Annotated in this window: 47 protein-coding genes and 1 riboswitch; of the genes, 26 read left to right on the top strand and 21 right to left on the bottom strand. The window is 74.7% G+C overall.

The window, feature by feature from the left end:
* Nucleotides 1-100 precede the first annotated feature (100 nt).
* From ACGF07_RS29550 to ACGF07_RS29565, 4 genes are all read left to right on the top strand, one after another.
* Entirely contained in the window at nt 101-1,036 is a 936-nt protein-coding gene (locus ACGF07_RS29550; protein ID WP_392903628.1) for an alkaline phosphatase family protein, read from the top strand.
* A gap of 5 nt (nt 1,037-1,041) precedes the next feature.
* The gene (locus ACGF07_RS29555; RefSeq protein WP_392903631.1) at nt 1,042-2,361 is read left to right on the top strand and encodes an MFS transporter; all 1,320 of its coding nucleotides are present in this window, start codon (nt 1,042-1,044) and stop codon (nt 2,359-2,361) included.
* Between the two features lie 2 nt (nt 2,362-2,363).
* On the top strand, nt 2,364-3,389 hold the full coding sequence (locus ACGF07_RS29560; RefSeq protein WP_350737750.1) for a TolB-like translocation protein: 1,026 nt from the start codon (nt 2,364-2,366) through the stop codon (nt 3,387-3,389).
* Between the two features lie 119 nt (nt 3,390-3,508).
* Nucleotides 3,509-4,426, top strand: coding sequence for a hypothetical protein (locus ACGF07_RS29565; protein WP_392903634.1), 918 nt, complete (start codon nt 3,509-3,511; stop codon nt 4,424-4,426).
* Here the strand turns inward: ACGF07_RS29565 and ACGF07_RS29570 are convergent.
* A complete protein-coding gene (locus ACGF07_RS29570; protein WP_392903636.1) occupies nt 4,405-5,499 on the bottom strand; it encodes an EamA family transporter in 1,095 nt (364 codons plus the stop codon). The genes ACGF07_RS29565 and ACGF07_RS29570 overlap by 22 nt on opposite strands.
* Before the next feature lie 131 nt (nt 5,500-5,630).
* Here ACGF07_RS29570 and ACGF07_RS29575 point away from each other — a divergent pair, with 131 nt between their 5' ends.
* Both ACGF07_RS29575 and ACGF07_RS29580 read left to right on the top strand, forming a co-directional pair.
* Entirely contained in the window at nt 5,631-6,146 is a 516-nt protein-coding gene (locus ACGF07_RS29575; RefSeq protein ID WP_350737635.1) for a MarR family transcriptional regulator, read from the top strand.
* Nucleotides 6,147-6,212: 66 nt separating this feature from the next.
* Nucleotides 6,213-6,665 (top strand): hypothetical protein, encoded by a 453-nt coding sequence (locus tag ACGF07_RS29580; protein WP_392903639.1) that lies wholly within the window; start codon nt 6,213-6,215, stop codon nt 6,663-6,665.
* Nucleotides 6,666-6,672: 7 nt separating this feature from the next.
* On the opposite strand, the gene ACGF07_RS29585 is transcribed toward ACGF07_RS29580, so the two are convergent.
* Together ACGF07_RS29585 and ACGF07_RS29590 are read right to left on the bottom strand one after the other, a co-directional pair.
* On the bottom strand, nt 6,673-7,329 hold the full coding sequence (locus tag ACGF07_RS29585) for a class I SAM-dependent methyltransferase (RefSeq protein ID WP_392903642.1): 657 nt from the start codon (nt 7,327-7,329) through the stop codon (nt 6,673-6,675).
* A gap of 113 nt (nt 7,330-7,442) precedes the next feature.
* Nucleotides 7,443-8,618 carry an FAD-dependent monooxygenase gene (locus ACGF07_RS29590; RefSeq protein ID WP_392903644.1) on the bottom strand — a complete coding sequence of 392 codons (1,176 nt, stop codon included), beginning with the start codon at nt 8,616-8,618 and terminating at the stop codon, nt 7,443-7,445.
* Nucleotides 8,619-8,760: 142 nt separating this feature from the next.
* On the opposite strand from ACGF07_RS29590, the gene ACGF07_RS29595 reads away from it, so the two are divergent.
* Nucleotides 8,761-9,366, top strand: coding sequence for a TetR/AcrR family transcriptional regulator (locus tag ACGF07_RS29595; protein ID WP_392903646.1), 606 nt, complete (start codon nt 8,761-8,763; stop codon nt 9,364-9,366).
* 86 nt (nt 9,367-9,452) lie between these two features.
* On the opposite strand, the gene ACGF07_RS29600 is transcribed toward ACGF07_RS29595, so the two are convergent.
* The 7 genes from ACGF07_RS29600 to ACGF07_RS29630 all read right to left on the bottom strand — a co-directional run bounded on the left by ACGF07_RS29600 (nt 9,453) and on the right by ACGF07_RS29630 (nt 17,295).
* Nucleotides 9,453-9,929, bottom strand: coding sequence for an OsmC family protein (locus ACGF07_RS29600; RefSeq protein WP_392903649.1), 477 nt, complete (start codon nt 9,927-9,929; stop codon nt 9,453-9,455).
* A 71-nt stretch (nt 9,930-10,000) separates the two neighbouring features.
* On the bottom strand, nt 10,001-10,543 hold the full coding sequence (cpt, locus tag ACGF07_RS29605; protein WP_392903652.1) for a chloramphenicol phosphotransferase CPT: 543 nt from the start codon (nt 10,541-10,543) through the stop codon (nt 10,001-10,003).
* A 40-nt stretch (nt 10,544-10,583) separates the two neighbouring features.
* Entirely contained in the window at nt 10,584-12,053 is a 1,470-nt protein-coding gene (locus ACGF07_RS29610) for a cobyrinate a,c-diamide synthase (RefSeq protein ID WP_392903655.1), read from the bottom strand.
* Between the two features lie 4 nt (nt 12,054-12,057).
* Nucleotides 12,058-12,663, bottom strand: a complete 606-nt coding sequence (cobO, locus tag ACGF07_RS29615; RefSeq protein ID WP_350737660.1) for a cob(I)yrinic acid a,c-diamide adenosyltransferase — start codon at nt 12,661-12,663, stop codon at nt 12,058-12,060.
* Nucleotides 12,664-12,668: 5 nt separating this feature from the next.
* Complete coding sequence (locus tag ACGF07_RS29620; protein WP_392903658.1) at nt 12,669-14,801, bottom strand: putative cobaltochelatase; 2,133 nt, start codon at nt 14,799-14,801, stop codon at nt 12,669-12,671.
* Nucleotides 14,798-16,336: a cobyric acid synthase gene (locus ACGF07_RS29625; RefSeq protein WP_392903660.1), complete on the bottom strand. Its 1,539-nt coding sequence runs from the start codon at nt 16,334-16,336 to the stop codon at nt 14,798-14,800. The genes ACGF07_RS29620 and ACGF07_RS29625 overlap by 4 nt, the downstream gene beginning before the upstream one ends.
* On the bottom strand, nt 16,333-17,295 hold the full coding sequence (locus ACGF07_RS29630) for a cobalamin biosynthesis protein (RefSeq protein ID WP_392903662.1): 963 nt from the start codon (nt 17,293-17,295) through the stop codon (nt 16,333-16,335). The genes ACGF07_RS29625 and ACGF07_RS29630 overlap by 4 nt, the downstream gene beginning before the upstream one ends.
* Before the next feature lie 98 nt (nt 17,296-17,393).
* Nucleotides 17,394-17,525, bottom strand: a riboswitch (cobalamin riboswitch).
* A gap of 240 nt (nt 17,526-17,765) precedes the next feature.
* On the opposite strand from ACGF07_RS29630, the gene ACGF07_RS29635 reads away from it, so the two are divergent.
* From ACGF07_RS29635 to ACGF07_RS29645, 3 genes are all read left to right on the top strand, one after another.
* The gene (locus ACGF07_RS29635; RefSeq protein ID WP_392903665.1) at nt 17,766-18,458 is read left to right on the top strand and encodes a transcriptional regulator; all 693 of its coding nucleotides are present in this window, start codon (nt 17,766-17,768) and stop codon (nt 18,456-18,458) included.
* A 121-nt stretch (nt 18,459-18,579) separates the two neighbouring features.
* Nucleotides 18,580-19,713 (top strand): alpha/beta hydrolase family protein, encoded by a 1,134-nt coding sequence (locus tag ACGF07_RS29640; protein WP_392903667.1) that lies wholly within the window; start codon nt 18,580-18,582, stop codon nt 19,711-19,713.
* Between the two features lie 591 nt (nt 19,714-20,304).
* Nucleotides 20,305-21,630, top strand: coding sequence for a hypothetical protein (locus ACGF07_RS29645; RefSeq protein ID WP_350737677.1), 1,326 nt, complete (start codon nt 20,305-20,307; stop codon nt 21,628-21,630).
* A gap of 162 nt (nt 21,631-21,792) precedes the next feature.
* On the opposite strand, the gene ACGF07_RS29650 is transcribed toward ACGF07_RS29645, so the two are convergent.
* From ACGF07_RS29650 to ACGF07_RS29690, 9 genes are all read right to left on the bottom strand, one after another.
* Nucleotides 21,793-22,671, bottom strand: coding sequence for a CDP-alcohol phosphatidyltransferase family protein (locus tag ACGF07_RS29650; protein ID WP_392903669.1), 879 nt, complete (start codon nt 22,669-22,671; stop codon nt 21,793-21,795).
* Nucleotides 22,658-23,350, bottom strand: a complete 693-nt coding sequence (locus ACGF07_RS29655) for a phosphatidylserine decarboxylase (protein ID WP_350737680.1) — start codon at nt 23,348-23,350, stop codon at nt 22,658-22,660. The genes ACGF07_RS29650 and ACGF07_RS29655 overlap by 14 nt, the downstream gene beginning before the upstream one ends.
* A gap of 492 nt (nt 23,351-23,842) precedes the next feature.
* Nucleotides 23,843-25,045, bottom strand: a complete 1,203-nt coding sequence (locus tag ACGF07_RS29660) for an acyl-CoA dehydrogenase family protein (protein ID WP_392903671.1) — start codon at nt 25,043-25,045, stop codon at nt 23,843-23,845.
* A gap of 173 nt (nt 25,046-25,218) precedes the next feature.
* Nucleotides 25,219-25,722, bottom strand: a complete 504-nt coding sequence (locus ACGF07_RS29665) for a MaoC family dehydratase (RefSeq protein WP_350737686.1) — start codon at nt 25,720-25,722, stop codon at nt 25,219-25,221.
* A gap of 11 nt (nt 25,723-25,733) precedes the next feature.
* Entirely contained in the window at nt 25,734-26,696 is a 963-nt protein-coding gene (locus ACGF07_RS29670) for a CoA ester lyase (protein ID WP_350737689.1), read from the bottom strand.
* 43 nt (nt 26,697-26,739) lie between these two features.
* Nucleotides 26,740-28,770, bottom strand: a complete 2,031-nt coding sequence (locus ACGF07_RS29675) for a protein meaA (protein WP_350737692.1) — start codon at nt 28,768-28,770, stop codon at nt 26,740-26,742.
* Nucleotides 28,771-28,780: 10 nt separating this feature from the next.
* Entirely contained in the window at nt 28,781-30,151 is a 1,371-nt protein-coding gene (gene ccrA, locus ACGF07_RS29680) for a crotonyl-CoA carboxylase/reductase (RefSeq protein ID WP_392903674.1), read from the bottom strand.
* A gap of 378 nt (nt 30,152-30,529) precedes the next feature.
* Nucleotides 30,530-31,465 carry a TetR family transcriptional regulator gene (locus ACGF07_RS29685; RefSeq protein ID WP_392903677.1) on the bottom strand — a complete coding sequence of 312 codons (936 nt, stop codon included), beginning with the start codon at nt 31,463-31,465 and terminating at the stop codon, nt 30,530-30,532.
* A 194-nt stretch (nt 31,466-31,659) separates the two neighbouring features.
* Complete coding sequence (locus ACGF07_RS29690; protein WP_392903679.1) at nt 31,660-33,435, bottom strand: 3-hydroxyacyl-CoA dehydrogenase family protein; 1,776 nt, start codon at nt 33,433-33,435, stop codon at nt 31,660-31,662.
* 825 nt (nt 33,436-34,260) lie between these two features.
* Here ACGF07_RS29690 and ACGF07_RS29695 point away from each other — a divergent pair.
* The 3 genes from ACGF07_RS29695 (at nt 34,261) to ACGF07_RS29705 (ending at nt 38,558) form a co-directional block, all read left to right on the top strand.
* Nucleotides 34,261-35,712 (top strand): glutamine synthetase, encoded by a 1,452-nt coding sequence (locus tag ACGF07_RS29695; RefSeq protein WP_392903681.1) that lies wholly within the window; start codon nt 34,261-34,263, stop codon nt 35,710-35,712.
* Between the two features lie 3 nt (nt 35,713-35,715).
* Nucleotides 35,716-36,834, top strand: coding sequence for an amidohydrolase family protein (locus ACGF07_RS29700; protein WP_392903683.1), 1,119 nt, complete (start codon nt 35,716-35,718; stop codon nt 36,832-36,834).
* Nucleotides 36,835-37,073: 239 nt separating this feature from the next.
* The gene (locus ACGF07_RS29705; RefSeq protein ID WP_350737707.1) at nt 37,074-38,558 is read left to right on the top strand and encodes a S8 family serine peptidase; all 1,485 of its coding nucleotides are present in this window, start codon (nt 37,074-37,076) and stop codon (nt 38,556-38,558) included.
* Between the two features lie 178 nt (nt 38,559-38,736).
* On the opposite strand, the gene ACGF07_RS29710 is transcribed toward ACGF07_RS29705, so the two are convergent.
* Nucleotides 38,737-39,630 (bottom strand): HipA family kinase, encoded by an 894-nt coding sequence (locus ACGF07_RS29710; RefSeq protein ID WP_350737710.1) that lies wholly within the window; start codon nt 39,628-39,630, stop codon nt 38,737-38,739.
* A 103-nt stretch (nt 39,631-39,733) separates the two neighbouring features.
* On the opposite strand from ACGF07_RS29710, the gene ACGF07_RS29715 reads away from it, so the two are divergent.
* From ACGF07_RS29715 to ACGF07_RS29755, 9 genes are all read left to right on the top strand, one after another.
* A complete protein-coding gene (locus tag ACGF07_RS29715) occupies nt 39,734-40,174 on the top strand; it encodes an SRPBCC family protein (protein ID WP_392903686.1) in 441 nt (146 codons plus the stop codon).
* Nucleotides 40,175-40,389: 215 nt separating this feature from the next.
* Nucleotides 40,390-41,544 carry a glycosyltransferase gene (locus ACGF07_RS29720; protein WP_350737716.1) on the top strand — a complete coding sequence of 385 codons (1,155 nt, stop codon included), beginning with the start codon at nt 40,390-40,392 and terminating at the stop codon, nt 41,542-41,544.
* A gap of 394 nt (nt 41,545-41,938) precedes the next feature.
* Nucleotides 41,939-43,462 (top strand): sugar transferase, encoded by a 1,524-nt coding sequence (locus ACGF07_RS29725; RefSeq protein ID WP_392903688.1) that lies wholly within the window; start codon nt 41,939-41,941, stop codon nt 43,460-43,462.
* A gap of 6 nt (nt 43,463-43,468) precedes the next feature.
* Nucleotides 43,469-44,863: an O-antigen ligase family protein gene (locus ACGF07_RS29730; RefSeq protein WP_392903691.1), complete on the top strand. Its 1,395-nt coding sequence runs from the start codon at nt 43,469-43,471 to the stop codon at nt 44,861-44,863.
* On the top strand, nt 44,860-46,641 hold the full coding sequence (locus tag ACGF07_RS29735) for a lipid II flippase MurJ (protein WP_392903693.1): 1,782 nt from the start codon (nt 44,860-44,862) through the stop codon (nt 46,639-46,641). The genes ACGF07_RS29730 and ACGF07_RS29735 overlap by 4 nt, the downstream gene beginning before the upstream one ends.
* Nucleotides 46,631-47,482: a polysaccharide deacetylase family protein gene (locus tag ACGF07_RS29740; protein ID WP_350737728.1), complete on the top strand. Its 852-nt coding sequence runs from the start codon at nt 46,631-46,633 to the stop codon at nt 47,480-47,482. The genes ACGF07_RS29735 and ACGF07_RS29740 overlap by 11 nt, the downstream gene beginning before the upstream one ends.
* The gene (locus tag ACGF07_RS29745; protein ID WP_392903695.1) at nt 47,479-48,594 is read left to right on the top strand and encodes a glycosyltransferase; all 1,116 of its coding nucleotides are present in this window, start codon (nt 47,479-47,481) and stop codon (nt 48,592-48,594) included. The genes ACGF07_RS29740 and ACGF07_RS29745 overlap by 4 nt, the downstream gene beginning before the upstream one ends.
* 46 nt (nt 48,595-48,640) lie before the next feature.
* Entirely contained in the window at nt 48,641-49,630 is a 990-nt protein-coding gene (locus ACGF07_RS29750) for a Wzz/FepE/Etk N-terminal domain-containing protein (RefSeq protein ID WP_392903697.1), read from the top strand.
* Entirely contained in the window at nt 49,627-50,787 is a 1,161-nt protein-coding gene (locus ACGF07_RS29755; RefSeq protein WP_392903700.1) for a GNAT family N-acetyltransferase, read from the top strand. The genes ACGF07_RS29750 and ACGF07_RS29755 overlap by 4 nt, the downstream gene beginning before the upstream one ends.
* 39 nt (nt 50,788-50,826) lie before the next feature.
* On the opposite strand, the gene ACGF07_RS29760 is transcribed toward ACGF07_RS29755, so the two are convergent.
* Nucleotides 50,827-52,005: a glycoside hydrolase family 26 protein gene (locus tag ACGF07_RS29760; RefSeq protein ID WP_392903702.1), complete on the bottom strand. Its 1,179-nt coding sequence runs from the start codon at nt 52,003-52,005 to the stop codon at nt 50,827-50,829.
* Nucleotides 52,006-52,430: 425 nt separating this feature from the next.
* On the opposite strand from ACGF07_RS29760, the gene ACGF07_RS29765 reads away from it, so the two are divergent.
* The 4 genes from ACGF07_RS29765 to ACGF07_RS29780 all read left to right on the top strand — a co-directional run bounded on the left by ACGF07_RS29765 (nt 52,431) and on the right by ACGF07_RS29780 (nt 56,824).
* Entirely contained in the window at nt 52,431-53,420 is a 990-nt protein-coding gene (locus ACGF07_RS29765; RefSeq protein ID WP_392903705.1) for a hypothetical protein, read from the top strand.
* Nucleotides 53,421-53,623: 203 nt separating this feature from the next.
* Entirely contained in the window at nt 53,624-55,222 is a 1,599-nt protein-coding gene (abc-f, locus tag ACGF07_RS29770) for a ribosomal protection-like ABC-F family protein (RefSeq protein WP_350737745.1), read from the top strand.
* A 328-nt stretch (nt 55,223-55,550) separates the two neighbouring features.
* Nucleotides 55,551-55,784 carry a helix-turn-helix domain-containing protein gene (locus ACGF07_RS29775; protein WP_030059940.1) on the top strand — a complete coding sequence of 78 codons (234 nt, stop codon included), beginning with the start codon at nt 55,551-55,553 and terminating at the stop codon, nt 55,782-55,784.
* A gap of 233 nt (nt 55,785-56,017) precedes the next feature.
* Nucleotides 56,018-56,824 carry an enoyl-CoA hydratase/isomerase family protein gene (locus ACGF07_RS29780; protein ID WP_392903709.1) on the top strand — a complete coding sequence of 269 codons (807 nt, stop codon included), beginning with the start codon at nt 56,018-56,020 and terminating at the stop codon, nt 56,822-56,824.
* Nucleotides 56,825-56,966: the final 142 nt, after the last annotated feature.

Below are 56,966 nucleotides of genomic sequence, written 5' to 3' on the forward strand. Positions count from 1 at the left end.
CCGGAGAGCCGGACGGCCACTCCGGAGGAGCCACTGAAGGCAAGACCCCATTAGCCACATCCGGCCCTCCCGGGCCACCCAACACCTTATGGAGGACCCCATGGTCTTCGCACGACCGCGCACCCCCGGCACCCCCGCCGACGGGCCGCGTCCCGGCCGTCGCCGCAAGCTGCGCCCGCTCACCGCCCTCGCCGGCGGCCTCGGCCTGGTCGCCGGTTCGCTCGGCCTGTGGGCCGCCGGCGGCAGCGCCGCCGCCGACACCGCCGCCGGCCTGCCCTCGCCCGACCACATCGTCGTGGTGATGCTGGAGAACCACGCGTACTCGCAGGTGATCGGCAGCTCGTCCGCGCCGTACACCAACGGCACCCTGGTGGCCGGCGGCGCGAAACTGACCCAGTCCTACGCCCTCACCCACCCCAGCCAGCCGAACTACTACATGCTGTTCTCGGGTAGCTCGCAGGGCGTCGTCGACGACAGCTGCGTGGACGTCGGCGCGCTCCAGCAGCCCAACCTGGCCTCCGAACTGCTCGACGCCGGCCAGACCTGGGCCAGCTACAACGAGGGCCTGCCCGCCCCCGGCGCCACCGACTGCCGCGTCGACAACTACGCGCAGAAGCACAACCCGTGGTTCGGCTTCGGCAACGTGCCCACCGAGACCGCGTACGGCATGGACGCGTTCCCGACCGACTTCAGCACGCTGCCCAAGGTCTCCTTCGTCGTCCCGGACCTGTGCGACGACATGCACGACTGCTCGGTGGGCACCGGCGACTCCTGGCTGCGGAACAACCTCGACGCGTACGCCCAGTGGGCGAGGAACAACAACAGCCTGTTGGTGGTGACCTTCGACGAGGACAACAAGCTGTCCGGCAACCGCATCCCGACCGTGGTCTACGGCGCCCACGTCGCCCCGGGCAGCTCCACCGCCACCCGCTACAACCACTACGACGTGCTGCACACCCTGGAGGACCTGGCCGGGGTCAACGCCCACGCCGGCAAGTCCGCCGGCGCCGCCGACATCACCGGCATCTGGAACTGACGCCCGTGTACGTCGCGGACTCCCGCAGCTCCAAGGCCCCCGTCGCGCCGGCCGCCGACCGGGCGCGGCGGGGCGGGGCCGTGCGCGCGGTGCCGGGGACGGTCCTCGTCCTCGGCACCGTCAGCATGGTCACCGACGTCTCCTCCGAGATGGTCAACGCCGTCCTGCCGCTCTACCTGCTCACCGGCCTCGGCCTGTCCCCGCTCGGCTTCGGGCTGCTCGACGGCATCCAGAACGGCTTCAGCGCCCTGGTCCGGCTGGCCGGCGGCCACCTCGCCGACCGCCGCGGCCGCGACGGTGCCGCCCGCCACAAGGCCGTGGCGGCCGTCGGCTACGGCCTGTCCGCGCTGTGCCGGCCGCTGCTGCTGTTCGTCCACACCGTGCCGCTGATCGGCGCCGTCATCGCCGTCGACCGCACCGGCAAGGGCCTGCGCACCGCGCCCCGGGACGCGATGATCTCGCTCGCCACCGAACCCGCCCACCGCGGCCGGGCGTTCGGCGTGCACCGGGCGATGGACACGGCCGGGGCCCTGCTCGGCCCGCTCACCGCCTTCCTGGTGCTGCGCCTGGCCGGCGGCCCGCTGCTCGCCGACGGCGGCGAACGGCACGGCTACGACGCCGTGTTCACGGTCAGCTCCTGCGTCGCCGCGCTGGGCGTCCTGATCCTGCTGCTGTTCGTGCCCGGCCGGCAGCCGGGTGACGAGCCGTCGGCGCCGGCGCCCTCGCTCCGCGACAGCCTCACCCTGCTGCGCCTGCCGGGTCTGCGCCGGCTCACCCTGTGCGCCGTGCTGCTCGGGCTCACCACCGTCAGCGACTCCTTCCTCTACCTGCTGGTCCAACGCCGGCTCGGCCTGTCCGTCAGCCTGTTCCCGCTGCTGCCGCTCGGCACCGCCGCCGCCTTCCTGCTGCTGGCCGTACCGTTCGGCTCGCTCGCCGACCGGATCGGCCGCCGGCGGCTCTTCCTGCTCGGGCACGGCGTCCTGCTGCTCGGGTACGGGCTGCTGCTGTCACCGCTGCGTGGGCTGCCCGCGGTGATCTGCGTCCTGCTGCTGCACGGCGCCTTCTACGCCGCCACCGACGGGGTGCTCGCCGCCGCCGCGGCCGACGCGGTGCCCGCCGAGCAGCGCGGCGCCGGGCTGGCCCTGGTCGGCACCGGGCAGGCGCTCGCCCGGTTCGCCTGCTCGCTGCTGTTCGGCGCGCTGTGGAGCGCGGTGGGCGGCGTGAGCGCGCTGGCCTGGTCCGCCGGGGCGCTGGCGCTGTGCGCGGGCGGCGCCGCGGTGGTGCTGCACCGATCGGAGACCGTCACCGTCGAGGAGGGGCCGTGAACCTGAGGAACCGCACCAGGGTGATCGTGCTGCTGGTCGCCGTGCTGGTGCTCGGCGCGGTCGGCACCGGAGCCGTCCTCTACGCGGCCGACCGCACCGCCGAGCGCGACCGCGCCCAGGCCGGCGGGCCGACCGTCAGCCCGGGCCCGGTCTCCCTGGAAAGCCCGGGCGGCGGACGGCGGTTGCTGTTCCGCAACATGGCCTGGGGCCCGCACCGGGACGAGATCACCGCCGTCCCGGCCGACCGGCCCGACGGACCGCGCACCGCCTCGGGCGTCCAGTGCCTGCGCTTCCACGCCGCCGCCGGCACCGGCATCTGCCTGCAGGCCCAGCACGGGGCGCTGGAGGACACCTACCGGGCCGTCGTCCTCGACGACCACCTGCACGAGCGGCGCTCCTTCCCCGCCGCCGGCATCCCCACCCGCGCCAGGGTCTCCCCGTCCGGGCACCTCGTCGCCTGGACGGTCTTCGTCAGCGGCGACTCCTACGCGGGCACCGACTTCTCCACCCGCTCCTCGATCGTGGACGTGCGGGACTGGAACCTGCGGGAGAACCTGGAGGACTTCACCGTCGTCAAGGACGGCCACCCGTACCAGGCCCACGACGTCAACGTGTGGGGCGTCACCTTCGCCGACGACAACACCTTCTACGCCACCCTGGCCAGCGCCGGGCAGACCCACCTCGTCCGCGGCGACCTCGCCGCCCGCACCCTCACCACCCTGCACGACAACGTCGAGTGCCCCTCGCTCTCCCCCGACGGCACCCGCATCGCCTACAAGAAGCGCGTCCCCGGCCTGCCCGCCGACGCGCCGTGGCGGCTGTACGTCCTCGACCTGGCCACGATGACCGAGACCGCCACCGCCGAGCAGCGCGACATCGACGACCAGGCGCTCTGGTCCGACGACCGCACCCTGCTCTACGCCCTGCCCGGGGACTACGGGGCCGACCTGTGGACCGTCCCGGCGGACGGTTCCGGCACCGCACGGCAGGTCACCGAGGCCGCGGTCGCCCCCGCCTACCTGGGCTGAGGAACTCTGGGCTACGGTGCCACGTCGAGCGGAACGCGACGTCCCGACCGAACGTCCCCGGGCCCGCCCGGGGCGCGTGCCGGCCGGGCGTCCTGAACGAGACGGGGGACCAAGACACCGTGGACGGCATCCCACCCGAGCGGACGGTGACCGACTCCTGGCCCGCCCTGCACGGCCGCCCGGTCCTGCGGCGCACCGTCGCCGTCGGACTGGTCCTCGGCGTGTCCGTCGCCGCCGCCCTGGTGGTGCGCGGCGTCAACGCCCTGACGGAGGGCCAGGGCGGCCGGGAGACCGACCGGGACCGCGCCGAGCGCCTGGCCGGCCTCCACGCCTCCCAGCACCCCGGCGCGGGGCGGTACTACATCCCGGTCAGCACGGTCTACACCCGGACGCCGAGCGGCGCTCCGGTCGCCTACCTGCACTACCGGCTCGGCGGCGGCAAGGACCCGGGGGTGGGCGAGTTCCTGCAGACGTACGACCTCCCGGCGCCCGGGCCGACCGCCCCGCTGCCGCCGGACCTGGTGGCGGCGCTGGGCGGGGACGAGCCGGCGGAGGCGCCGGAGCTGCCGGAGGTCCCCACGGCGCCCGCCCCCGGCGTGCCGTCGGCCGGGGCGTCCTCGCCCGGGACCGGCCCGGAGCCGGCGCCGGCCCCGGCCCCGGTCGCCGCCGCGGCTGCCGACCCCGGTGCCGATGCCGCTGCCGGTGCCGCCCCCGGTTCGGAGGGCGGCTCCGCAGCCGGCTCCGAGGCGGGTGCCGACCCCGATCCGGACTCCGACGGGGACGCCGGTTCCGCAGCGGCCTCCGCCGGAACGGCGGCCGGGGCCGGGGCGGGCGATCCCACCCCGGCCCCGACCCCGGCTCCGACCACCCCGAGCCGGACCCCGGACCCGACGCCGGCCTGGACGGCCACCCCGACCCCCGGCTGGAGCCCGTCCGCCGTCGCCGTGCACCCTCCCGGCGCCCGCCGGATCTACGTCGTCGCCGTCCCCGGCGGCCTGCCCGGCGCGGCCGACATCTACGTCCGCGCCACCGGCTGAGCGGCGAGCGGGGCCTCGGCCGCGCGGGCGGGCGCGGGCTGCGGCACGGCCCCCAGGTCCGTCGAGGCAGCGACCGCCCGGTCCGGCGAGGCGGCGACCGCCCGGTCCGTCGACGCCGCGACCACCCGGTCCGTCGAGGCAGCGACCGCCCGGTCCGTCGAGGCCGCGACCGCCCGGTCGGCCGCCCGGTCGGCTTCTGCCACCGGCGCTGCGGCCGGGCGGCTCGGCGCCTGGCCGACCAGCAGCGCGCCGAGCGCCAGCAGCAGGCCGAGCCACTGCCAGCCCGTCAGGGTCTGGCCGAGGACCACCAGGCCGCCGACCGTCGCCACCACCGGGTTGATCAGGCCGAGGAAGGACGCCGGTCCGGCCCCCAGGCGCTCGATCCCGCGGAACCACAGCACGTACCCGAGGGCGGTGCCGAACAGCCCGAGGTACGCGAAGCCCGCCAGGTTGGTGCCGCTCAGGGCGGGCGGCGCGCCCTCGACCAGCGCCGCGAGCGGGACCAGGAGGACCGAACCGGCGAGCAGCTGCCAGGCGGTGAGGTCGAGCAGCGTCGCCCCCTCGGGGCGCCCCCACCGGCGGATCAGCACGGTGCCCGTGGCCATCAGCGCGATCCCGGCGACCATCGCCGCGATCCCCACGCCGTCCAGCCGCGCCCCGCTCCTCAGCACCAGCAGCGCCACCCCGCCGACCCCGACCAGCCCGGCGAGCAGCGACCGCCGTCCGGGCCGGACGCCGAGCACCCCGATCGAGAGCCCGGCGACGAGCAGCGGCTGGATCGCCCCCAGGGTGGCCGCGACGCCGCCGGGCAGGCGGTAGGCGCCGACGAACATCAGCGGGAAGAACAGCCCGATGTTGAGCGTCCCGAGCACCGCTGCGCGGCCCCACCAGCGGCCCCCGGGCAGTCTGCGGCCGATCAGCAGCAGTAACAGCCCGGCCGGCAGCGCGCGCAGCGCGGCGAGCAGCAGCGGACGGCCTTCGGGCAGCAGCTGGGTGGTGACCAGGTAGGTGGTGCCCCAGGCGGCCGGGGCGAGGGCGGCGGTGGCGGCGATCGCTGCGCGCTTCCGGTCCATGATTGTTCCCCTCAACGTTGAGTATCTGAACGTTGAGATATTTCTACGCCCCGGGATCGATGAACGTCAAGTATGTGAATGTTAAGATATCTGCGACCGTCGGAACCGAGGGACGAGAGAGGGCGACGGGCATGCCCCAACGCGACACCATGGACGACATCGCCGAACAGTGGGCCAGGAACCGCCCCGACCTCCCCCGCGAGGCCCTGGCCCTGATCGGCCGGCTGCGCCGGCTCAACGTCCGGATCGACAGCGCGCTGCGCGAGTACTTCGCCACGTGCGGCCTCGACTCCTCCGAGTTCGACGTCCTGGCGACCCTGCGCCGCTCCGGCGAACCGTACGAACTCAACGCCCGCGCCCTGCTCAAGTCCGCCCTGGTGACCTCCGGAGCCATCACCAACCGCGTCGACAAGCTGTGCGCGAAGGGCCTGGTCGAACGCCACCCCTGCCCGACCGACCGCCGCGCCGTCCTGGTCCGCCTCACCCCCGCGGGCAAGGACCTCATCGACGCCGCCATGCCCGGCCACATCCGCAACGAGGAGCGCCTCCTCGCCGCCCTCGACCCCGACGAGCGCGCCCACCTCGACGCCCTGCTGCGCAAACTCCTCGTCGCCCACGGCGACACCGATCGGCTCCTCGACGACTGACGCCCTCGTGTCCCCCGCCTCCCGGCCGCGTTGACCCTTCGGCAGTCCACACACCGGAGGAGACCGATGAGCCGCAGGACACCCAGGCAGATCGCCGTCGACGACCAGTTGCGCGCGGCCGGCGCCGAGGGGGCCCGGTGGCTCGCCGCCGCCGGCTGGGGGCCGCCGGTGACCGTCCCGCTGGAACGGGCGGCCGCGTGGCAGCAGGAGGCCCGGGCCAGGATGCTCGCGGCGCAGGAGGACGAGTCCTGCACCTGGTGCGAACACCTCCTCCACGGCGGGCCGCAGCCCGTGCTCGTCCACGCCGAGCACCCCGCCCACCTGCTCTGCCGTGCCTGCTCCGTCGCCGCCCGCCCCCACCGCCGCTGCCTGGACTGCGGGAGGCCCGCCGCCTCCACGTCCCGGCTGGACGGCCGCGAGGACGTCTGCATGGGCGCGGTGGCGATCTACAGCCGGCTCCGCTGCGCGGCCTGCTTCCGGGGCGACCCGCTCGGCGGGACGTTCCGGGGCGGCGCGTGACGCACCGTCACACCCGGGCGATCAGGGCGTAGCGCTCGTCGTCCACCGGCCCGCCCCACAGATCGGCGTCCCCGCTGAGCGGCTCCACCCGCAGCTCGGCCGCCAACGGGCGCACCGCCGCCGAGAGCCGCTCCGCCCCGACGCCCCCGTCCCAGGGCAGGGGCCCCGCCCCCGCGACGTACGGCGTCACGGCCTGCCCGGCCTCGCGCCAGCGCCCCTCGACCAGCACCAGCCGCCCGCCGGGGCGCAGCAGCTCCACCCAGGCGCGGAGCGCCCGCCGCGGCTCGGGGAGCGTCCAGATCAGATGGCGGCAGAGCAGCGCGTCGAAACCGGCCGCCCGCAGCGGAGGCGCCCCGGCGTCGCCCACCAGGAACCGCGCCGCCACCCCGGCGGCCGCCGCCTTCTCCCGGGCCCGCGCCACCATCCGCGGCGACAGGTCCACCCCCGTCACCCGGTGCCCCTCCGCCGCGGCCAGCACCGCCAGCGACCCGGTGCCGCAGCCCACGTCCAGCACGTCCCCCGGTGCCGACGGCAGCCACCCCCGCAGCCGCCGTGCCCACGCCTCCCGCGTCACCCCCTCGCGCAGTCCGTGGTCCGGCTCGTCGTCGAAGGCCGACGCGGCCGCGTCCCAGTACGCGGCGATGGCCCGGCTGGAGTCACCCATGCCGCGCATCGTGCCACCCGGCACCGACATCGGGCGGTACTCCGGGTTCCGGAGGCGACTCGGGCCGGGCGCCTCGGGTGCCACACCGGTGCCCGGGCCGGCCGCGGCCGCGCTCAGGCCCTCGTGCGGAGCGCCGGCGGGCGCCAGTCGAAGGTGGCGTTGGTACGGCTGAGCACCGTGCGGGTGGGGAGCAGGCCGACGAGGGCGAGGGCGGTGTCGCGCAGGAGGGCGGCGGCCGGGCTGCGGACGGCGACGAGGGCGCCGACGCGGCGGGAGGCGGCGACGACGGCCGTGGTCCGGGGGAGGCGGGCGGCGCTGTAGGCGGGGAGGGGCGAGGCGAGGTCGGCGGCGGGGGTGAGGAGGGAGGCGAGGACGACGGCGTCCTCGATGGCCTGGCAGGCGCCCTGGCCCTGGAAGGGGCACATCGCGTGGGCGGCGTCGCCGAGGAGGGCGACCCGGCCGTGGTGGTAGGCGGGGAGCGGATCGGCGAGGTCCCAGACGTCGTTGCGCAGGACCCGGTCGGGTTCGGCGCGGGCGAGCAGCTGGGGCAGCGGTGCGCACCAGCCGCCGAACAGCCGCTGGAGTTCGGCGTGTTCGTCGGCCGCGTGGGTGCCGGCCGGGGCGAGGGCGGCGAAGTAGAGGTAGATCCGGCCGTCGGCGAGGGGCACGATGCCGGCCTGCCGGCCGCGGCCCCAGATCTCGCCGGCGGCGGCCGGCGGGCCGTCCGGGGAGACGATGGTGCGCCAGGTGGTGAAGCCGCTGTAGCGCGGACCGGGGTGGTGGGGGAAGAGCAGGCGGCGCGAGGCGGAGCGGATGCCGTCGGCGGCGACGACCAGTGCGGCGGACTGCTCGCCGTCGGCGGTCCGGACGACGGCGGGTTCCTCGGCGCCGCCGGGGCTGACCAGGGTGGCGGGGGAGTCGGTGCGGACGGTGCCCTCCGGTAGGGCGTCGACCAGGGCGGCTGTCACGTCGGCGCGGGCGACGGCGGCGATCGGGTCGCCGAAGTGGGCCTCGAAGGCGTCGGTGCTGGTGCGGGCGAGCCAGCGGCCGGCGGGGTTGCGCACCCCGACGGCCGGGTGCGGGGCGGCGAGCGCGCGCAGGCGGTTGCCGACGTCGAGCAGGTCGAGGGCGCGCAGGGCGTTGGGGGCGAGGGCGAGGCCGGCGCCGACGGGCTCCAGGGAGCGGGCGCGTTCGTGGACGGTGACGGGGATGCCCTGGCGGTGGAGTGCGAGGGCGGCGGTGAGGCCGCCGATGCCGCCGCCGATGACGATCGCTCGCTGCAGGTCCATGGGGGGCTCCTCTGCTCGCACTACAGCTGTAGTATCCGTTGGGCGAAACGGTACTACATGTGTAGTGTCCGGTAAACTATGGCTGTAGTCGGAGGGGGAGCGAGAGTTGGGGGAGTCCGTCCGGAAAGGCCATGATCAGCCCATGACGCCCCCGCGCCCGACCCTGATCGCCGACGCCGCCATCGACCTGATCGCCGACCGCGGCCTGCGCGGGCTCACCCACCGCGCCGTGGACGAGGAGTCCGGTCTGCCCGCCGGCTCGACCTCCAACCTCGCCCGGACCAGGGCCGCCCTGCTGGAACTCGTGCTCAAGCGGATCCTCGAACGGGAGACCGCCGACCAGCCGGCCTACACCGAGGGAGTGCGCCTCCCGCCTGGTGCCCCGGCGCGCGAACTGCTGGTCGAGATCGGCGCCGACGGGCTGTACCAGGCGCTCACCACCGGCCGCCGGCTCACCCTGGCCCGGCTGGAACTCGCCCTGGAGGCCACCCGCAGGCCCGAGCTGCGCGCCGTGTACGACCGCTTGGGCGCGAACTTCACCGACCTCGCCGCCGTCCTGCTCGCCCACGCCGGCTCCACCGACCCGACGGCCGACGCCCGCCGGCTGATCCGCTGGTGCGACGGCCTCCTGTTCAACTCGACGGCCGGCAGCGGGCACTGGTACGTGCCGAGCCCCGAGGAACTGCGCGACGAGGTGGCCGCCTACGTCGCCGCGCTGCTGGCCCGCGGAGCGGGGCCGGGCCGGTAGCGGCCCCGGCCCCGGCGCTCTCGCAGCGCTCTCGCAGCGCCCTCGCTGCGCCCTCCCAGCGCTCTCGCGGCGCCCTTGGCCGGGTCCTACTCCCGGCCCGCGACCGTCACCACGGGCTCGTGCCGCACCGGGAAGTCGACCGAGGCCGCGATGAAGCAGCCCCGCTGCGCCTCCGCGTGCAGGGCGAGCGCCATCTCCGTCATGCCCTCCTCGGCGACCTCGATCCGCGGGTGCAGCACCACCGAGGTGAAGTGCCCGCGCCCTGCCGCGACGGCCATCGTGCCCACCGGCCGGTCGACGTACGAGGTCACCACGACCCCGTTCACCGCGCACTGGTAGAGGTACGACATCAGGTGGCACTGGGAGAGCGCGGCGAGCAGCAACTGCTCCGGGTTCCAGCGGCCCGGATCGCCGCGGAAGGCGGGGTCGGCCGAGCCGAGGATGACCGGAAGCCCCTCGACGGACACCTCGTGGTCACGGGAGTAGGAGCGGGGGTCGCTGGTGCCGGTGCCCCGGTTGCCGGTCCAGCTGATCTCGGCGGTGTACGTGAACTGCCTGGCCATTGCGGGTGCCTCCGGGCGGAGCGGACTGCGGTCGCGGCCAGTCAACCGCAGCGGCCGCCCCTCCGCGAGCGTCAGCGCGGGCCCGCCACCCGCGCGAGCACCAGTCGGGCGCACGCGTCGGGCGAGGCCTGCGAGGTGTCCAGGACCAGGTCGTAGGCGACATCCCGGTGCACCGACTCGGCCTGCGCGGCGGCCATCCCGGCGACCCGGTCGCCGCGCCCGGCCTCCCGGGCCGCGGCCACCGCCGGATCGCAGCGCACCCCGACCCAGAGCACGTCCAGGCCCTCCAGGGCGGCCCGCCAGCGCTGCTGCGAGGCGGGGCCGCCGAGGAACACCTCGTCCACCACGATCCGCGCACCGGCCCGGGCCATCGCGGCGACCCCGGCCGTCCAGGCGGCGTCCAGGGCGGCGAAGACCGGCCCGACCTCGACCGTGCCGTCGCCGTCCTGGAGCCCGCCGATGCCCCCGCCGCCGTCCAGCAGCCGCGGCGGCAGCGCGGCCACCATGGTGTCGGCGCCCAGGTGCAGCCACGGCTCCGGCAGCAGCTCCTGCAGGCGGCGGGCGATGCTCGACTTGCCGGAGCTGGAGCCGCCGTTGAGGACGATGACGTTCATGCGCGCGATCCTAGGAGCGAGCCGGCCGACGTGCGCGGGGTTATCGGCCCGCTTCCGGGCCCGCCGCCCGGCCCGCTTCCGGGCCCGCCGCCCGGCCCGCTTCCGGGCCCGCCGCCCGGCCCGCTTCCGGGCCCGCCCCCGGGCCCGCCGCCCGGTACGCCGCGGCCGCGGCCGCGAAGGAGGAGGCCAGCGCGGGCGCTCCGGCCCAGTGCAGGTGCAGGTAAGAGGCGTGGACGTGCCCGCCCGCGAAGCCCTCGGTGCGGGGCCCGGTCGGCAGGTGCCAGCCCCAGGCGGGGTGTTCGCCCGCGCCGGGCTCGCAGACCGTCCGGTGGAACTCGTGTCCGCGCAGCCGGGTGCCGGCCGGGGCGAGCGGGGAGTCGTGCAGGGCGACGGCCTCGCGGTAGCCGAGCGTGAGCCGCTCGGTCATCCGGGACGCGGCGCCCAGCACCCCGCACATCGGCAGGCCGTCCAACTCCCGCCCCAGGTAGAGCAGTCCGGCGCACTCGGCGGCGATCGGCCCGCCCGAGGCGGCGAACCGCGCGATGGCCCCGCGCAGTTCGGAGTTCCGGCTCAACTCCCGCACGTACAGCTCGGGGAAGCCGCCGCCGATGACCAGCCCGGCGGTGTCCTCGGGCAGCGCGGAGGCGTGCAGCGGGTCGAACGGGACGACCTCGGCGCCCGCCGCGCCGAGCAGTTCGGCGTTCTCGGCGTACGAGAAGGAGAACGCGGCGCCGCCCGCCACCGCGATCCGCGGCCGCCCGGCCACCGGTGCGACCTCGGTCGACGGGTCCCACGGCTCGGCGTCCAGGTCCGGTGCCGTCCGGGCGAGCGCCAGCAGGGCGTCCAGGTCGACCGAGGAGGCGACCAGCTCGCCCATGTCCGCGACGGCCTTCAGCGCCTCCGCCGAGCGCTCCACCGCCGGGATCAGCCCGAGGTGCCGGGAGGGCGTGGCGACCGCCGCCGAGCGGCGCAGCGCGCCCAGCACCGGGACGCCTGACCCCTCCTCCAGGGCCTCCCGCAGCAGCTGCTCGTGCCGGTCGGAGGCGACCCGGTTGAGGATCACCCCGGCCAGCCGCACCTGCGGGTCCCAGGAGGCGAAGCCGTGCACCAGCGCGGCCACCGACCGGGACTGCGAGGAGCCGTCGACGACCAGCACCACCGGCGCCCGCAGCAGCTTGGCGACGTGCGCCGTGGACGCCAGCTCGCCGCGCCCGGAGGCCCCGTCGAACAGGCCCATGACCCCCTCGACCACCGCGACGTCCGCCCCCGCCGCGCCGTGCAGGAACAGCGGGGCGATCCGCTCCGGCCCGCACAGGAAGGCGTCCAGGTTGCGGCCCGGGCGGCCGGCGGCGAGTGCGTGGTAGCCCGGGTCGATGTAGTCCGGGCCGACCTTGTGCGGGGACACCGCCAGCCCGCGCGCGGCGAGCGCGGCGATCAGGCCGGTGGCGACGGTGGTCTTGCCGGCGCCGGAGGAGGGCGCGGCGACGACGAGGCGGGGGACGGTGCTCAACGGCCTACCACTCGATACCGCGCTGGCCCTTGCGGCCGGCGTCCATGGGGTGCTTGACCTTGGTCATCTCGGTGACCAGGTCGGCGAATCCGGTGAGCGGCTCGGGCGCGTACCGGCCGGTGATGACGACGTGCTGGCTGCCGGGGCGGTCGGCGAGCACGGAGACCACCTCCTCGGGGTCGATCCACCCCCAGTGCATCGGGTAGGTGAACTCGTCCAGCACGTAGAAGCGGTAGGTCTCGGCCGCGAGGTCGCGCTTGACCTGCTCCCAGCCCTCCTTGGCGGCCTCCTCGCTGGACATCTCCTGTTCGGCGGTGCGCTGGATCCACGACCAGCCGGAGCCCATCTTGTGCCAGTCGACGGTGCCGCCCTCGCCGGAGGCGCCGAGCACACGCAGCGCGTTCTCCTCGCCGACCTTCCACTTGGCGGACTTCACGAACTGGAACACCCCGATCGACCAGCCCTGGTTCCAGGCCCGCAGCGCCATGCCGAACGCAGCCGTGGACTTGCCCTTGCCGGGGCCGGTGTGCACCGCGGTGATCGGCTGGGTACGGCGCTGGCGGGTCGTCAGGCCGTCGTCGGGAACGCTCTCGGGGACACCCTTGGGCATGGGGCTCAGGCCGCCTTTCGCATCGAAGTGGTCGAACGGTTCGCGGCGCGGTTGTCGCGGACGAGCGAGGCCACGCCCTCGGCGCGCAGCTCGTCCAGGCTGACGGCGCTGCCGCCGAGCCGTCCGGCCAGGGTGCGGGCCAGGCCCAGCCGGACCGGTCCGGACTCGCAGTCCAGCACCACGCTCGCGGTGCCCTGCGCGGCGAACAGCGCGGCCGCGCGGTGCGAGCGGGCGAGCGCGTCCCGCCCGCCGCCGGTGGCCCGGCCGTCGGTCACCACGACCAGCAGCGGGCGCCGGTCCGGGTCGCGCAGCCGCTCGACCCGCAGCACCTCGTGCGCCCGCAGCAGCCCCTCGGCCAGCGGCGTCCGGCCGCCGGTGGGCAGCGACTCCAGCCGGGCCGCGCCGACCTCGACGGAGGAGGTGGGCGGCAGCGCCAGCTCGGCGCCGGCGCCGCGGAAGGTGATCATGCCGATCTTGTCGCGGCGCTGGTAGGCGTCCATCAGCAGCGACAGCACCGCGCCCTTGACGGCCGTCATCCGCTGCCGGGCGGCCATCGAGCCGGAGGCGTCCACGACGAACAGCACCAGGTTGGACTCCCGCCCCTTGCGCACCTGTTCGCGGAAGTCGTCCCTGTGCAGCACCAGTGCCCGGCCGTCCCGCCCGCGCGCCACCTGGTGCGGCGCGGCGGCCTGGAGGGTCGCGGTCAGGTGCAGCCGGCTCAGCGGGCCGCGCGGCCGGCGGGCGCGGACGGTGTGCCCGCCGGTGGTCTCGGCGGGGGAGCGGCGGCCCTGGGCGCCGTGGCCGGTGCCCCGCACGGTGAACAGCCGGGTCCGGTACGGGTCGCCGGCCGCGACCGGCGCGGACTCCCGGGCGGGCGCGGGGTGTTGGGCCGGGACGGGCTGCTGCGGCGGGACGTCCCCGTCCGCGGTGGAGCGCTCCGGGGCCGGGACGCCGCCGTCGGACGGCTCGGGCGCGCCCCCGCCGTCCGGGCCCCCGCCGTCCGGTCCGCCGTCGGGGCCATCGCCGTCCGGTCCGCCGTCCGGCCCGTCCCCGTCCGGCCCGTCCCCGCCCGGCCCGTCCCCGTCCGGCGTCGGGCCGTCGCCCTCGGGCTCCGGCTCGTCCGGCTGGGCGTGCTCCTCCAGCGTCCGGTCCAACTGCTCCTCGTCCAGCCCCGGAGCGTCGAAGGGGTTGCGGCGTCGCCGGTGCGGCAGGGCCAGCTGGGCGGCCTTGCGGACGTCCTCCTCCAGCACCTGCGTCCGGCCCGCCCAGGCGGCCAGCGCGACCGCCGTGCGGGCCATCACGATGTCCGCGCGCAGCCCGTCCACCTCGAACGCCGCGCACACCGCCGTAATCTGACGTAGCGCCACATCCGTCAGCTCGACCTCGGGCAGCAACTCCCGCGCGGCGGTGATGCGTTCGGCGAGCTCGCGTTCCTGGTCGGCGAACCGGGCCGCGAAGCCGGCCGGGTCCGCGTCGTAGGCGAGCCGGCGCCGGACGACCTCGGCGCGCTCGGCCGGGTCCCGGGTGGCGGCGATCTCGACGGTGAGGCCGAAGCGGTCGAGCAGCTGCGGCCGCAGCTCGCCCTCCTCCGGGTTCATCGTGCCGACCAGCAGGAAGCGTGCCGCGTGCCGCACCGACACGCCCTCGCGCTCGACGTACGAGCGGCCCATCGCGGCGGCGTCCAGCAGCAGGTCCACCACGTGGTCCTGGAGCAGGTTCACCTCGTCGATGTAGAGCACGCCGCGGTGCGCCTTGGCGAGCAGACCGGGCTCGTACGCCTTGACGCCCTCGGCGAGCGCGCGCTCCAGGTCGAGCGAGCCGACGATCCGGTCCTCGGCCACGCCGACCGGCAACTCGACCAGCTGGGCGGGCCGTTCACCGCTCGTGGCGGCGGAGTGCGGGCCGTCCGGGCACTGCGGGTCCGGCGCGGCCGGGTCGCAGGCGAAGCGGCAGCCGTCCACGGTGGCGATGGAGGGCAGCAGCCCGGCCAGCGCGCGCACCATGGTGGACTTCGCGGTGCCCTTCTCGCCGCGCACCAGCACCCCGCCCACGGCCGGGGAGACCGCGTTCAGCAGCAGCCCGAGCCGCAGGTCGGCCATGCCGACGATCGCGGTGAACGGATAGCGGACGTCGGTCATGCGTCACTCCCAGGTGCCCCGGGCGACAGGAACGGCAGCGATCCGGCCGCCGGCATCCCGCCCTCGATCAGCTTCCACAGCGCGTCGGTGTCCGCGTGCTCCTCGATCAGGTCGCCCAGCCGGTCCAGCCGGGCCTCGCGCGCCTCGGCGAAGCAGGTGTCCGGCGCCGGGACGAACGCCCGGCCCGCCAGGGCGGCCGTCTCGCGCAGGAGTTCGCGGCGGAAGCCGTCGTTCTCCAGCACGCCGTGCCAGGTGGTGCCCCAGACCGGCCCGACCCGGCAGCCGTCCAGGCCCTGCCCCCGGCCGTCGGAGACGAACGCCTCGCCACCCTCGACGGCGACGACCCCGTGGTGGATCTCGTAGCCCTCGACGCGCTGTCCGAACGCCTCGCCGGCCGGCCGGGCGAGCACCTTCTCGGCGCCGAACCGCACGCGGGTCGGCAGCAGGCCGAGCCCGTCGACCAGCCCCGCCCGGGACTCCACCTCGTCGTCGATCGAGTGCGCCAGCATCTGGTAGCCGCCGCAGACCCCGAGGATCGGCAGTCCGGCCGCCGCCCGCGCCTTCAGGGCGGGCTCCAGGCCGCGGTCGCGCAGCCAGGCGAGGTCGGCCACGGTGGCCCGGGTCCCGGGCAGCACCACCAGGTCGGCGTCGGCCAGCTCCTCCGGTCTGGTCGCCCAGCGCACCAGCACGCCCGGCTCCTGCGCCAGCGCGTCCACGTCGGTGAAGTTCGACAGCCGGGGGAAGCGCACCACGGCGACCCGCAGCACGTCCGCCCCGAGCGGGCCGCGGCCGTCCACCCGGTCGACCACCGTCGACAGGTCGAGCGAGTCCTCGGCGTCCAGCCACAGCCCCGGCAGCATCGGCAGCGTGCCCAGCACCGGACGGCCGGTCAGCCCGTGCAGCATCTCCAGGCCGGGCGCGAGCAGCCGGGCGTCGCCGCGGAACTTGTTGACGAACCAGCCGGCGACGTGCCGCTGGTCCTCGGCCGACAGCAGTGCCAGCGTCCCGTACATCGCCGCGAACACCCCGCCGCGGTCGATGTCGCCGACCACCACCACGGGCAGTCCGGCGGCGGTCGCCAGGCCCATGTTGGCGATGTCCCGGTCGCGCAGGTTGATCTCGGCGGGCGAGCCGGCGCCCTCGCACACCACCACGTCGTGGCGGCGGCGCAGGTCCGCCAGGCACTCCAGGGCGCGTTCCAGCAGGACGGGCTTGCGCTCCCGGTAGTCCAGCGCGCCGACCTCGGCGACCGGCCTGCCGAGCAGCACCACCTGGCTGCGGCCGTCCGCTCCGGGCTTGAGCAGCACCGGGTTCATCGCCGCCTCCGGCTCCACCCGGGCGGCCTGCGCCTGCATCGCCTGGGCGCGGCCGATCTCGGCGCCGTCGGCGGTGACGAAGGAGTTCAGCGACATGTTCTGCGCCTTGAACGGCGCGACCCGCACGCCCTGGCGGGCCAGCCAGCGGCAGATGCCGGCCGTCACCACGCTCTTGCCCGCGTCCGAGGTCGTCCCGGCGACCAGCAGCGCGTTCGTCATGTCCCACTCCTCTTCCCCAGGAGCCGCAGCAGGACGTGCCCCGCGACCGTCGTACCCAGCGCCAGTGCGCCCACCCGCCGCGACAGCGTGCAGGCCCGCTCGATGTCGTCCACCGTCACCGGCCGCAACTCCGCGCCCAGCACCGGGCGGTGCTCCAACCGCTCGCCGTACCGCAGCGTCCCGCCCAGCCGTACGCCGACCGCTCCGGCGAAGGCCGACTCGGCCTGCCCCGCGTTCGGGCTCGGGTGCGCCGAACCGTCGCGCCGCCAGATCCGCCAGGCCGTGGCGGGCTCCGGGGCGGCGGCCACCGTCAGCAGGGCCGTCAGCCGGGCGCCCGGCCAGCCCGCGACGTCGTCCAGCCGGGCCGAGGCCCAGCCGAAGCGGGCGTGGCGGGGCGAGCGGTGGCCCACCATCGCGTCCAGGGTGTTCACCGCGCGGAAGGCCAGCAGGCCCGGCGTGCCCGCGAGGGCGCCCCAGGTCAGCGCGTTCACCACGGCGTCGGCGGTGTTCTCGGCCACCGACTCGACCACCGCCCGGGCGATCTGCTGCCCGTCCAGCGCGCTCGGGTCCCGCCCGCACAGGTGCGGCAGCCGCTCCCGGGCGGCCGCCAGGTCGCCCGCGGCGAGCGAACGGCCGACGGTCCGCGCCTCCCGGGTCAGCGAGGTGCCGCCGAGCACCGTCCAGGTGGCCGCCGCGGCCAGCGCCGCCCGGCCCAGCGGTCGGCGCCCGACCGTGCGGTCCAGGGCGAGCGCGCCGGCCGCGACCGCGCCCACGCACAGTGCCGTGTACGCCGTTCCGGCCGCGCGGTCGTCGCGCCACAGGCGCCGTTCCAGGCGGGTCGCGGCGCTGCCGAAGAGGGCGACCGGGTGGCCGCGGCGCGGGTCGGCGAAGCGCGCGTCGGCGGCGTAGCCCGCGACGGCGCCCAGCGCGAAGGCGGCGGCGCGGGTCAGCGGGCGCACGGCGGCGGGCAGCTCGGGGGCCGGCGGGGCGGGGCAGCCTGCATCGCGTGGGTGTCCTCACTCAGGGTCCGCGCCCTGGATCGACGTACCGGGGGCGAGAGTCTCCTGGCTTCCGGGTCGGACGCACTCCCGGGCCTTCCAGCGGCTCCTGACGGCCCGCCGTGGCACTTTCCGAGCGTGCTCCCCGGTGACAGTGGCGGGACCGCGCCGGACTCGCACCGGCTTCCTCTCCATGCCTCCGTTTGGCCCCAGGATCCCATCACGCGGCCGTTCCACGCGTCAACCGAGGTCACGGAGGGGTTGGTCACACGGAGGCGGGGCGGTCGGCCACACGGAGGCGGGGTGGTCGGCCACACGGAGGCGGGGCGCCGTCCTGTGCGATCGACCAGCGCGGCCGAGGGCTCGTCAGTCCCGGTTCGTGCGTTCGGGGGCTGGGGGCGCGCCGAGGGGCGCCCCTACGGTTCGGTGCCATGCGCCGCAGAAAGCCCCACGCCGCCGCCCCCCTTCCGGTGCCCTTCTCCCCCGAGGCCGCCCGCATCCACCGCGTCGGCCTCGGCCTGACCCCCGAACAGGTCGCCGAGGGCATGGCCGCCCACGGCGTACGGCTCCTGGCCGGTCACGTCCTCGCCTGGGAGCGCGGGGAGCTGCGCCCGGGCGAGGCCGAGTTCATCGCCCTCGCCCGGGCCCTGTGGTGTTCCGCGGCCGATCTGATGGACGGCCGCCCGACCCGGCTGCGGGACCATCGCATCGCCCGGGAGCTCCCCCCGGAGACGGTCGCCGAGCGCGTCGGCATGCTGCTGCCCACCTACCAGCAGGCCGAGCTGACCGGCCGGTGGGAGGGGGACGCGGAGCAGACCTACGCCCTCGCCGTGGTGCTGGGCCTGCGACTGACCGAGCTGGTCGAGGCCACCGGCCGCGCCGAGGCGCTCGACCGCCTGCTGCGCCAGTGCGTCGCCGGCCGCTGGCAGCCGCACCTGCGCGCGCTCACCCGGCTCGTCCCCGTCGCCGAGCAGGAGCTCGCCGCCGTCCTGCTCGTGCTGGCCCAGGAGCACCACGTCCCCGCCCACTGGGGCATGCCCAGCGGGCCCCGCACCCCGGCGGTGCCCCTCACCCCCCGCTTCTGGGAACTCCTCGCGGCCCAGCCGACGGCCGTTCCGGTCTGATCGGACGTTGTTTTTCGGCCTTTCGTAGCCCGGACGGCCCAGTCCGGTGGCCGCGGGGTGCCGGGCCCCGGTGAACTGGTGCACGAACACCGACCGGTCCGCGAACAGAGCGGGGAACGATATGCGCTGGGGAACCGCAGCCGTGGTGGCGGCCGCCGCCGTGGGAGCCGGGGCCGCCGCCGTCCTGGTGATCGGCCGCCGGGCCTCCGAGCGGATGGTCAGTCCCGGGTCCGGGCCGGGCGCGGGGACGGCCCTGCAGGAGAGCGGCCCGATCCTGGTGCAGAGCGTCGCCGCCGGGCGGGTCACCTTCACCCGCCGCCCGGAGAGCCTGCGGCGCGGGCGCTGGGCGGTCGAGTGGGCGGACGGCGGGCACGCGGTGGTGGAGGAGATCCTCCACAGCGACCAGCGGGGCGTCACCCGGCGGCTGGTCCGGGCGGACCGGGGCACCCTGACGCCCGGCACCGAGGTCCGGTTCACCCCCCGGGTGCTGCTCGGCGACCCGGCCGAGGCGCTCGGCCTCCCGTTCACCGAGATCGGCGCCCGCGGCGAGCTGGGCACCTTCCCGGCCTGGCACCTCGAGGGCAAGCGCGGCACCTGGGTGATCCTCGTCCACGGCACGGAGGCCGACCGCCAGCAGACCCTGCCCGTGCTGCCGCTGCTCGAGCGCCTCGGCCTGCCCGTGCTGGCCGTCACCTACCGCGGGGACGCGGGCGCCCCCGCCTCCCCGGACGGCCTCAGCCACTTCGGCGCGACGGAGTGGCGCGACGTCGAGTCGGCGGTACGGCTGGCGCTCGACCGCGGGGCCGGCCGGGTGATCCTCTACGGCTGGTCGCTGGGCGCGACCATGGCGCTGCACACGGCGGCCCGTTCGGCCTGGGCCCACACGATCAGCGGGCTGATCCTGGACTCGCCCGTCCTGGACCTGCCCGCCTCGGCCCGCCGGGAGGCCGCCAGGGCCGGTTTCAGGGGCGCCGCGGCCGAACTCGGCGCGCTCGCGGCCGAGGGCCGCACCGGCGTCGACCTCGCCGACTTCTCCCGCCTCGTCGAGGGCGCGGACCTGCACGTGCCGACCCTGGTGCTGCACAGTCCGAGTGACCGGACCGCCCCCTTCGGCGCCGCCCAGCGCCTCGCCGCGGCCCGTCCGCAGCTGGTCAACCTCCAGACCTTCCCGGGCGGGGAGCACGCGGCGCTGTGGAACTCGGCCCCCGACCACTACACCGAACTGCTCCGGCGCTGGCTCACCCCGCTGCTCTGAGGCAGCCCGGGGGTCGGGGCCGGGATTCACCCAGCACCCGAGAGGCGAGCCCGCCTGGCCGGAAGCCCGTTCGATTCGGTCGGGTGCGCGGCGCCCGCTCTGCACGCCCCTTGTGCGCGCACCAGAAGTCGGCCCGGCCGACTTCCCGTGCCGGGCACCCGCCCGCCGGCACATGCCGTCTGGCCGGATTCCCGTCCCTCGCGCCGCTCCGCACCCGGCCCGTCCGACACGGACCGTGATCGGCCGGACGAGTACCGCGACGCCCCGCGCGACCCTGGCATGACCCCGCCACACGTTTCCGGCCAGGCGGTTTGCCTCTGTTGCCCGGTCTTGCGGAGGTGCCGCCACCGGTCTCCCGGTCGTACGGACAACCGGATGTGACAGAAGGCCGGTGCAAGGGGAAGACTGCTCGACGTGACGTCTCGGAACCCGCGCGACCGTGATGCCCCGCTCCCGCCGACGATCGGTACCGGTGCGACGGTGACCCGTCTCCCCGGTACGGCCCACCGGCCCTCCGGTGGCAGGCCGGGCGGGGCCGGTGTACCCCGGCGACGAGGGCCCGCCCCGGCACCCGGCCGCGGCCGGGTACCCGTGCCGGACGGCTTCCCCGCGCCGGCCGAGCTCGCGCCGCTGGCCCGTCGGATGCTGGTCGACGCCGTCCGGATCGCCCGCTGGGCCGGGGAGCTGGACGAGGTCGACAAGCGCGGCGAACTCCTCCCGGAGGACGCCCGTGCGGCCGGCCGCGCGCTGGCCATGACGGTCGGTGCCGCCGCCAAGGCCTGGGGCCAGGCGCTGCTGGTCGGCCTGGTGGAGGCCCGCGACGGCGGAGCCGGCCCCGGCTGGCGCCTGCACGCCTGGGAGCACGACGACGAGGCCGTGGTGCGCGGCTGGTCCGGGCTGTTCGACGCCTGGACGCTGCTCGCCCCGGTGCCGCCCGCCGCCCTGCGCGGGGTGTTCGCCGTCCTGGCCGGGCAGGCCGTGGACCAGGCCCCCCAACTGCTCTCCTTCCTCCACCTGGTGGACGGCCCGGTGGCCGAGAGCGAACTGCTGGAGTTGCTGCGCCGAGGCCTGGACGAGCGCCGGGTGGGCGCCGCCCTCGGCGGGCCCGGCCTGTCGCCCGTGCCGCACGCCGCCTCGGCCGTCTCCGCCGTCCGCGGCACCTGCCGCGAGCCGCAGATCGACACCCCGCCCGCGCCCTCCGACGTGGCCGCCGTCCTGGACTGGATGCTGGACGGCCTGGCGGCGGTCGGCGCCGTGCTGCGCAAGGACGACGCCGCCGAACTGTCCCCGCTGGGCCACTGGGCGGTTCGGGCGAAGCTGGAGGAGATCTGCACGGTCGCCCAGACCGCGGCCGGTCACATCGAGCAGAGCGCCTTCGAGCTGCTGAACGCCTGCGCGGACTACTCGCCGGGCCCGGCCAGGGCCGAGTTCCGCGCCTGGGTGGCGGCCCGTCCGGCGGACCGCGCGGTGGCCGAGCTGCTGGAGGCCGCCCAGGGCGACGACGCGCTGGTGCGCGGGCTCGCCTTCGAGGCGCTGCGGGTGGCCGGCGGGCCGGCCGAGCAGGCGGTCCGGGCCGCGGTGGACGAGCCGGTGCTGCGCCCGTACGCGCTGCTGTGGCTGGCGGAGCGCTCGGACGAGGGCGTCTCCCCGGCGGACGTGCTGGGCGCCGAGGACGCCGCCTGGCTGTGGGTGGACACCGCGGCCGCGGTGCTGGACCACGGCGAGACGGAGCTGCTGGTCGGCCACGTGGAGGGGGCCTCGGCCGGTGACCCGGTGCGGCTGTTCGCCCGGGCCAGGCAGTCCGGCCACCCCCGGGCGGCCTCGGTGCTGACGGCGGTCTCGAGCGTGCACCCCGACCCGGGCGTGGCCCGGGCGGCCCGCCGCTCGGCCTTCAGCGTCCACACCGGCGGGGCGTGAGCAAGCGGTACCGCCCGTACCGGCGGGGCGTGAGCCCCCGGGCCCACCCGGCCGCGCACCCGCCGGGGCGGAGCCGGGAAACGCAAAGCGGAGCCGGACAACGCAAAGGGGAAGGGCCCGGAACCTGGTGGTTCCGGGCCCTTCCCGTCGAGGCGGTGCGGCTCAGCCGAGGCGCGACTCCGCCCGCCGGGCGCGGACGTCGCCGACCTTCTGGCCGACCTTCCGTCGGATGACCAGCAGCGGCGCCATCGCCGCGAGCGTGATCTGGGCGAAGGCACCCACGTGCATCAGGGTGTCACCGCCCGGCAGGCCGGTGGCCCAGGCCGCCAGGCAGCCGATCGAGACGACGATCCAGCAGAGCGTGGCGGTGGCCAGCAGCCCCTGCGGCTTCGGGTACTCGATCCGGCTGACCATGAGGTACGCGGCGCCGAAGATGGCGAGCAGACCGGGCAGGAACGGCGGGTCGAGCAGCACGATGGCGATGACCGTCATCGCGCCCATCGGGCACGGCATGCCCTGGAACACCCCGGGCCGCATCTTGACGGCGGAGAAGCGGGCCAGCCGCAGGACCACCGCGAGCAGCACGGTCAGCGCGATCAGCGCCGAGAGCTTGGTGTTGGAGCCCTGGGAGACCATGCCCCAGACCGCGACGAAGTAGGCCGGCGCGATGCCGAAGCTGATCAGGTCGGCCAGGTTGTCCAGTTCCGCTCCGAGGGCGGAGGAGCGGAGCTTGCGCGCCACCAGCCCGTCGAAGAGGTCGCACATCGAGCCGATCAGCAGCAGCGTCACCGCGGTGGCGGCGCTGTGCCGGTCCGGAGCGGCGTCCGGGTTGGTGATGTGCGGGACGAGCACCCCGGTGGTGATCGAGTAGATCGCCAGGAAGCCGCAGACGGCGTTGCCCAGGGTGAGGAAGTCGGCGGTGGACAGGTGCTGCGGGGAGCGCGGGGCGCGCAGCTCGCGGTCGCGCGCCCACCGGCGGCGGCGCAGGGCCGTCTCCTCGTCGTCCAGGCCGACGATTGTCTCAGGATCAGTCACGGTCAAGGCGCGTCACCCCGGCTGTGGTCTTCTGGCCGACCTCGACGCCGACCTCGACGCCGGCCGGCAGGTAGGTGTCGACCCGGGACCCGAACCGGATCAGGCCGATCCGGTCGCCCTGCTCGACCTTGGTTCCGGCGGCCAGGTACGGCACGATGCGGCGGGCCACGGCCCCCGCGATCTGCACCATCTCGATGTCGCCGAGCTCGGTGTCGAAGTGCCAGACGACCCGCTCGTTCTGGTCGCTGTCCTTGTTGAACGCCGGCACGAAGCCGCCCGCGACGTGCTCCACCGAGGTCACCGTGCCCGGCAGGGGCGCGCGGTTGACGTGGACGTTGAGGGGGCTCATGAAGATCGCGACCCGGGTGCGGCCGTCCGGCCAGGCGTCGATGCTCTGCACCACGCCGTCGGCGGGCGAGATCACTCTGCCCGTGCCGATCTCACGCTCGGGGTCGCGGAAGAACCACAGCATGCCCGCGCTGAGCGCACAGGCCGGAACCGCCGCCAGGGCCCACGTGCCGCTGCGCCGGGTGAGGGCGGTGGTGACGGCTGCCGTGGCGAGGGTGGGGACGAACCAGGGGGTGGCTCCGCGCGCGATGGTCACGCGGGGTCGCCGACCGGCCGTCGGGGCGGCGAGGGCATCGCGGTCCGTGACGGAGGTGTGAGGGGACGGGCTGATGGGCATCGAAGACCTTTGTCGCGGGGGATCATGGCCGCTGGACGGGGGCCACCGCGGGATCGGCAATAGAGGGACGGCTTGCTGTCCCGGTGGATGCTATCGGGAGCACACGGTGGGTGGGCAACCCGCCTGCTCGTTCATGTGTCCGGTGGAAGCGCGTGTGCGCATCCCGTTCCTACGACCGTAGCTCGCCCCGGTCCGGTTCCCAAGGGACCGGACACGGCTGGTGACTCTTGTCTCAGCGGAGGAGCGGTCGGAACCCGGCGGGGACACGGGCCGTGGCGGCCGTCGACGGGTGCACGGAAGCGGCCGCAGGGCGCGTCGCTGCAGCTGTACGCCCTGCGGCCACTGTCCGGAGGGCCGTGCCGGACCAGGCGGACCAGGCCGGGTCCGTGACGGGGCACGGCGCTCAGCCGGGACGGGCCCGCACGCCCGTCGACCGGCGGTTCGAGAGGGGACCGTCCGTACGTGACGTCGTCAACCCGGACGGCCCCGCGATCACTCGGCGATCCGGTACTCCTCCAGCAGCCGGCGCCCGACGATCATCTTCTGGATCTCCGCAGTACCTTCACCGATCAGCAGCATCGGGGCCTCGCGGTAGAGGCGCTCGATCTCGTACTCCTTCGAGAAGCCGTAGCCGCCGTGGATCCGGAAGGCGTCCTCGACGACCTCCTTGCAGTACTCGGAGGCCAGGTACTTGGCCATGCCGGCCTCGAGGTCGTTGCGCTCGCCGCCGTCCTTCTTGCGGGCGGCCATCACCATCATCTGGTGGGCCGCCTCGACCTTGGTGGCCATCTCGGCGAGCTTGAACTGGATCGCCTGGTGTTCGGCGATCTTCTTGCCGAAGGTGGAACGCTGCTGGGCGTAGGAGATGCCCAGCTCGAAGGCGCGGCGGGCGACGCCGCAGCCGCGGGCGGCGACGTTGACCCGGCCGACCTCGACGCCGTCCATCATCTGGTAGAAGCCGCGGCCCGGGACGCCGCCGAGGATCCGGTCGGCGGGGATCCGGACGTCCTGGAGGACCAGCTCGGTGGTGTCGACGCCCTTGTAGCCCATCTTCTCGATCTTGCCGGGCACGGTCAGGCCGGGAACCCTGGGGTTCGGGCCGAAACCCGCCTCCTTCTCGATCAGGAAGGTGGCCATGTTCTTGTACGGGGTGTCGCCGCCCTCGTCGGTCTTGCACAGCACCGCGACGAGGGTGGAGGTGCCCCCGTTGGTGAGCCACATCTTCTGGCCGTTGAGGACGTAGAACTCCCCGTCCTTGACGCCCTTGGTGGAGATGGCGGAGACGTCGGAGCCGAGGCCCGGCTCGGACATCGAGAAGGCGCCGCGGATCTCGCCGGCGGCCATCCGCGGCAGGAAGTGGTCCTTCTGCTCCTGGGTGCCGTGGGCGTTGATCATGTGCGCCACGATGAAGTGGGTGTTGACGATGCCGGAGACCGACATCCAGCCGCGGGCGATCTCCTCGACCACCAGGGCGTAGGTGAGCAGCGACTCGCCGAGGCCGCCGTACTCCTCGGGGATGGTGAGGCCGAACAGCCCGAGCTGCTTCATGCCCTCGACGATGGCGGTCGGGTACTCGTCCTTGTGCTCCAGCTCGGTCGCGACCGGAATGATCTCCTTGTCGACGAAATCCCGCACGGTGGCGAGGATGTCCCGCTGGATCTCGGTGAGGCCGTCGGTCTGTGCGAGGCGTCCCATCGTGCGGCTCCGAAAGGTGTGAGGGGTGGGAAAGTCCGTGGGTCCCCGGAATGGCGGGGGGGGGGGATTATCGGGGGCCCTGCCGGCGTGGCTGCGGCAGCAGGGCCCCCTTCCGGGTGGGGGTCGGCCGATGACGGCGGCCTCCCCGTCCGGGGTCCATCACATGGAGGGGATCAGGCGAGGGGCTCGGGACGGCCGGGCTGCTCGCCGCCGCGCTCCTTGGTGTAGGTCGCGGTCGGCACCATCACCTTGCGGCGGAAGACGCAGACGACCGTGCCGTCCTGCTTGTAGCCCTTGGTCTCGACGTGGACGATGCCCCGGTCGTCCTTGGACTTGGAGGGCCACTTGTCGAGCACGGTGGTCTCGCCGTAGATGGTGTCGCCGTGGAAGGTCGGCGCGATGTGGCGCAGCGACTCGATCTCCAGGTTGGCGATCGCCTTGCCGGAGACGTCCGGGACGGACATGCCGAGCAGCAGCGAGTAGACGTAGTTGCCCACCACGACGTTCCGGCCGAAGTCCGTCGTCTTCTCGGCGTAGTTGGTGTCCATGTGGAGCGGGTGGTGGTTCATGGTGAGCAGACAGAACAGGTGGTCGTCGTACTCGGTGACGGTCTTCCCGGGCCAGTGCTTGTAGACCGCGCCGACCTCGAACTCCTCGTAGGTGCGTCCGAACTGCATGGCTCAGGCCCTCAGCTTTCCGGGATCTCGAACTTGGTGGTGCGCTCCATGCCGGCGGCCCGGCCCTTGCCGGCGATGACCAGCGCCATCTTGCGGCTGGCCTCGTCGATCATCTCGTCGCCGAGCATCGCGGAGCCCTTGGCGCCGCCGGCCTCCGAGGTGCAGTAGTCGTAGGCGTCGAGGATCAGCTCGGCGTGGTCGTAGTCCTCCTGCGAGGGCGAGAAGATCTCGTTCGCGGCGGCGACCTGGTCCGGGTGCAGCACCCACTTGCCGTCGAAGCCGAGGGCGGCGGAGCGGCCGGCCACCTCGCGGTAGCCCTCCTGGTTGCGGATCTGCAGGTAGGGGCCGTCGATCGCCTGGAGGTCGTTGGCGCGGGCGGCCATCAGGATGCGCATCAGGATGTAGTGGTAGGCGTCGGCCGGGTAGCCGGGGGGCTGCTCGCCGACCACCAGGGACTTCATGTTGATCGAGGCCATGAAGTCGGCGGGGCCGAAGATGATGGTCTCCAGCCGGGGCGAGGCCTCGGCGATGGCGTCGACGTTGATCAGGCCCCTGGCGTTCTCGATCTGCGCCTCGATGCCGATCCGGCCGACCTCGAAGCCCATGGTCTTCTCGATCTGGGTGAGCAGCAGGTCGAGCGCCTTGACCTGCTCGGCGTCCTGGACCTTGGGCAGCATGATGCAGTCCAGGTTCGGGCCGGCGCCCTCGACGACGGTGATCACGTCGCGGTAGGTCCAGTGGGTGGTCCAGTCGTTGACCCGGACCACGCGGGTCTTGCCGCCCCAGTCGCCGTTGTTCAACGCGTCGACGATGGTGTGGCGGGCGCTCTCTTTGACCAGCGGGGCGCAGGCGTCCTCCAGGTCGAGGAAGACCTGGTCGGCCGGCAGGCCCTGGGCCTTCTCGAGGAAGCGCGGGTTGCTGCCCGGCACGGCGAGGCAGGAGCGGCGCGGGCGCAGGCGGTTGACGGTAGTCATGGGGGTGGTTCGGTTCCTTCCCAGTGGTCAGCTGGTCAGCTGGTCAGTTCGTGGCCGGGGACGGTGCGGGCGTCCACGGCTGGAGCTTGTTGGCGAGCCGGATCTCGTCCACGATCCGGCCGATGATGGTCGTGATGCCGAAGTCCTTCGGGGTGAACACGGCGGCGACGCCGGCGGCCTTGAGGGCCTCGCCGTCCGCTGCCGGGATGATGCCACCCACGATCACCGGGACATCCTCCACCCCGGCACGGCGCAGCCGCTTCAGGACGTCGGGCACCAGCTCGGTGTGCGCACCGGAGAGGATCGACAGGCCCACGCAGTGCACGTCCTCCGCGACGGCGGCGGACACGATCTGCTCCGGGGTCAGCCGGATGCCCTGGTAGACCACCTCGAAGCCGGCGTCGCGGGCCCGTACGGCGATCTGCTCGGCGCCGTTGGAGTGCCCGTCCAGGCCGGGCTTGCCGACCAGCAGCCGCAGCTTGCCGGTGCCGAGCTCCTCGGCGGTGGCGGCGACCGCGGCGCGGACCTGCTCCAGTTCCCCGCCGGGCTCGGCGGCCACCGCGACGGGCGCGCCGCCGACCCCGGTGGGGGCGCGGTACTCGCCGAACACCTCGCGCAGGGCGAAGGACCACTCGCCGGTGGTGACACCGGCCCGGGCGCAGGCCAGCGTGGCCGGCATCAGGTTGGCGTCGGTGGCGGCGACGGCCTTGAGCTCGGCCAGCGCCCGCTGGACGGCGGCCTCGTCGCGCCGGCCCCGCCAGTCCTCCAGCGCGGCCAGCACGGACTGCTCGGAGGCCGGGTCGACGACCATGATCGCGGTGTCGAGGTCGGCGGTGAGCGGGCTGGGCTCGGTGGTGTCGAAGCAGTTGACGCCGACGATCTTGTCCTCGCCGGACTCGATCCGGGCCCGGCGGGCGGCGTGCGAGGCGACCAGGTTGGACTTGAGGTAGCCGGACTCGACGGCCGGGATCACCCCGCCCATCTCCAGCACCTTGGCGATCTCCGCCTCGGCACCGGCCAGCAGCTCCGCCGTCTTGGCCTCGATCACCTCGGAGCCGTTGAAGATGTCGCCGTACTCCAGCAGGTCGGACTCGTAGGCCAGCACCTGCTGGATCCGCAGCGACCACTGCTGGTCCCACGGGCGGGGCAGGCCGAGCGCCTCGTTCCAGGCGGGCAGCTGGACGGCCCGGGCGCGGGCGTCCTTGGAGAGGGTGACGGCCAGCATCTCCAGGACGATCCGCTGGACGTTGTTCTCCGGCTGGGCCTCGGTCAGGCCGAGCGAGTTGACCTGGACGCCGTAGCGGAACCGGCGCTGCTTCGGGTCGGCGACGCCGTAGCGCTCCAGCGTGACCTTCTCCCAGAGCCGGGCGAAGGCGCGCATCTTGCACATCTCCTCGACGAAGCGCACGCCGGCGTTCACGAAGAAGGAGATCCGGGCGACCACGTCGCCCATCCGCTCGGCCGGCACCTGGCCGGAGTCGCGGACGGCGTCGAGCACCGAGATGGCGGTGCACATCGCGTACGCGATCTCCTGGACGGGCGTGGCGCCGGCCTCCTGGAGGTGGTAGCTGCAGATGTTGATCGGGTTCCACTTGGGGATGTTGCCGACCGTGTAGGCGATCATGTCGGTGATCAGCCGCACCGACGGGCCCGGCGGGAAGACGTGCGTCCCGCGCGACAGGTACTCCTTGACGATGTCGTTCTGGGTGGTGCCGGTGAGCTTGGCGATGTCGGCGCCCTGCTCCTCGGCGACCACCTGGTAGAGCGCCAGCAGCCACATCGCGGTGGCGTTGATCGTCATGGAGGTGTTGGTCTGCTCGAGCGGGATGCCGTCGAACAGCGTGCGCATGTCGCCGACGTGGCCCACCGGCACGCCCACCCGGCCCACCTCGCCGCGGGCGAGGATGTGGTCGGAGTCGTAGCCGGTCTGGGTCGGCAGGTCGAAGGCGACGGACAGGCCGGTCTGGCCCTTCGCCAGGTTCCGCCGGTAGAGCGCGTTGGAGTCGCTCGCGGTGGAGTGGCCGGCGTAGGTGCGCATCAGCCAGGGCCGGTCGCGCTTCTGGGGGTCGGTCATCGGGGGTCCCTCAGACGTTCCGGCTGTGCTTGACGTCCCGCTCGTCAAGCTCGCGGAAGAGGTTGATCGCGGGCAGGTGCTTCTCGCGCAGCTCCTGGTCGCGCACGCCCAGGCCCTCCTCGGGGGCCAGGCAGAGCACGCCGACCTTGCCCTGGTGCTTGTTGTGGTGCACGTCCAGGGCGGCCTGGCCGGTCTCCTCCAGGGAGTAGACCTTGGACAGGGTCGGGTGGATCTTGCCCTTGGCGACCAGGCGGTTGGCCTCGAAGGCCTCGCGGTAGTTGGCGAAGTGCGAGCCGACGATGCGCTTGAGCGACATCCACAGGTAGCGGTTGTCGTACTGGTGCATGTAGCCGGAGGTGGAGGCGCAGGTGACGATGGTGCCGCCCTTGCGGGTGACGTACACCGAGGCGCCGAAGGTCTCCCGGCCCGGGTGCTCGAAGACGATGTCGACGTCCTCGCCGCCGGTGAACTCGCGGATCTTGGCGCCCAGGCGCTTCCACTCGCGCGGGTCCTGGTTGTGCTCGTCCTTCCAGAACCGGTAGCCCTCGGCGGAGCGGTCGATGATCGCCTCGGCGCCCATGGACCGGCAGATGTCCGCCTTGGCCTCGCTGGAGACCACGCAGATCGGGGTGGCGCCGCCGGCCAGCGCGTACTGGGTGGCGTACGAGCCGAGGCCGCCGCTGGCGCCCCAGATCAGCACGTTGTCGCCCTGCTTCATCCCGGCGCCGTTCTGCGACACCAGCTGGCGGTAGGCGGTGGAGTTGACCAGGCCGGGGGAGGCGGCCTCCTCCCAGGTGAGGTGCTTGGGCTTGGGCAGCAGCTGGTTGGTCTTCACCAGGGCGATCTGGGCCAGGCCGCCGAAGTTGGTCTCGAAGCCCCAGATGCGCTGCTCCGGGTCCATCATCGTGTCGTTGTGGCCGTCCGGGGACTCCAGTTCGACGGACAGGCAGTGGGCGACGACCTCGTCGCCGGGCTTCCAGGCGTTGACCCCGGCACCGGTGCGCAGCACCACGCCGGCGAGGTCGGAACCGAGGACGTGGTAGGGCAGGTCGTGGCGCTTGGTGAGCGGCGACAGCCGGCCGTAGCGCTCCAGGAACCCGAAGGTGGAGACCGGCTCGAAGATCGAGCTCCACACGGTGTTGTAGTTCACCGAGCTGGCCATGACGGCGACCAGGGCCTCGCCGGGGCCCAGCTCGGGCAGGGCCACCTCGTCGAGGTGGAGGGACTTCCGGGGGTCCTTGTCGCGGCTGTCGAGACCCGCGAACATCTGCTCCTCGTCCTTGTGGAGCGTCACGGCCCGGTAGGACTCGGGGAGCTTGACGGCGGCGAAGTCCTCCGACGTGGCGTCGTTGCTGAGGATCGCGTCGAGGATTTCCTGCATGGCTGCCTCCGAAGGCGTACCTGTGTGAGGGTCACAGGGCGTCTGGGGGAGCCGGGAGCGGACACCGGCTTCGCTGAGGTGGGTGGTTGGCGGTCAGGCTGCCGCCCGGTGGTGGTCCGGGCGGGACTGGCACTGCTCCCGGGGTGTGGGAACGCCTGCCGACGGCGCGCCGAGGTGGGGAGCCGCGGCGCCGCGACTGGTGGGTAACAAGGTAGTGGCACCCTGTGCCACTCGTAAAGACACCGGGTGTCATGAATTCCGGCGCTCGGAGGAGGGGTGGAACGCGCGTAGCGGCGCGGGGCGGCGGCATGCGAAGGGCCCGCGCCGATCCCTCGGCGCGGGCCCTCGAAATATCTCTGACCTGCTAAAACTCCGACCTCAGTGGTCCTGGGCGGCACTCAGGGCGGCGCGGATGCTGTCCACCACCACCTCCAGCGGAGCGTCCGTCCGGGCGACTGTGATGAGTACCTCACCTCCGGGGCTGGCACTCAGTGCGCTCTCCGCCCCCAGGTCACCGGGGGCACCACTGGCACCGGGTGCCACCAGTGACCCGCGACGTCTGGCCCCCGGCGCGCTGGCGGCCCAGAAGGTCCGCCGGATCACCTCGAAGGAGTGGTCCAGCTGCGCCTCGACGTCACCCCGGCCGCCGGCCCGCAGCCAGCGCCGCAGCACGTGGTTGTGCGCCGCGACGACGGCCGCCGCCGACACCTCGGCCAGCATCGAGTCGTCCTCGCCGCCGCGCTGCCAGCCCGACGGGATCGGCTCGCCGGTGTCGAAGCGGCCCAGCAGGTAGCGCGTGAACAGCCGCTCGTACCTGGCCACCACGGCGATCTCCCGCTCGCGCAGCGCCGGGACCTGACGGATCAGCTGGTACCGCGCGACGGACACCCCCGGGGTGGAGGCGTACATCCGCAGCACCTCCTTGATGCCCCGGCAGACCACGTCCAGCGGGTGCTCCTCGGGCTCGGCACTGGCCAGCAGGTCGGCCACCCGGACGAGGGTGTCGTCGTGGTCCGGGAAGATCGCCTCCTCCTTGGACCGGAAGTACCGGAAGAAGGTGCGCCGGGCCACCCCGGCGGCCGCCGCGATCTGGTCGACCGTGGTCTCCTCGTAGCCCTGCGAGGCGAACAGCTCCATCGCGGCCGCGGCCAGGTCCTGGCGCATCTGCTGGCGCTGCGCCGCCGCCCGGCGGCTACCCGGCCCGCCGTCCCCGGCCGAGGGGGCCGTCCGGTCGCCGCCGCGCGGCGCGGCGGCCTGCGGGGCGGACCGCGGCGCGGCGGACTGCTGCGGGGTGGCTGACTGAACCCGATCCATGTCCGGAACGCTACACGGCCCCGGCGGCGGCGCCGCGGCCCTTCCCCGGCGCACCGGCGCCACCGGGCCGGTCACGGCCGGCCTCGGCCAGCGCGCCGACACCGCCCCCGGGCCCCAGCCCGGACGCGCGGCCGGGGCGGACCCGTACGGCGCGGACCCGTACGGCGCGGGGTCGCCCCCGGCCTGTGCGGTGGTCACCGGCGGGCGTGGTCGCGGAAGCCGCGGCCGGTCTTGCGGCCCAGGCAGCCGGCCGCGACCAGGTGCTCCAGCAGCGGTGCCGCGGCCAGGCCCGGCTCGCGGAACTCCTGGTGCAGCACCTGCTCGATGGCCAGCGACACGTCCAGGCCGACCACGTCCAGCAGCTCGAACGGGCCCATCGGGTAGCCGCAGCCCAGCTTCATCGCGGTGTCGATGTCGTCCACCGTCGCGTAGTGCTCCTGGAGCATCCGCACCGCGTCGTTCAGGTAGGGGAACAGCAGCGCGTTGACGATGAACCCGGCCCGGTCGCCGCACTCCACCGGGTGCTTGCGGACCTTCGCGGTCAGCTCCAGCACGGTCGCGGTGACGTCCGGGGCGGTCAGCACGGTGGAGACCACCTCGACCAGCTTCATCGCCGGCGCCGGGTTGAAGAAGTGCATGCCGATCACGTCCTGCGGCCGCGAGGTGGCGGTCGCGCAGCTGATCACCGGCAGCGAGGAGGTCGTGGTGGCGAGCACCGCGCCCGGGCGGACGATCTTGTCCAGGGTGGCGAACAGCTCCCGCTTGACTCCCAGGTCCTCCGCGACCGCCTCGACCACCAGGTCCACGTCCGCCAGCTCGGTGTACTGGCCGACCGGGGTGACCAGCTCCAGCGCGGCGTCCCGCTGCTCGGCGGAGAGCCGGCCCTTGGCCACCGACCGCTCCAGCGACCGGGCCAGCTGGGCCTTCGCCCGGTCCGCCTTCTCCTGGCTGCGGGCGGCCAGCAGCACCGGGTGCCCGGCCTTGGCGAAGACCTCGACGATGCCGGTGGCCATCGTCCCCGAGCCGCAGACGCCGACGGTGCGGACGGCGCGGCCGGGCACCTTGGGCAGCGCCGGCCCGGTCGCCGCGTCCACCGGCCGGGACGAGCCCGGCGCCTCGTAGGTGTAGAACCCGCGCCCGGACTTGCGGCCCAGCAGCCCGGCCGAGACCAGCTGGCCGAGGATCGGAGCGGGGGCGTGCAGCCGGTCGCGGGACTGCTCGTACATCGCCTCCAGCACGGTGCGCGCGGTGTCGATGCCGATCAGGTCCAGCAGCGCCAGCGGGCCCATCGGCAGGCCGCAGCCGAGCCGCATCGCGGCGTCGATGTCCTCGCGGGACGCGTACTTGGACTCGTACATCGCCGCGGCCTGGTTCAGGTAGGCGAACAGCAGGCCGTTCACCACGAACCCGGCCCGGTCGCCGGCCGCCACCGGCTCCTTGCCCAGGTCGCGCGCGAACGCGGCGGCGTCCTCGGCGGTCTGCGGGGAGGTCAGCACGGTGCGCACCACCTCGACCAGCTTCATGGAGTGCACCGGGTTGAAGAAGTGCAGGCCCAGCACCCGCTCCGGACGGGCGGTCGCGGCAGCGATCCGGGTCACCGACAGCGCGGTGGTGCCGGTGGCCAGCACGGTGCTCTCGGGGCAGATCCGGTCCAGCTCGGCGAAGACCTCCCGCTTCAGCTCCAGCTGCTCGGGCACCTCCTCGATCACCAGGTCCGCCTCGGCGGCCGCCGCCAGGCCGTGCCCGATCGAGATCCGGGCGAGCAGCGCGGTGCGCTCCTCCGCGGTGATCCGCTCCCGGTCGACCGCGTGCGCGGTCGCCGCCTCGATCCGGGCCAGCGCCCGGGCGGCCGAGTCCTCGCTCGCCTCGATGCCGATCACCCGGCGGCCGCTCCTGGCGACGGCCACGGCGACGCCGGCACCCATCGTGCCGAGGCCGACGACGGCCACGGTGGGAAAGGGACGCTCCATGTCCTGACTCCTAGTCATGAAGGGCCCGAGCGTGCTCCGGCGGGCACGCCGCCGCGCCCGTCGACGGTGACGGGGGGCGGGGGCGGCCGCCGCCGGAGGAGGGTCCACGCGCGGGGGCTGGGGAGATGACGGGTTCCGGCGCACCCGGGCAGCGGCCGGTCCGCTCCGGCCGAACTGCGGGGTGCGCCGTGGTGCTCAGGCGCTCGAAGGTGAAGGAAGCGACCCTGATCCGCGGGGAGGAACCCGGCCCGCCGCCGTTCGGCGGCACCGGCCGGTGAAGACGCACCGCGCCCGCCGCGGACGCGGCGGTGCGACCTCCCGCCGGTGCGGCTCCCGAAGCCCGGCGGTGGTGCGTGTCCGGCCACTGTAGCGAAGCTACTGGTCGGTAGGAAGGGGTGCGGGCGGGAAATCCGTCCGGTCCGGGGCGGGCCCTTCACCGCGTTCGCCGACCCCGGGGTGGCGCCGGGCGTGCTACGGGCCGGGGCTCAGATCGGGCTCCGCGTCGGGGCGCGGGTCGGGCTCCGCGTCGGGGCTCCGGTCGGGCTCCGGGGCGACGCCGCCGAGTGGCGGGGCGGCCGCACCGGAGTGGCCACCGCGCCGACGGCCGGCCCGCGGCCGCACCCGCCCGATCACCCAACGCCTGGGTGGCGCAGGGGTGTTCGCGGCTCCGGGCGCACGGAGCCCCCGACCCCGGCGCGCCGGGTTCCACGCTCCCGGTGCGCCCCGAGGTGCCCGCCCCGAACGGGTGAACGGGAGGACGGTCCTCCGTTTGGACCACTCGATAGGGGAGTTACAAGCCCCCAAGGGGAGGGGCAGCATGGTGACATGAGCCTCGGAACCGCCGGCGCCCGCGCCGCCCGTACCGCCGACCCCGCCGAGCCGGGCGGTGACGCCGCCCTCGCGGCCGCCGTCGCGCTGCCCCCGCGGGCCGAGCGCGCCGAGCGGGCCGAGGCGGCGGCCGACCGGCTGCGCACCGCCGCCGTCGATGCCGTGGCCGTCACCTGGGTGGACAACGCGGGCATCACCCGGGTCAAGGCGGTGCCGGTGGGCGGTCTGGTGCACGCGGCCGAGTGGGGCATCGGCACGGCGCCCTGCTTCGACGTCTTCCTCGCCGACGACGCCAGCACCACCAGCCCGATCATCGGCGGCCCCACCGGCGACCTGAGGCTCTACCCGGACCTCGACCGGCTCGTCCCGCTGGCCGCCCAGCCCGGCTGGGCCTGGGCCCCGGGGGACCGCCACACCCAGGCCGGCGGCCCGCACCCGGGCTGCCAGCGGCTGTTCGCCCGGCGGACGGAGGCCGCCGCGGCCGCCCGCGGGCTGAGCCTCAAGGCGGGCATCGAGGTCGAGTGGGTGGTCGCCCTGGACGGCCCCCTGCAGGAGGCGCCCCGGTACCCGACGCACGGCCCGGCCTACGGGATGCACCGGCTCACCGACCTCTCCGACTACCTGCGCGACGTCCTGCGCGCCCTCGACCACCAGGGGCTGGACGTGCTGCAGATCCACCCCGAGTACTCCCCGGGGCAGTTCGAGGTCTCGGTCGCCCCCGAGGGCCCGGTCGGCGCCGCCGACACGTCGGTGCTGGTCCGGCACACCATCCGCGCCGTCTCCGCCCGGCACGGCCTGCGGGTCTCCTTCGCCCCCGTGGTCGAGCCCGGCGCGGTCGGCAACGGCGGGCACCTGCACCTCAGCCTGTGGCGGGACGGCCGCAACCTCGGCCACGGCGGCCCCGGGCCGCACGGCCTGACCGCGGAGGCCGAGGGCTTCCTCGCCGGGGTGCTCGACGCGCTGCCCGCACTGCTGGTGCTGGGCTGCTCCAGCCCGGCCGGGTACCTGCGCCTGGTGCCCCAGCACTGGGCCGGTGCCTACCAGTGCTGGGGCCTGGAGAACCGGGAGGCCGCGCTGCGGCTGGTCACGGGCTCCACCGGGGAGCGGGCCGCCGCGGCGAACGCCGAGGTCAAGTGCTTCGACGCGAGCGCCAACCCGTACCTGGCGGTCGGCGGGGTGATCGCCGCCGGTCTCGCCGGGTTGGAGCGGCGCGGCACGCTGCCACCCGAGTTCACCGGGGACCCGGCCGCGGCCGAACCCGGCACGGTGCCCCGGCTGCCGCAGGGGCCGGCCGAGGCGATCGCCGCCTACGAGCGCTCGGCGGTGCTGCGCGAGGCGCTCGGCGAGCCGCTGTACCAGGCGGTGCTGGCGGTGCGGCGGGCCGAGGCCGAGCAGTACGCCTCCGCCGGGCCCGAGCAACTGGTCGCGGCCACCCGCTGGCGGTACTGACCGGTGGCCCGGCTGGAGGCCCCCGAACTGGTCGACCACCACTGCCACAGCGTGGTGGCGGCCGAGCTGGCCGACGACGCGCTGGCCGGCCTGCTCACCGAGTCCGACCGGCCGCCCGCGCCCGGCTGCTCGCCCTTCGACAGTGCCCTCGGCCTGGCGGTGCGGCGCTGGTGCCCGCCCGCGCTCGGCCTGCCCGCGCACACCACGGCCGCCGACTACCTGGCCCGGCGGCGCGAGCTGGGCGCCGCCGAGGCCACCCGCCGGCTGCTCGCCGCCGCCGGGCTGGACACCTACCTGGTGGACACCGGGCTGACCACCGCCGCCGGCCAGGAGCTGCTGCCGCTGACCGAACTCGCCGGAGTCACCGGTGCGGCGGTGCGCGAGGTGGTCCGCCTGGAGACGGTCGCGGAGGCGGTGACGGCCGACGCCGGGGACTGGCCCCGGGCCGTCGGCGAGGCGCTCGCGGCGGCCGCCGCCGGGGCCGTCGCGGTCAAGTCGGTGCTGGCCTACCGGCACGGTCTGGCCGCACCGGCCGAACGGCCCCCGCACGCCGCCGTGGTGGCCGCCGCCGGCCGCCGGCTGCGGGGTGGGCGCGAGCGGCTGGCCGATCCGGTCCTGCTGCACCACCTGCTCTGGACGGCCGTGGACGTCTGCGCCGACCTCGGCCTGCCGATCCAACTGCACACCGGCTTCGGCGATCCCGACCTCACCCTGCACCGGGCCGACCCGTCCCTGCTGACCGACTTCATCCGCGCCGCGGAGCCGAGCGGTGTGCCGCTGGTGCTGCTGCACGCCTACCCGTACCACCGGCAGGCCGCCTGGCTGGCCCAGGCCTTCCCGATGGTCCACACGGACCTCGGGCTGACGGCCTCCTACACCGGGCCGCGGGTGGCAGCCGTCCTCGGTGAGATGCTCGAGCTCGCGCCCTTCGGCAAATTGCTGTTCTCCACCGACGCCTACGGACTGCCCGAGTTGTTCCTGGTGAGCGCCGCTCAGTTCCGACACGGACTGGGTGGGCTGCTGGCGGAGTGGCGGGCCGACGGGGCCTGTTCGGAGGCGGACGCCCAGCGCCTGGCGGGGATGGTCGCGGCCGGCAACGCCCGCCGCCTGTACGCGCTCTGACGCGACGGCGCCGAGGGCGGCCGAGTCGGTCGGCTCGTCGGCGAACCATCACTTTTTAACAATCTTTACGCTGTTTTCGCTGGTGAGTCGCGGACTCCCAACCTCCGGTGTTGGTTGAGATGTGACGATTAGATGACTACCTCTTGCGCATATCAGCGAATATTCATTAGCGTCCGGTCATTCCCAGCGCACCTGCCACACCGCAGTTGCCGCCTGACGACTCGGGAGGGCCAACCCCAATGAGAGTTCCTCGGATCAGCCGGACCCGGTACGCGGCGGTGGGCGTCGTGCTCGCCACCGCCGGCGCCCTCGCGCTGCCGGCCGGCACGGCCGTCGCGGCGCCCACCGGCGACCCGACGACCGGTCCGCTGCTCAGCTACGTCGTCAACACCAAGGCCAACCACGGGCAGGTGCAGAAGGTCGAGAAGGCCGTCACCGGCCTCGGCGGCACGGTGGTCCACTCGTACGAGCAGATCGGCGTCGTGATCGCCCGCTCGAACGACACCAAGTTCGCGGAGAAGCTGCGCCTGGCCAAGGGCGTCGACTCCGTGGGTGCCAGCCGCACCAAGGGCATCACCGCCGCCGACCAGGGCAAGGCCGAGGTCGCCGCCGAGCCCGTCGGTGCCGCCACCGCCGGCCAGGAGCCGTACGAGCCCAACCAGTGGGACATGCGCCAGATCGGTGTCGACAAGGCGCACAAGCTCTCGCTCGGCAGCCGCAACGTCACCGTCGGCGTGCTGGACTCGGGCATCGACGCCACCCACGAGGACCTGGCCGCCAACGTGGACGCCTCGCAGTCGGTCTCCTGTCTCGACGGCGCGCCGAACACCGACTGGAAGGCCTGGCAGCCGACCACCAGCGACCACGGCACCCACGTCGCCGGCACCATCGCCGCCGCCCAGAACGGCAAGGGCGTCATCGGTGTCGCCCCGAACGTCAAGCTGGCCGCGGTCAAGGTCGTCAACGACGCCGGCATGATCTACCCGGAGAACGCGATCTGCGGCTTCGTCTGGGCCGGCGAGCACGGCTTCAAGGTGACCAACAACAGCTACTACGTCGACCCGTGGATGTTCAACTGCCAGAACGACAAGGACCAGGCCGCGATCACCGACGCCGTCCGTAAGGCCGTCGAGTTCTCGCAGCGCAAGGGCGTCCTGAACGTCGCCGCGGCGGGCAACGAGAACATCGACCTGGCGCACAAGACCACCGACGTCTCCAGCCCGGACGACACCACCCCCGGCACCCGCCCGGTCACCAACGACTGCCTGTCGCTGCCGACCGAGCTGCCCGGTGTCGTCGCGGTCTCCGCGGTCGGCGTCAAGGGCGAGAAGTCGTACTACTCCAGCTACGGCAAGGGCGTGGTGACCGTCGCCGCGCCGGGTGGCGACGCCCGCTACCAGATCCCGGACACCCCGGACAAGAACGGCCGGATCCTGTCCACCATCCCGGGCAACAAGTACGGCTACATGCAGGGCACCTCGATGGCGACCCCGCACGTCACCGGTGTGGTCGCGCTGCTCGCCTCCACCTTCCCGTGGGCCAGCCCGGACGAGCTGACCGAGCTGCTCACCAACCAGGCCGAGTCCCACGCCTGCCCGACCGGCGAGTTCAACCCGGGCGCCACCGGCCAGTGGAAGGCCACCTGCGAGGGCGGTGCGGACGACAACGGCTTCTACGGCGCGGGCATCATCAACGCCGAGAAGGCGGTCCAGTGGTGGCGCTGAGGCACTGACCACGGCGCGCCGAGCGTGCGCCGAGTGCTGAACGCCGAACACTGAAAGCCGAGTTGGGGAGCGGGACCGACGGTCCCGCTCCCCGTCGCGTTCGGGCACCCGCACCCGGGCCGCCGGCCCCGGCCGGGTGACAGGGCGGACCGGTGGCGGCCGCCCGAGAGCGCCGCCCTCACTCGAAGTGGTGCTCCCACACCGTCTCCACCGACGGCTTGCCGTGCAGGTCCGGCACCTCCTGCAGCCAGGCCGGCCGACCGGCCCGGGTCCGGGCCGCACGCCGCACCTCCGCCTCGCGGAGCTGCTCGGGGGTGGCGAAGCCCTCCGGCAGCCACTCCTCCGAGAGCACCACCCGGGCGGCCAGATGGCCGACGTAGGCCTGCCGGACGGCGTCCGCCGAGTCGAAGCCGGGCTCGTCGGCCAGCCACTCGTCCGGGACCAGCGCCAGGACCTCCTCCAGCAGTGCCACGGTGACCAGCGGCCCGAGGTCCTCGTCGGCCAGCCGGACGTCCGGGGCCGAGCCGCCGAGCGCGTGGGCGCTGAGGTCGTAGCGCTTGCCGACCGAGGCGCCGGCGCTCGCCCAGCGGTGGTGGAAGATCAGCGCGGCGCCGTTGTCGATCAGCCAGAGCCGGCCGTGCCAGACCACCAGGTTGGGGTTGTGCACGGTGCGGTCGACGTTGCCGGTGAGCGCGTCCAGCCAGACCACCCGCCCGGCCTCGGCGGAGTCCACCGGGACCATCCCCGGCCGGAAGTCCTGCGCTCCGGGCAGCAGGTCCATCCCCAGGTTGAGGCCGCCGCTGGCCCTGAGCATGTCCTGGATCTCGGTGTCAGGCTCGTCCGCGGCCACCGCCGGGTCGAAGTCCACCAGCCGCAGCTCGGGCACCCGCAGGCCCAGCCGGCGGGCCAGCTCACCGACGATCACCTCCGCCACCAGCGCCTTGCGGCCCTGGGCGGCGCCGGTGAACTTGACCACGTACGTTCCCAGGTCGTCCGTCTCCACGACGCCCGGCACCGAGCCGCCCGCCCGCAGCGGGTCCACGTAGCGCAGCGCAGTCACCAGATCGAGCACACCGGCCACCCTATCCCGCCGCGTCGCGGGGCCGCCGCTGTGATTGGCTTGCCGGGACAGCGGTACGACAGAGCGGTACCCACCAGACGAGGAGAGCAAGGTCATGGGACAGGTGCAGGCCACCACCGAGCGGGTCTACGACGCGGCCCCCGAGCGGGTGTACGAGGCGCTGGCCGACTACCAGGTGACCCGCCCGAAGCTGCTGCCCGCGCAGTACAGCGAGTACGAGGTCCGGGTCGGCGGCACGGGTGCCGGCACCCAGGTCCACTGGAAGCTGCAGGCCACCGAGAAGCGGGTGCGCGACTGCCTGTTCACCGTCTCGGCGCCCAAGCCCGACCAGCTGGTGGAGCGGGACGCCAACTCCAGCATGGTGATCACCTGGACCGTCGCGGCCGCCGGCGAGGGCCGGGCCAAGGTCACCGTCACCGCCACCTGGCAGGGTGCGAGCGGCATCGGCGGCTTCTTCGAGCGCACCTTCGCCCCCAAGGGCCTGAACCGGATCCACGACCAGGTGCTGGCCAACCTGGCCGCCGAGGTCGGCTGAGGTCTGCCGACGTCGGCCGAGGTCTGCCGACGGTCGGCCAAGGTCCGCTGAGGTCCGCTGGAGTCCGCCGCGGCGGGACCGCCGAATCGGCCGGAGTTTCGAACGTCCCGTCCACCCGTACGACCCGAAAGCCGTACGGGTGGACGGCCCGCCACCTGCGGGTGACGCGGACCTCCCCGCACGGGGGAGCCACCCTAGGCTCGCCAACCGTGCATATGACGATCCTTCACATTTCCCAGCCGGTGGACGGCGGAGTCGCCCGCGTCGTCGTCGATCTCGTCCGGGGGCAGCGCGAGGCCGGCCACCGGGTGCTGGTCGCCTGCCCGGGCGGCGGCAGGCTGGCCGAGGAGGCCGCCGCCGCGGGCGCGCTGGTCCGGGACTGGCCGGCCGAGCGCTCGCCCGGCCCGTCCACCGCCGCCGAGGCCTGGCGGCTGCGCCGGATCGTCCGCGCCGCCGGGCCCGACGTGGTCCACCTGCACAGCGCCAAGGCCGGGCTGGCCGGCCGGCTGGCCGTACGCGGCCTGGTCCCCACCGTCTTCCAGCCGCACGCCTGGTCCTTCGCCGCCGTGGACGGCGCGATGGCCGCCGCCACCCTGCGCTGGGAGCGGTTCGCGACCCGCTGGGCGCACCGGCTGCTGTGCGTGAGCGTCCAGGAGCGCGCGGACGGCGTCGCCGCCGGGATCCACGCCGACTGGGCGGTGGTGCCCAACGGCGTGGACGTGCGCCACTACGCGCCCGCCGACCGCCGGGCCGCCCGGATCGCGCTCGGGCTGGAGCTGGACGCCCCGCTCGCCGTCTGCGTCGGGCGGCTGTGCCGGCAGAAGGGCCAGGACGTGCTGCTGGCCGCCTGGCCGGAGGTGCTGGGGAGGGTGCCGCAGGCCCGGCTGGCACTGGTGGGCGGCGGCCCCGACGAGCAGCGGCTCGCGGAGTCGGTGCGGGAGACGGCGGAGCCGTCCCGGGTCCGGCTGGTCGGGGACGTGCCGGACCCGCGCCCGTGGCTGGCGGCGGCCGACCTGGTGGTGCTGCCCTCGCGCTGGGAGGGCATGGCGCTGGCCCCGCTGGAGGCGATGGCGGCCGCCCGTCCGGTGCTGCTGACCGACGTGCCCGGGGCGCGCGAGTGCCTGCCGCAGGCGGCGCGGGAGCAGGCGGTGGTGCCGCCGGAGGACGTGGCCGCGCTCGCCACCCGAATGGCGGAAGCGCTGTCCGATCCGATCGAGTGTGAGCGACGCGGTGCCCGCCTGCGCGACCACGTGGTGGCCCGGCACGACGTCCGCACGGTGGTCGAACAGGTGGACGTGCTCTACCGCCATCTGCTGGGGGCCGGCCCGGCCGCCGGACGGCGCCGGGCCCGTGTCCCAGAGCGGATCTGATCGTTTCACATGCCGTGAATGCCCGCCGGCCAGGCGCTGTCGTATTCGCACCCTCAACCGGATAAGGGGCGGGGCGTCAAGTCGGAAATACCTATTAATGGGCGGCTGGAATGAAACGGCAAGTCAACTTCCTGACCGTATCGCCGGATTCGGTATTGTCGGATTTTGCCTGCTTCGTTTCGATTCCGTCCCGGAAATCCTCGCCCGAGCCCGCCACGACCGCGTCCCGTACGGCCGGCCGTTCCACGATCGGGCCCGACGCGGGAGAACCGAAAGCCGCCAGCGGTAGCAGGTGCTGTCAGGACCTCGCCCACCGGGCCGGGACGGCCGCTCCACGCCTATCGGTGCCGGGGCGTCGTCACCCCGGGCACACAGCAGGGGAGTTCGTGCGCTGATGACCATTGACCACGACAGCGTGCCGCGATCCGGAGGGCCCCTGTCCGGCCCGCGGCGGCCCTCCACGGGGCTGCTCGACCGGCCGGCCGGGTCGGCGCACACCCGGGCGGTCCCGCCGCCGCGCCGGCACCGCAGGGCGATCCGCTCCCGGCTCGCCCTGCCGCTCGCTCTGGTCCAGGTCGACGCGATCGCACTGTCCGCCGCCGCCGGCATCGCCAACCGGGCCGTCGACCCGGCGTTCCCCCGCCCCCCGCTGCTCGGCGTCGCCGCCGTCCTGCCGCTGCTCCTGCTGCTCAACCTGACCGGCGGCCTCTACCGCACCAGGCTCACTCTCTCCGTCCTCGACGAACTGCCGGCGCTGGCCGTCCGCGCCGTGGTCGCCACCGCCTTCGCCGTCACCCTGGCCGGCTGCCTGGACGGCCGCTGGCCCGACTGCGGACCGGCCACCCCGGCCCGCCTCACCGTCCTGCTCGGCGCACAACTGCTGATCGCCGCCGTCGGCCGGGGCGTCCTCTACCACCTGGTCCGGCGGATCCGCTGCAGCCGCCCCAGCCCCGTCCTGGTGCTCGGCGCCGGCCGGCTCGGCCGCAAGGTCGCCGCCGCCCTGGGCGAGCACGGCGAGTACGGGATGCGCCCGGTCGGCTTCCTGGACGCCGACCCGCCGCTGCTGGCCGGCGGCACCGACCTGCCCGTCCTCGGCGGCCGCGAGGTCCTCGAACGCGAGGTCCGCCGCCACCGCGTCCAGCACGTGATCGCCACCGCCGGCGCCGCCGACGAGGCGGAGACCGCCGCCGCCCTGCGCGACGCCGTCCGACTCGGCTGCCAGGTCTGGCTGGTCCCCGCGCTGCGCGAGTTCGGCTCGCTGCCCACCGCCCCGATCTCCGGCGACGACCACCTGTGGGGCTTCCCCTGCCTGCGGATCGGCCGCCCGGCCACGAGCCGCCCCGGCTGGGCCGTCAAACGCGCCCTGGACGTCACCGCGGCCGCCCTCGGCCTGCTGCTGCTCGCCCCCGTCCTGGCGCTCTGCGCCCTCGCCGTCCGCTTCGACACCGGCCCCGGCGTGCTCTTCCGCCAGCAGCGCACCGGACTGGACGGCCGGGTCTTCACCGTGCTGAAGTTCCGCACCCTGCGCCCCAGCAACGAACACGAGTCGGCGACCCGCTGGAACATCTCCCAGGACCAGCGGATGGGCGCCGTCGGCCGCCTGCTGCGCAAGAGCTCGCTGGACGAGCTGCCGCAGCTGTGGAACGTCCTGCGCGGCGACATGAGCCTGGTCGGCCCGCGCCCCGAACGCCCCTACTTCGTCATGCGGTTCAGCCAGGCCTACCCCGAGTACGCGGACCGCCACCGGGTGCCCGTCGGACTCACCGGCCTCGCCCAGGTCAACGGCCTGCGCGGGGACACCTCGATCGAGGACCGGGCCCGCTTCGACAACCGCTACATCGAGAGCTGGAGCCTCTGGCAGGACGTCAAGATCCTGTGCCGCACCGCGGCCATGATGCTCCACCCGGACGGGAGCTGACCCCGCGTGGCCCTCACCCTCTCGGCCCTCCCGCGCCCCGCCTTACGGCGGGCCCTGCCCGCGCTCGCGGACCGGCCCAGCCTGCTGGCCGCGGCCACCGTCCTGCTGGTCTGCGTGCCCACCGGCGAGAAGGACGTCACCGCCGCCGTCCACGTCACCGCCGCCGACGTCGCCTCGCTCGCCCTGGTCGCCCTCACCGCGCTGAACCTGCTGCGCGGCCGGCTGCCCGCGCTCGGCCGCGCCACCTGCGCCCTGTTCGGCGGCATCGTGGTCGCCGCCGCCGTCGCCACCGTCGGCTCGATCGACCCGGCCACCAGCCTCACCGGCTTCGTCCGGCTCACCCAGGTGTTCGTCCTGGTGCCCGCCGCCGTGCTCTGCTCGCTGCGCGACCGCGGCGACCAGCGGCTGGTCCTCGGCTCCTTCGTGCTCGCCGCGCTGATCCAGGGCGCGGTCGGCGCCCACCAGTACCTCACCCGCACCGGGGCCTCCTACACCGGCCAGCCGATCCGCGCCGTCGGCACCTTCGGCGCCCTGGACATCATGGCGATGTCCACCGTGGTCAGCTACGGGCTGCTCGCCGCCCTCGCCCTGGCCCTCGGCGAACGCCGGCCCGGCGGGAACGTCCGGCTGCGCCGGGCCATGTTCACGGCCGCCGCCTTCCTCGCCTTCCCGCTGGCCGTCTCGTTCAGCCGCGGCAGCTGGATCGCCACCGGCGTGGCCGCCACCGTCCTGCTGCTGCGCGCGGACGCCCGGCTGCTGGTGCGCGGCGCCGTCCTCGGCCTGGCCGCGGCGGTCGTCCTGGTCGGCGGCCTCGGCCTCGGCGCTTCCGGGGTCACCGAGCGGCTCAGCTCGATCGGCTCCGTCTCCGCCGCCCCCGACCAGTCCGTCTCGGACCGCTACGACCTGTGGGCCACCGCCGGGCGGATCTGGCAGGACCACCCCGTGCACGGCGCAGGACCGAAGGCCTTCCCGAAGCTGCGCGACAGCCACGCCCCGCTGCGGCTCTCCTCGGGCAGCGACGCCGCCGACGCCACCATCGGCTTCCAGCGTGAACCGCTGCTCTCGCCGCACAACATGTACTTCCTGGTGCTCAGCGAGCAGGGCCTGATCGGCATCACCGCCTACCTCGCGCTCTTCCTCGGCCTGCTGCTCGGCTGCCTGCGGAGCCGCCCGGGCCCGACGCCGGGCCCGGGCCACCGGGACGGCCCGACCCTGGCCGCGCTCGCCCTGCTCAGCTGGGTGCTGGTCGACTTCCTCTACGCCGACATCGGCGGCACCACCACCGTGCTGACCTCCGTCGTCCTCGGCCTCGCGGCCCGCGCCGCCGCCCCGGAGCCGGCCCCGCCCGAGCCCGAGGGACACGCGGGCGCCGAACGCGGCGAGCGGGCGATGACACGGTGACCACCGACCACTCCGCGGTCGCCTCCACCCTCCCGGCCCCGCGCAGCGCCCCCGCCCGGCCCACGGCCCCCGGGCCCGGCCCGGTGCCCCGGCGCGGCTTCCTCGCCAAGGCCTTCGGCATCACCGCCCTGCTCAGCGCGGCCGGCTCCGGCCTCGGCCTGCTGCGCGACCTCCTGCTCGCCCGCTACTTCGGCGCCAACCAGGGCACCGACGCCTTCCTCGTCGCCTGGACCGTCCCGGAGACGGCCGCGCCGCTGCTGATCGAGGACGCCATGTCCTTCCTCATGGTGCCCGCCTTCGCCCTCACCCTGGTGCTGCGCGAGGAGGACCCGGACGCTCCCGACCCCGTCCGCCAGCTCGTCCGCGCCACCCTGCCCTGGCTGCTGCTCGCCCTCAGCGGCCTCGCCCTGGCGGCCGCGCTCGGCGCCCCCCAGCTGGTCGAGCTGCTCGCCCCCGGGCTGCCCGACCCGGGCCTCGCGGTGACGTGCACCCGGATCACGGCGGTCACCGTGTTGCCGTTCGGAGTGGTCGGCTACCTGGCCGCCGCACTGCGCGCCCACCACCGCTTCACCGCCCCGGCCGGGATCTACGTCGCCTACAACGTCGGCATCCTGGCCCTGCTGCTCGGCTTCCACAGCCACCTCGGCGTCCGCTCCGCCGCCCTCGGCGTGGCCTTCGGCAGCCTGCTGATGGCCGGTCTGCTGGTCGGCCCGTTCCTGCGCCGGCTGCGCCGGGGCCGGGCCGCCGGCGGCCGTGGCCGGCGCTCCTCCCGCCACACGCTGGTGCTGATGCCGCTGGCCCTGCTGCCGGTGGCGGCCTTCACCCTGACCCGGCAGTCGCAGGTGTTTGTCGAGCGCTACCTCGGCTCCGCCCTGCCGCCCGGCACCATCTCGCACCTCAACTACGCCGCCAAGGTGTCCCAACTCGCCATGACGGCGGGCATCCTGATCTGCACCGTCACCTTCCCGCTGGTCGCCCGGGCACTGGCGGCCGGGGACCTCACCGGCGCCCGCGACCGGGTCGAGAAGGACCTCGGCCAGGCGGCCGCGGTGGTCCTGCTCGGCACGGCCTTCCTGATGGCCTGCGCCCCCTCGGTGGTCTCGCTGCTGTTCGAACGCGGGGCCTTCGGCCCGGGCGACACCGCCGCCACCGCCGCCGTCATCCGGGTGTACAGCTTCGGCCTGCCCGCCCAGGCGCTGATCGGCGTGATGATCCGCCCGTACTTCTCGCTGCGCCCGGTGGTCCGCCGGGCCGACGACCCGCGCACCGAGGACTGCGGCCGCCGGCTCCTGGACTGGTACCCGACCGCCGCGATGCTGCTGGGCCTCGGCGTCACCGTCACCGTCGGCGTGCTCACCACCGGCCGCTTCGGCGCCCTCGGCCTCGCCGCCGGGAACGCCGCCGGGATCACCGCCGCCGCAGCCCTGCTGCTGCGCGGCCTGGTGCTGCGCGGGATCCCGCTGCGGCTGCGCCGGGTGCTCGGCGGCCACGGACGGCTGGTCGCCTCCGCCGCCGGTGCCACCGCCCTCGGCGGCGCCGTCGCGGGCCTGGTCGGCGATCCGCTGCTCTCGACCCTCCTCGGGGGTCTCACCGTGGCGCTGGTCTTCGCCGCCGTCGGCACCGGCCTCGGCGCCCCCGAGGTGCGCGGCCCGGTCCTCGCCGCCGCGCGGCTCCTGAACCCGCACACCGGGGCCGGGACCTCGGCGACCGGGGCGCCCACCGGACCTCTGAACCCGCCAACCGTCGCCGATGAAGGGAAGCTTCCCCATGGACAATGAACGGGGAACCGTCCGTTCGGCCCAGGCGGGCGTCACCAACGCCCCGCCCGACCGGGCGCGACTGCCCAGGAGCCGCCGTCCGGCCGGCGAACCGGCCGCCCCCGGCTCCTCCTCGCCGTGGATCCTGATGTACCACTCGGTGGCCGTCGAGGAGGAGGACCCGTACCAACTCACCGTCAGCCCCGAGCGGTTCGCCGAGCAGATCGGCTGGCTGCACCGGCGCGGACGGCGCGGCGTCTCCGTCCGCGAGCTGATGCGGGCACGGGCCCAGGGCCGGGACGACAAGCTGGTCGGCCTGACCTTCGACGACGGCTACGCGGACTTCGCCCGCTACGCCGTGCCGATCCTCCAGGCGTACGGCTTCACCGCCACCGCGTACGTGGTCGCCGACCTGCTCGGGCAGGACAACGGCTGGGACTCCGAAGGCCCGCGCAAGAAGCTGCTCACCGTCGAGGAGGTCACCGAACTGGCCGCCGCCGGTTGGGAGATCGGCTCCCACGGCCTCGGTCACCAGGCCCTGCCCGGGCTGCCCGCCGACGTCCTCGCGGTGCAGACCCGGGAGAGCCGGCGCCTGCTGGAGGAGGTCGTGGGCGGCCCGGTCACCGGCTTCTGCTACCCGTACGGCGCCGTCGACCGGCCCGCCGCCCTGGCCGTGCGCGACGCCGGCTACGACTACGCCTGCGCGATCGCCCACTCCCCGCTCACCGGCCGCTTCGCCCTGCCGCGCTGCTACGTCGGCGACCGCGACGGCGCCTGGCGGCTGCGGGCCAAGAAGGGGCGGCACCTGCTGCGCGACGCCGTCACCGAGCTGCGCCGCGGCCGCGGGGAGCGTCGGCCGTGAGGGTCCTGCATATCGTCACCGGGCTCGCCTCCGGCGGAGCCGAGCGCCAACTCCACCTGCTGCTGCGGCACTTGCCGGCGCACCAGCGGTGCGAGGTGCTCGCCCTGACCAACCCCGGCGCGGTCGCCGAAGCGCTGCGGGCGGACGGCGTGGCCGTCCACCACCTCGGCATGCGCGGCAACCGGGACCTCGGCGCGCTGCCCCGGCTGGTCCGGCTGGTCCGGGCCGGCCGCTACGACCTGGTGCACACCCACCTCTACCGGGCGCAGCTGTACGGCCGGCTGGCCGCGCGGCTGGCCGGGGTGCGCGCGGTGGTCTCCACCGAGCACTCGCTGCACGCCGGGGTGATCGAGGGGCGCCCCGTCACCCGGGGCGTCAAGGGCCTCTACCTGGCGGCCGAACGGCTCGGCAGCACGACCGTCGCGGTGTCCCGGCAGGTCGCCCAGACCCTGCGGTCCTGGGGCGTGCCGCCGGCCCGGATCGAGCTGATCCCCAACGGCATCGACACCGCCGGCTACCTGCGCCCGCCCGCGGAGCGGGCCGCCGTCCGCCGCCGGGTGCGGGCGGAGCTCGGCCTGCCGGAGCGCGGCTGGGTGGTCGGCGGGGTCGGCCGGCTGGTGCCCGGCAAGCGCTTCGAGGTGCTGCTGGAGGCGCTGGCCGAGCTCGATCCGGCCACCCGGCTGGTGCTGGTCGGCGAGGGCCCCGAGCGGGCCGCCCTGGAGCGGCGGGCCGTCGAACTGGGCATCGCGGAGCGGCTGGTGCTCACCGGCGAGCGCGACGACGTCCCCGACCTGCTGACCGCGATGGACGTGCTGGCCGCCCCCTCCACCGCGGAGACCTTCGGCCTCGGTGTCCTGGAGGGCCTGGCGGCCGGGCTGCCGGTGCGGCACAGCGCCTGCCCGGCGCTGGACGAACTGCCGCCCAGCGCCGCCCCGCAGGCCCGCCGCATCCCCTCCGAGCCCGCCGCCTACGCGGCCGCGCTGCGCGACCTGCGGCAGTTGAGCGGCCACACCGCGGACCCGCTGCCGCACCCCCCGGCCGTCGGCCACTACGACATCGCCCGGGTCGCCGCCGACCTCGGCGCGCTCTACGACCGGCTGGCCCGCGTCTGACCGCCCGCCGCCGGAACCGCCGTCCCACACCCAAGGAGCCACACCCATGACCACACCGCGCCGAAGCGCCCGTCGCCTGGTCCGCCGCTGGTGGCCGGTGGTGCTCGCGGTGCCGCTGGGCGCCGCGGCCGGCGCCGGGTACGCCGTCGTCTCGCACCAGTCGTACTCGGCCACCGCCTACGTCCTCGTGGTGCCGCAGAACCCGGGGGAGGCGGGCACCGCGACCAACTTCGCCCAGGCCTACGGACGGCTGGCGGGCCAGCCGCAGGTCCTCGCGGTCGCGGCCGCCGAGACCGGCCGCACCCGGGCCGAGCTGGAGTCGCTGGTGGCGGGCACGACCTCCCCGGACGCCCCGATGATCGAGATCACCGGCACCGGGACCCGCGCCGACGAGGCCGCCCGGACGGCCGACGCGGTGGCCCGCTCGCTGGTCACCTTCGCCAACACCAGCAGCAAGGACACCAACGTCCGGCTGGTGACGCTGGCTTCGGCCTCCGAGCCGGACAAGCCGACCACGCCCTCCGCCGAGCTGGACGTCGCGGTGGGCGGCGCGGCCGGGGTGCTGCTCGGGTCGCTGGTGATGATGACCCGCCGCCGGGGCGGGGACGCCGCCGCGCCCGAGGCCGCCGAGGCCCCGTCGGCCCCGCCGGAGCCGTTGGCCGCGTCGGACCCGTCGGGCCCGCGGACCGCCGGGACGGCGGAAGCCGAGGCGGCCGGGGAAGCCGGGGCGGCCGAGGCGGCCGGGGCTCCGGCCACCCCCCGCCCGCGCCGCGGGACCGAGGCCGGCTCCAGGACCGCGGCCAGGACCGCCACCAGGACCGAGCCCAGGACCGCCACCAGGGCCGCGTCGTCCAAGGCCGACACCGGGACGGAGCCCGAGCGCGCCGCCACGACGGAGTCCAAGGCCGGCGCCGAGTCCGCGCCCGAGCCTGCGGCCGAGCCCGCGGCCGAGCCCGCGCCCGAGGCCGGGCGGAAGACCGCCGCCAAGCCCCCGGCGAAGGAGAAGGAGAAGGCGGCCACCGGGAGCAAGCGATGAGCACCGAGGCCCGCCCCGCCCGGCTGCCGGCCCAGGGGGCCGCGCCCGTCTGGACCACTGAGCTGCGCCGCGAGGACGACGCCCTGGACACCCTCGCCGAGGAGTGGGACGACCTGTTCGCCCGCTGCCGGACGGCCACGTCCTTCCAGGCCGCCGCCTGGCAGCGGTCCTGGTGGCGCCACTACGGCCGCCCGGGCGCCCTGCGGGTGGTGGCCGTCCGCCGGGACGGCCGGCTGGTCGGCGCGGGAGCCTTCATGCGGCGACCCGGTCCGTTCGGCGGCCTGACCGGTCTGGGGGCCGGGCTGGTCGACTACGGCGACGTCCTGCTCGACGACGAGTGCGCCGACCGGGCCGCCGCCGAGTTCGCCGCCGCCCTCCCGCTCACCCGGCCCTGGCACTGGCTGGAGCTGCGCGAGGTGCACCCCGAAGCGGCGGTGCAGCAGGTGTACGAGCACTGGCGCGGATCGCGCCGCCGCCACCCGGACTCGCTCTGCCAGTACCTCCCGGCCGTCCCGATGGAGCGGCTGCTCAAGCGGGTGCCCGGCAAGACCGCCCAGCGCAGCCGGGTGAAGCTGCGCAAGATCGCCGAGGCCGGGGTGCAGGTCAGCTCGGCACCGCCGGCCGAGGTGCCGGCCGCCCTGGAGGGGCTGCTGCGGCTGCACTTCCTGCAGTGGCAGGGCCGCGGCGTCACCCCGGAGCACCGGACGAAGCGTTTCGCCGACCACCTGACCGAGTCCACCACCGGGCTCGTCGCGACCGGCCGGGCGGCCGTCCACCGGTTCCACCTGGACGGCGAACTGGTCGCGGTGAACCTGCTGCTGCTCTGCCCGTCCTTCGGCGGCCTGTACCTCTACGGCGCCCACCCGGCGCTGCGCGAGCGGCTGGACATCGCCGGGCTGCTGTTCGGCGCGGCCCTGGACGAGACGATCGGGGCGGACATCCCGGTGCTCGGGCTGCTGCGCGGCCAGGAGCCGTACAAGCAGCGCTGGCGGCCGGACCGGCTGCACAACCAGCGGCTGCTGCTGGGACCGGCCGGCGTGGCCCCGGCGGCCGCCGTCCGGGCCGGGGCGGTGCAGGCGCGCCGGGCGGCGGCGGAGCTGCTGAGCAGCCGGTTCCCCCGGCTGAAGGAGTGGCTGCTGGCCCGCCGACACGGCTGAGCGGCGGCGGGCCGGCGGCGCACGGGCCTTCGCCGCCGGTCACCGCCGGGAGGGCGTCCCCGGCGCGGACGGGCTCGGTGGGGTCGGTGGTGCGGGCGGGGTCGGTACGGCCGGGCCGCTCGGCGCCACCGGCACGACGGGCACGACCGGGGCGGGCGGCGCCGTCGGCACCGCGCTCGGCGCCCCCTTCGAACCCGACATCAGCTGCTTGAAGACCGCGGCCGAGCGCGGGTTGCTCCGGCACTGGTAGAAGCCGTGCGGGCAGTAGTCGGTGACGGTCTGGTAGGCGGTGTCGTGGGTGCGCATCCAGTCGACCATCCGGCGGACGAACTCGGGGTTGTCCCCGTTGCGGAACAGCCCCCACTCCGGGTACGAGACCGGCTTGCCGCGCTTGGCCGCGAACTCGACCTGGTCCTGGAGGCCGTAGGGCTCGCGCACGTAGTCGTCGAAGGTGCTCCCGGCCGGCTGGTCGTAGCTGTCCGTGCCGATGATGTCGACCACGTCGTCACCGGGGTAGCACCTGGTCCACGCGATGGCGTCCAGCCCGCGGTTCGGGGTGAAGTCGAAGCGGAACCGCTGGCCGGGCACCGAGCGCATCACCCCGACGATCCGCCGCCAGTACGCCTTCCACGCGGTGGGGTCGGGCTTGCAGCGGTGGGTGTAGGTGACGCCGTTCATCTCCCAGCCGAGGGTGATGACGGTGTCCGAGCCGCCGAGGGCGACCAGACGGCGGGCGAGCCGCAGGAAGTGGCTGTCGAAGTCCCCGCGCGCGCCCTGGCCGAGCAGCTTGGCCACCGTGCCGTCCGGCACGTTCGCCTCGTTGGGCACCAGCATCGGCACGCCGAGCACGAGCATCCGGGACGGGTCGGCGAGCCGCCACTGCGACCACATGCCGAGCACCACCGGCTCGCCCTCGATGTCGGCCCAGCCGTTGCCCGCCAGGTAGGTGTGGCCGACCTGCATGTTCGCGTCGCCCAGCCAGCGGGCGTACTGGCCGATCTGCGGGATGTAGGTGTCCCAGGAGCCGACGAAGGCACCGAACGGCGGCTCGTGCGGCGGCCGCTGGACCGGCGGGCGGGGGGCGGCGCCGCGCGGTTCGAAGGCGTCCGAGGAGAGGCTGTGCCGCTCCGTCTGGCTGAGCGGCGTCCCGGCCGGGACGCTGGCGGTGGCCATCAGCAGCAGAGCGGCGGCGGCCAGCGTCAGACGGCCGATGCGCATGGTCTCTCCTCCGGGCGTCGCGAGCGGGGGCGGACGGGCGCGGCCACGGAGGGTGGCGCCACGCTCGCCGACAGTAGGACCGTCGGCGGGCGGTGCAGGCGAATGTCACCCTAAAGTGGGCGATATTCGAACGCCGTCTGCCGCAAGACCCCGACCGGAGGCGTCCGTGTATCAGCTCTGTAACGTTCCGAACGGGCCTGCGGGGCCTACCGCGGAGCGCCGCGCCGCCCCGTCCGGGAGCCGACGACGCAGGTGGGCGGGCGGGCGCACCGGCCCGGCGCACGCCGGCGGGCGCACGGCCGACACCACGTGCGAGCGGCGTTTCCCGGCTGACTCGCCCGCCCGGTGACAGGTACGCTCCGGCCGTGTCCTGGAAGCCGCCGCGTGTTCTCACCCCCCGGTCAGTCCTGCCTGCCCTGGCGGTGATGCTGGTCCTTGCGGCCGGTGCGGCGGCGCACGCGAACAAGCCGGTGCCGTTCGGCGACCGGGTGGCGGGGCCGGGCGACGCCGAGGCGACCCCGGTGAACTCGCAGTCGGTCGACTCGGCCGACCTGGACCTCAAGGTGGTCGGCCCCGCGCTGGAGGCGTACCACAAGGCGACCGGGGAGCGGGCCTGGTCCTACCGGCGCGAGGGCGCCGAGGCGCTCTCCGTGGCGATGGCCGGCGACAACGCCATCGTGGTCTGGGACGACGGCCTGGTCACCTCGGTGCGTCCGGGCGACCACGAGGTGCGCTGGCACCGCGCGGTGCCCGGCCTCGCGGACTACCTGCGCGCCGCCGGCGAGCCCGGGGCCGACAAGCGCACCGAGGCGCAGCGCAAGCAGACGGCCACCCAGCGGGCCGCCGCCGCGCTGCACACCGTCCAGCGGGCGGGCTCGCCCTGGCTGGCCGTGGTGACCCCGAACCTGACCATGGGCCTGCGCGACGTCGACGGTGACCTGCGCTACAACGACCGCCCCGCCAACGGCTGCCTCTACGACCCGCTGCGCACCGTCCACACCGACTACGCGGTGCTCATCCCGCGCAGTTGCACCAACGGCAGCGGGGTGGCCGTCTCCGGCGGCATCACCGGCTACCGGCTCGACAGCAACGGCTGGGCGATGAGCACCGGGCCGACCGCGACGATCAAGGTGCTGGACGCCAGCCGGGTGGAGATCACCGACGGCCCGATCGTCCCGCCCCGGGTGTTCGACACCAAGGCCGCCGCGCCCGAGACGGCCTGCGGCGCCGTGGACGCGCCGTTCGCCGCCGTCCGCCCGCAGGACGGCTGCGCGGACCCGTCGGCGCAGTCGAACCCGAACCCGACGGCGGACGTGCCCGCCGCCACGGACGCGCCCGCCGCCACGGGCGACCCGGCGGCCCCGGCCGGCCCGGCGGCTCCCGCGACCGACCAGCCGGACCCGGCGCAGCCGTAGCGGAGGGTGCTTCCGGTACCCCCGGGCGGTAACCCGGGGAGTTCCGCACGGCCCGGTAGACTGGCCGTCATGGCTATCTTCTCCGGGCAATAGCGGGCGGCGGCGCCCCACCTTCCACCGCGCCGACCGCCGATGAAGCCCTCTTCCCGCTGCCCGGGCCCGTACCCGGCCGCCCGCCCACGTCCCAGGAGTAGTGCCCAGCCATGATTTCCGCCAACGCCCTCGAGCTGCGTGCCGGTGCCCGGATCCTCATCGAGTCCGCGAGCTTCAAGGTCGCCGCCGGTGACCGGATCGGTCTGGTCGGGCGCAACGGCGCCGGGAAGACCACGCTCACCAAGGTGCTGGCCGGCGAGGGCCTGCCGGCCGCCGGTACGGTCACCCGTTCGGGCGAGGTGGGCTACCTCCCGCAGGACCCGCGCACCGGTGACCTGGACGTCCTCGCCAAGGACCGCATCCTCTCCGCGCGCGGTCTCGACACCGTGCTGAAGAAGATGCGCGAGAACGAGGACCGGATGGCCAACGGCAAGGGCGCCACCCGGGACAACGCGATGAAGAAGTACGCCCGGCTGGAGACCGAGTTCCTGACCAAGGGCGGGTACGCCGCCGAGGCGGAGGCCGCCACCATCGCCGCCGCGCTGGGCCTGCCGGACCGCATCCTCGGCCAGCCGCTGCACACCCTCTCCGGTGGTCAGCGCCGCCGCGTCGAGCTGGCCCGGATCCTGTTCTCGGACTCCGACGTGCTGCTGCTGGACGAGCCCACCAACCACCTGGACGCCGACTCGATCGCCTGGCTGCGGGACTTCCTGAAGACCTACAAGGGCGGCTTCATCGTCATCTCGCACGACGTCGACCTGGTCGAGACGGTCGTCAACAAGGTCTTCTACCTGGACGCCAACCGCTCCTGCATCGACGTCTACAACATGGGCTGGAAGCAGTACCAGCAGCAGCGCGAGGACGACGAGAAGCGCCGCAAGCGCGAGCGGGCCAACGCCGAGAAGAAGGCCGCGACGCTGAACGCGCAGGCCGACAAGATGCGCGCCAAGGCGACCAAGACGGTGGCCGCGCAGAACATGGCCCGCCGCGCCGAGAAGCTGCTCTCCGGGCTGGAGCAGGTGCGCCAGAGCGACAAGGTCGCCAAGCTGCGCTTCCCGGACCCGGCCCCCTGCGGCAAGACCCCGCTGACCGCGAGCGACCTGTCCAAGTCCTACGGCTCGCTGGAGATCTTCACCGGCGTCGACCTGGCGATCGACCGCGGCTCCCGGGTCGTGGTGCTCGGCCTCAACGGCGCGGGCAAGACCACCCTGCTGCGGATGCTGGCCGGGGTGGAGGCGCCGGACACCGGCGAGGTGATCCCGGGCCACGGTCTGAAGATCGGCTACTACGCCCAGGAGCACGAGACGCTGGACCCGGACCGCACCGTCCTGGAGAACATGCGCTCGGCCGCGCCGGACACCGACCTGGTGCAGATCCGCAAGATCCTCGGGTCCTTCCTGTTCTCCGGCGACGACGTGGACAAGCCGGCGGGGGTGCTCTCCGGCGGTGAGAAGACCCGTCTGGCGCTGGCCACCCTGGTGGTCTCCTCCGCCAACGTCCTGCTGCTGGACGAGCCCACCAACAACCTCGACCCGGCCAGCCGCGAGGAGATCCTCGGGGCGTTGCGCGAGTTCAGCGGTGCGGTCGTGCTGGTCACCCACGACGAGGGGGCGGTGGACGCGCTCCAGCCGGAGCGCATCATCCTGCTGCCGGACGGGGTGGAGGACCTCTGGAGCCCGGCCTACGCCGACCTGGTCTCGCTGGCCTGACCGGAAGTAGACGCCGCATCCGCTTTTCGGACCAGAAAATCTAGTCCCCACGGCGTGTCCGGGAATGAAGTAGACCCGGATTCCGTTTGAGGACTTCCCGTCGGGCCGCCATTCGATCGTGGTCCGGCCGACCGCTGCTGATCAGCCCTTTCACGGCGAACGGCGGAATTCCCTCGGGGGCGTGCACTCTGCGTGAGCGCCCTGATGCGCTCGGATCACCACCGCAGGACCACGCATTTGCGACATCGACCTTGTCGAATGGGTGGCCAGGACGCGGTGGATGGGTGATCATGGGAATCTGACCGAGCAACGCTACGAGGAGGCACGGGTGGCCGAGACTCTGAAAAAGGGCAGCCGGGTGACCGGTGCCGCGCGTGAGAAGCTCGCGGCCGATCTCAAGAAGAAGTACGACTCCGGGGCGAGCATTCGCGCTCTCGCGGAGGAGACCGGTCGTTCGTACGGCTTCGTGCACCGGATGCTGAGCGAGTCCGGAGTGATCCTCCGGGGCCGCGGTGGTGCCACGCGGGGCAAGAACAAGGCGACTGCTGGGGCTGGTTCCTGACGGTCCGTCAGCACATGGCTGGATGACGCGGCGGCACGGCGCCGACCGAGGAGACGACGGCTGGCCCCAGCCGGGCGTCCGCCCTCGGGTCGAGCGGACCGGCCGCCGATCGTCATGTCCGGGCCCCGGGCGCCGCCCCTCGTTCCGATCTCCGCGGGCCCGCACCCTGCCCGTCCGCGCCCAGGTTTGTTACTCTCCGGTAGCCACGTCCCTCGCCACCGGAGGTCCCCCGCATGACCGCTCCCGCCACCGACCCGCAGGCCCCGAGCTGGGAGCGGGACGGCGTCCGCCTGGAGATCGACGGCGAGCTCGCCGTCGTCACCCTCTGTCAGCCCAAGCGGCGCAACGCCCAGTCCCCGGCGCTCTGGCGCGCCCTCGCCGCCGCCGGGCGCGAACTGCCCGGCAGCGTCCGGGTGGTGCTGCTGCGCGCGGAGGGCGTCTCCTTCTCCGCCGGGCTGGACCGGGCCATGTTCACCCCCGAGGGCATCCCCGGCGAGCCCACCTTCCTCCAGCTCGCGGGCTCCGAGGACAAGGAACTCGACGACACCATCGCCTCCTACCAGGAGGCCTTCACCTGGTGGCGCCGCGCCGACCTGGTCTCCATCGCGGCCGTCCAGGGCCACGCCGTGGGCGCGGGCTTCCAGCTCGCCCTCGGCTGCGACCTGCGGGTGGTCGCCGACGACGTGCAGTTCGCGATGAAGGAGACCTCGCTCGGCCTGGTCCCCGACCTGGCCGGGACCAAGCCGCTGGTCGAACTCGTCGGCTACGCCCGGGCGCTGGAGATCTGCGCGACCGGCCGCTGGGTCGGCGCGGAGGAGGCCGCCGCGATCGGACTGGCCAACCTGGCCGTCCCCGGTGCGGAGCTGGACGCCGCCGCCCGCGACCTCGCCGCCGCCCTGCTGGCCGCTCCGCGGGGCGCGGTGATCGAGACCAAGGCGCTGCTCCAGGGGGCCGCCGGGCGGTCCTTCGACGAGCAGCGCTCCGCCGAACGGGCGGCGCAGGCGCGCCGGCTGCGGGAACTGGCGGGAATCGGCGACTGAGGTCGTCGTACTCTCACGCGAGGCCCGGCCCCGGGAGCACCCGGGGCCGGGCCTCCGGCGTTCCCCGGGGGCGTTCGCGGCGCTTCCGGTGCGCTTCCGTGCGGCTTCCCGTGTGCTTCCGGCAGGCGTTCGGCGGGCTTTC

The organism is Kitasatospora sp. NPDC048194 (assembly GCF_043202455.1).
Lineage (GTDB): Bacteria > Actinomycetota > Actinomycetes > Streptomycetales > Streptomycetaceae > Kitasatospora.

Bases quoted from the DNA above. Each gene is read 5' to 3' on its own strand.
- ACGF07_RS29550 (WP_392903628.1), top strand. From the start codon at position 101: ATGGTCTTCGCACGACCGCGCACCCCCGGCACCCCCGCCGACGGGCCG.
- ACGF07_RS29570 (WP_392903636.1), bottom strand. From the start codon at position 5,499: ATGGACCGGAAGCGCGCAGCGATCGCCGCCACCGCCGCCCTCGCCCCG.
- ACGF07_RS29685 (WP_392903677.1), bottom strand. From the start codon at position 31,465: ATGGATCGGGTTCAGTCAGCCACCCCGCAGCAGTCCGCCGCGCCGCGG.
- ACGF07_RS29720 (WP_350737716.1), top strand. From the start codon at position 40,390: ATGACGATCCTTCACATTTCCCAGCCGGTGGACGGCGGAGTCGCCCGC.
- ACGF07_RS29750 (WP_392903697.1), top strand. From the start codon at position 48,641: ATGACCACACCGCGCCGAAGCGCCCGTCGCCTGGTCCGCCGCTGGTGG.
- abc-f (WP_350737745.1), top strand. From the start codon at position 53,624: ATGATTTCCGCCAACGCCCTCGAGCTGCGTGCCGGTGCCCGGATCCTC.
- ACGF07_RS29660 (WP_392903671.1), bottom strand. From the start codon at position 25,045: ATGGGACGCCTCGCACAGACCGACGGCCTCACCGAGATCCAGCGGGAC.
- ACGF07_RS29760 (WP_392903702.1), bottom strand. From the start codon at position 52,005: ATGCGCATCGGCCGTCTGACGCTGGCCGCCGCCGCTCTGCTGCTGATG.
- ACGF07_RS29740 (WP_350737728.1), top strand. From the start codon at position 46,631: ATGGACAATGAACGGGGAACCGTCCGTTCGGCCCAGGCGGGCGTCACC.
- cpt (WP_392903652.1), bottom strand. From the start codon at position 10,543: ATGAACGTCATCGTCCTCAACGGCGGCTCCAGCTCCGGCAAGTCGAGC.
- ccrA (WP_392903674.1), bottom strand. From the start codon at position 30,151: ATGCAGGAAATCCTCGACGCGATCCTCAGCAACGACGCCACGTCGGAG.
- ACGF07_RS29585 (WP_392903642.1), bottom strand. From the start codon at position 7,329: ATGGGTGACTCCAGCCGGGCCATCGCCGCGTACTGGGACGCGGCCGCG.
- ACGF07_RS29600 (WP_392903649.1), bottom strand. From the start codon at position 9,929: ATGGCCAGGCAGTTCACGTACACCGCCGAGATCAGCTGGACCGGCAAC.
- ACGF07_RS29705 (WP_350737707.1), top strand. From the start codon at position 37,074: ATGAGAGTTCCTCGGATCAGCCGGACCCGGTACGCGGCGGTGGGCGTC.
- ACGF07_RS29670 (WP_350737689.1), bottom strand. From the start codon at position 26,696: ATGACTACCGTCAACCGCCTGCGCCCGCGCCGCTCCTGCCTCGCCGTG.
- ACGF07_RS29725 (WP_392903688.1), top strand. From the start codon at position 41,939: ATGACCATTGACCACGACAGCGTGCCGCGATCCGGAGGGCCCCTGTCC.
- ACGF07_RS29580 (WP_392903639.1), top strand. From the start codon at position 6,213: ATGAGCCGCAGGACACCCAGGCAGATCGCCGTCGACGACCAGTTGCGC.
- ACGF07_RS29715 (WP_392903686.1), top strand. From the start codon at position 39,734: ATGGGACAGGTGCAGGCCACCACCGAGCGGGTCTACGACGCGGCCCCC.
- ACGF07_RS29765 (WP_392903705.1), top strand. From the start codon at position 52,431: ATGCTGGTCCTTGCGGCCGGTGCGGCGGCGCACGCGAACAAGCCGGTG.
- ACGF07_RS29595 (WP_392903646.1), top strand. From the start codon at position 8,761: ATGACGCCCCCGCGCCCGACCCTGATCGCCGACGCCGCCATCGACCTG.
- ACGF07_RS29635 (WP_392903665.1), top strand. From the start codon at position 17,766: ATGCGCCGCAGAAAGCCCCACGCCGCCGCCCCCCTTCCGGTGCCCTTC.
- ACGF07_RS29675 (WP_350737692.1), bottom strand. From the start codon at position 28,770: ATGACCGACCCCCAGAAGCGCGACCGGCCCTGGCTGATGCGCACCTAC.
- ACGF07_RS29640 (WP_392903667.1), top strand. From the start codon at position 18,580: ATGCGCTGGGGAACCGCAGCCGTGGTGGCGGCCGCCGCCGTGGGAGCC.
- cobO (WP_350737660.1), bottom strand. From the start codon at position 12,663: ATGCCCAAGGGTGTCCCCGAGAGCGTTCCCGACGACGGCCTGACGACC.
- ACGF07_RS29695 (WP_392903681.1), top strand. From the start codon at position 34,261: ATGAGCCTCGGAACCGCCGGCGCCCGCGCCGCCCGTACCGCCGACCCC.
- ACGF07_RS29780 (WP_392903709.1), top strand. From the start codon at position 56,018: ATGACCGCTCCCGCCACCGACCCGCAGGCCCCGAGCTGGGAGCGGGAC.
- ACGF07_RS29575 (WP_350737635.1), top strand. From the start codon at position 5,631: ATGCCCCAACGCGACACCATGGACGACATCGCCGAACAGTGGGCCAGG.
- ACGF07_RS29655 (WP_350737680.1), bottom strand. From the start codon at position 23,350: ATGCCCATCAGCCCGTCCCCTCACACCTCCGTCACGGACCGCGATGCC.
- ACGF07_RS29690 (WP_392903679.1), bottom strand. From the start codon at position 33,435: ATGGAGCGTCCCTTTCCCACCGTGGCCGTCGTCGGCCTCGGCACGATG.
- ACGF07_RS29625 (WP_392903660.1), bottom strand. From the start codon at position 16,336: ATGACGAACGCGCTGCTGGTCGCCGGGACGACCTCGGACGCGGGCAAG.
- ACGF07_RS29665 (WP_350737686.1), bottom strand. From the start codon at position 25,722: ATGCAGTTCGGACGCACCTACGAGGAGTTCGAGGTCGGCGCGGTCTAC.
- ACGF07_RS29755 (WP_392903700.1), top strand. From the start codon at position 49,627: ATGAGCACCGAGGCCCGCCCCGCCCGGCTGCCGGCCCAGGGGGCCGCG.
- ACGF07_RS29590 (WP_392903644.1), bottom strand. From the start codon at position 8,618: ATGGACCTGCAGCGAGCGATCGTCATCGGCGGCGGCATCGGCGGCCTC.
- ACGF07_RS29620 (WP_392903658.1), bottom strand. From the start codon at position 14,801: ATGACCGACGTCCGCTATCCGTTCACCGCGATCGTCGGCATGGCCGAC.